Genomic DNA, 57671 nt, shown 5'->3' with positions numbered 1-57671 from the left:
ACGGCGCGCACGACATCGACTAGTCGACGCACATGCCGCTTGGATCGCGGTGTGCAGTGGCCCATCTTTCTGGGTCCGCTCTGCGTAGGTGATCCTTCTGCCACACCCCGTGCCCCACGCCCGTTGATCCGCCGCAGCATCCGTAGCCGCGTCCTCCCGCCGACGTTCCTGCGGCGCACTGGGTCGTTGGCCATCGGCGCGGGGCGCTAGATGTCGCGCTCTCAATCCGTGGTGCGTGATCACCACACGGCCGTCTGGCCCGCCGATCATCGGCTGGTGTACGTCGTCGATATCGATGCGACCCCGCAGGCGGCCGGTCTCGTGTTGGAATTGGGCACGGAAGAATGCGATAGCGATGGGAACTGGGGTCCTACGGCGCCGTTTACGTTTGCCGCGTCAGTCTGGCTGGCCGCCCCCGACCCCATCGACCGACAAATCTCCGAGATGCTGCTTGGCTCCGCCCGGTCCAGCGTCTACGGCCAGGCGCCGGGCTCCGGATTCGTCATCGGGGCGCGCGCACTTTCCACCACGCTCCGCAAGATTTGCGATACCGGTCGGCTGCGCACGCGCAGTCAGAATCCTGACCTGGATGGCCGCACGCTGGAGATGGACAGCGGTGCCCCATGGCGCCTGGCACTGCGCATGTCTCACGCCGACAACGGCGAATACATGCTGGACGGTCATTTCGTGCGCCCGCAAGCGACACTGCCCCTGTCAGAGCCATGGTTGGTGCATTCGGCGGGTTTTCTGATAGCCGGGAATACCGTGGCGGTGCTCGATCACGGCGGCACGTTCCCCATCATCGCCGACTTGCGCAGCACGCCGTCGCTGTCACTGGGGAACGATCCCACGGAGTTACTCGATCGATTGTATGCGCTGCCGCGGCTGCCGGAGTTGCAGCTGCCCAGCGACGTCGCGGTTGAGGAGTCGCATGTGGACCCCACGCCCGTCGTTTCCATTGGCGGCGAGGACGTGGTGTTGCAGCCCAACCTGATGGCGCCGCTGACACTCGAGTTTCTGTATGGCGCGGTGCGGGTGAACGCCGTCTCCACCAGCACCATGCTGTATGATCGGTCGCTGGGTGTGGTGCATCATCGGCGATGGGACGCCGAACACGCGGCCTTGTCGCGACTTCGGGTGCTGGGCTCCAGTGAGGAACGGAATCACCTCACGCGGGCACGCCAACTCACCGTGCCGCGCACCAAGATGTCGCAGATGGCCTTTGAACTGGCGCGAGAAGGCTGGCAAGTGCATGCGTTCGGACTCACGTATCGCGCGCCCAGCAAAGTGCTGGCCATGGTACGGTCCGGCATCGACTGGTTCGATGTGTCGGGGCTGGTGAGTTATGGCGACCTCGAAGTGCCCGTCTCGGAACTGCTGGCCGCTCGGCGACGTGGCGAGGACCTGTACGAGTTCGAAGACGGCACGCTGGGGTTGATGCCCAACGACTGGCTCGATCAGTTTGAACCATTGCTGCAGTATGGCGAGCCATTTGAAGGACGCACGCGCTTCAAGAAGTCGCAGTTGGCACTGCTGGACGCACTGCTGGCCACACTTCCTGACATCGATGTCGATCAGACATTCGCCCAGGCGCGCGCGGAATTGGCCGGCTTCAATCGCATCACGCCGGTTGATCCGCCGCCGTCGTTTCGTGGGGCGTTACGCGAATACCAGCGCGAAGGACTGGGGTGGCTGCACTTCCTGCGCCGTTTTGAACTGGGCGGATGCCTGGCCGACGACATGGGCTTGGGCAAGACCATCCAGGTGCTGGCGTTGCTGGAAGCGCGCCGTATCGAGGGGGTGGGGCCGTCCATCATTGTCGTGCCGCGCTCGTTGGTGTTCAACTGGTTGCGCGAGGCCGAACGGTTTGCGCCGGCGCTGCGCATGCTTGATCACAGCGGCATGTCGCGTCGCATCGGCGCCATCGATCCGGCCTCGGTGGACGTGGTGATCACCACCTACGGCACGCTGCGCAGCGATGCCGGCGAGCTCACGGAAATCACGTTCGACTACGCCATCCTGGATGAAGCCCAGGCCATCAAGAATGCCGGGACGGCCACGGCCAAGGCGTGCCGCTTGTTGCGCGCGAATCACCGGCTGGCATTGAGCGGAACGCCCATCGAGAACCGCATCGAGGAGTTGTGGAGCCTGCTGGAGTTCCTGAACCCCGGCATGATGAGCGCGTCCACACGGTTCGCATCGCTGGGCCGGTTCGCCTCGTCGACTGCCGCCATTGACGCGCAATCCGCCGATCGTTCGCTGCTGGCCCGGGCGCTGCGTCCCATCATTCTGCGGCGCAAGAAGGAAGACGTGGCCAAGGAGCTGCCGGCACGCGTGGAGCAGACGCTGGAAGTGGAGATGGAGCCGGAGCAGCGGCGCGTGTACGAAGACATCCGCGTGCATTTCCAGCGCAGCGTGCTGGAGCGCGTGGAACGTGATGGCATGCAGAAATCGCGTATGCACATTCTTGAGGCATTGCTACGACTCAGGCAAGCCGCCTGTCACACGGCGCTGGTGGACGCGCGGCATGCGGCCGTGCCCTGCGCCAAACTGGATGCGCTCATCCCGTCGCTCAAGGAGATTGCGGCCGAGGGGCACAAGTCGCTGGTGTTCTCGCAGTTCACGTCGTTCCTGTCGCTGGTGCGGCAACGACTGGACGCCGAGGGCATCGTGTACGAGTATCTCGACGGACGGACGCGCGACCGCGAGGCGCGGGTGAATCGGTTTCAAACCGATGCCGATTGCCCGGTATTCCTGATCAGTCTCAAGGCGGGTGGACACGGGCTCAATCTTACCGCGGCCGACTATGTGTACCTGCTGGACCCGTGGTGGAATCCGGCGGTGGAGGCACAGGCCATCGACCGGGCGCATCGCATTGGGCAGTCACGCCACGTGATTGCCACGCGACTCATCGCGCGCGACACCATCGAGGCGAAGATCCTGCAGTTGCAGGAATCGAAGCGCGCCCTGGCCGACGCCATTCTCACGGCGGACAAGGGTGTCCTGGCGTCGATTGGGCGGGAGGAGCTGGAACTGCTGCTGGCGTAACGCGGCGGTGGTCGCGCGCGTTACGCAAGCAACGACGACTACTGCCTGAGCCGCAGCGTCCTCAGGTTTTTGTCGGCCAGAATATCCTTCTCGTAGAACGGCAGGTGCAACCACTGGCCCTGCGAGTACAGTCGTGTCTGATCGGCGTAATACGGCGAAGCCGGGTTGTCCGACTGCGAATACGTAAGGATGCCGTGTGGGTCGACCGTGCCATCGGCATTCCATCCCACGACCTGGATGTAGCTGTTGCCGTGCACAATGGGCGTGTAGCCGTCCTTCTTGAGCTCCGTGGTGATCACGCTCCACATGCCCGTCGCGCCATCCCCACCGGGAATGGGAATGCGCTCGCCGTTGCGCATCTCATACTGAATGCTGCCCAATGTCGCGTCGAGCGGAATGCCGAATTGCGCCAGTCGCTGTTGTGTCTGCGCCAATGCCCGACGCAACCCTTCACGCACGCCTGGCTGTTCGACCGCCAGACCTCGCGGCGTGTTGGCCGCATCGGCGGCATTGAATGGCACGCGGTACAGCCCCGGAATGCGCGCCGCGAGCCGCCAGAACTCTCGCCATACGTGGCCGCCGCGACTGTCCACCGTTTCCTTGCGGTTCCACTGCGACAGCGCGCGACACGACGGCGTGATGTCGACGGCGCCCGTGGAGAGCACCACCGGTTCAACGGACGCCGAACACAGCGTAAGCAGGTCATCCAGCAGCAACTCGGCGCCGTAGTTGCGGTGACTGAACAGCATCTTCTCCAGCGTTTCGGGCGTGGCCTTGGCACCGCTCTTCAGGGCCTCCTCGATAAACGAGATGCCGGCCCGTGTGCGCAGGCTGCGCGCCGTGCGCTCGGCGCCGATGATGGGTGAGAACCCTTCCAGCGGCAACAGCGGATTCGACAGCCAGTAGCTGTCATTGGCGTTGGACACCACATCGTCACGTCGCAAGCGAGGCATGGACTGCGCGGGCATCGCCCCGACAACAGACGCGCGCGCGTCGGTCTTCCATTCGCACGTGGGGTCGGTGCCGTTGAGCACAATCACCTGTGCCGGCACGCCCGCAGGCTTCACGCGGCAGCGGTCAATCAGCGCGGCGTCGACATTGGGCACCACACTCAGGTCGGCATAGAACGCCGTGCCGTTCCGGTCGGCCGCAATGGTATTGGTCCACGACACGCCCTGCAGGCTGATCGCCGCCTCCACGTCATCGATAGAGCGCGCCTTGTTGAGCGCATCGTACGTGATGGCATTGCGGTCGTTCGTCAGATTCACGTCGCGAATGGCGTAGGCTCTGGCGGCCGTCCACGGCAATTGATCGGATACCACCACCGGTCCGTAGTGCGTGAGGTAGACCGTCTTCGCCTCGGCGCTGACTGCCCCACCGTCTTCCTTGACGGGCACCTGCACGGTGACCGGCGTCATGCTGCGCCAGGTGTCGCCGAACTTGTACTGTGTGGCGTCGGCCGGATTGAGGTCGAGTGCGTACAGCGTCGAGCGCATGCCGGTGGACACGGTGTGACTCCACGCCACGTCCTTGTTGAACCCGATGGCGACGCGACTGGTGGTATACAAACTCACGCCCATCACGTCGAGCTCACCCGGGATCGTGGTGTGGATCATGTGAAAGCGCGAGGAGCCCTGCCACGGATAGTGCGGATTGCCCAGCAGCAGTCCTCGGCCCGACGCCGTGACGGCCTTGCCCATCGCCACCGCGTTACTGCCAATGCCGTCCGGCATGTCGAAGTCGGTGGAGAGATCTCCCACCTTTTGCCCGGGAGGCGCCGCGTTCGCCATTTCCTTCTGGTAGCGACCCAGCCCGTAGCGAATCCCGACGCCGATGATGAGGCGAGTCAGGTCGGCGCTGGTGAGTGGCCGCACCCACGCGCTGTTCGCGCATTCCTTGGGCAGGTCGCCCCGATGATCGCGCAAGAACCGGTTGTAACCCGCCACATAGCCGGCGTCGAAACGGTTGCTGTTGACGGTCTGGCGTGTGCCGTATGACTTCACGGTGGCGGCATCAAGCACGGCGCGATGGAATACATCACTCTCGCGATTGCCCTCGGCGGCGCCGAAGTGACGCGACAGTTCGCCATTCACCATGACCACATCGCGGGCGATGGTGCAGACCGCGTCGGTGGCGGTGGCGTAGGCGAACCCGTAGCCGAGGCTGCCCCAGTCGTTGGCCTTGACGTGCGGGATGCCGTAGCTGGTCCAGCGGATATCGGCCTGGTAGCGCGGAGTCTTTTGCGCCCCGGCACTGCTGGAGGCGACCGCGCACAGCGCTGCGACGAGCAGCGCCGAACGGCGAGTACCGCAGTTAGTCTTCGCGTCGGATACGGCCATCTCAACTCCCCGTTGACGAAAGTGCCTCCGGCATTTCCGCCGGCTCGAACAAATCAAGTTTCATCAAGTCCATCGCCACGCGTCCATCGGCACGCGTCTGGTTGAAGACGCTGGCGAATTTGGCCCCCCACACGATGTCTTCGCTGCGATACGAGCGACGCGTGGACACCCGCGTGGCGAACGTATCGTCGGTGCCCTGCATCAGCACCATGACCTCGACTTCCCGCTCCTCAAGCGCCCGTTCGGTGAGATTCCACAGCGGGCTCTCAGGGGTAATCGGGTGCACGAGGGTCCAGGCCAAGGGGAAGAAATTGACCGTGCGACGTTCAAGGCTGAGTTGATGATAACGACGTCCCAGGCCCGCAATGCCTTCCTCGAGGATCGAGAAGCTGACCTGCGCTTCCATCTCGATGAGTTCGTTGCGGCGCTTGTTGGCGACGCGGAACATGAGCGCGCGTCCAGTGTTGTACGGCGCTACAAGCGCCATGGAGCTGAACTGCAGCGACATGGTGGGCCGCGCAAAGCGGGCGAACAGCAGGCCGGTGATCAACGCTTGCGCCAGCAGGCCGATCAATGCTTCGATAGTCACCACCATGTTGCCCGCCACGCCATTGGCAATGATGGAGCCATACCCGATGGTGGCGAACGTCTGCACGCTGAAGAAGAACGCCTGCCAGAACCGACCTCCGAGTGCAGCGACCCCGGCTCCAGACAACACGTCGGGCCCCAACACCAGAAAACAGACGGCGAAGAACAGGTTGATGCCGAGATAGACGACCGCGGTCCACGCGAGGAACTTCGGCCAGGTGGTGGTGAGCGCATCGTGGTACACGCTGCCGGCTTGCGACCAGGGCAGTCCTTCGCGTACGACATTGAACGAACCGTCGGGATTGAGCAGTCGCCGCCCGCGCGTGTTGGAGACGACGCGCCCCAAGCCGAGGTCGCCTTTCTCCTCCTGCGGGTTGGTTGCAGGCCCTGACATCATCGCATGGCGCCGTACACCAGTACTTTGAACGGCTCGCCCACATCCACATCGGTGCCATACATGTTCGTGAAGATCAAACCGATCAATCGCTCCTTCGGGTCGGCCCAGTAGGTGGTCTTGAACGCGCCCCCCCAGGAGAACGTCCCCACGCTCACCGGCGAACGGAAGTCGATCTCTGGTGTTTCCAGGGCGAATCCGAGACCAAAGGCCGGCTGCAGCGCGCCAACCTGGTTGGTGAGCATCAGTTCCACGGTTTTGCGACTGAGCAAACGGACGCCATCGAGTTCGCCGCCGTTCAGAAACAGCTGCAGAAAGCGCGCGTAGTCGGCCGTCGTGGACGACAAGCCGCTGCCACCGGAAAAGTAGGTCACCCGCCGCATGGGAAAATCGGGATCCATACCGCTCTGCTTCTGGTGGGCCGCCTCCAGCACGCCGTCCTTGTTTGGCTGGTGCAGCGCCACCAGTCGACTGCGCTTGTCGGCCGGCAGCTCGAACCACGTGTCGTGCATGCGCAACGGATCAAGTATCCGTGTGCGGAAGAACCGATCCAACGGCATGCCTGACAACACTTCCACCACCCGGCCCAGCACGTCGACCGACAGGCTGTACGTGAAGCGTTCCGCCGGGTCCTGCTTGAGTGGCAACTTGGCCAGTACGTTGATGCGATCCTCAAGCACATCGGACTCGCGACCCATGGCCGTCACGCCAGCCTTGGCGTAGATGGCCTTGAACTCGTCGCTCCCAATGTCGGCATAGTCCAATCCCGACGTGTGCGTGAGCAGTTGCCGAATGGTGGTCTTGCGACGCGCGGGCCGCGCTTCATAGCTGGAATCGGCCGCGTTGAACTTGGTGAGCACCGTCTGTTTCGCAAACGCCGGAATGTACTTCTCCACGGGGTCATCCAATTGCAGCCGGCCCTCTTCCCACAGCATCATGATGGCCAGCGACGTGATGGCCTTCGTTTGCGAGGCGATGCGAAAGATGTCGTCGGTACGCATGGGCGTCTTGGTGCCCAGGTCACGCACGCCGTACGCCTTGTGGTATTCCACACGCCCGTCGCGCACCAGCATGACCACGGCGCCCGGAATTCTCTTTGCCGCAATCAAACTCTCCACCCATTGGTCGATGCGTTCGACACGGGCTGGAATGAACGATGGGGCGGTGGCGCCAAGCGTGCTGCCGCCGGACGTGGCGGGCGACGACCGCTCTGCCTGAGCGGCCAACATCTGAGGCAGCAGGGCTATGCAGGCGAGTACGAAGACGTGACGGCGCATGAGCGAGGCAGTAGAAATGTTCGATGAGATGCGCCACCGCGTGAATCACGCAGCGACACCAGCGGCGTGCTCCGCGTGCCTAGGTTGACAACCGCTGGCGCGTTCCCAGCAACAACGCGATCGCATCGGCCAGATGTTCCTCGGCGATGTGATGATCGCCGCGTTCCACGCGCAGGAGCTGCGCCCTCATGAGGACATCCGCGGCTCGGAATCCCTCGGGCACCTCAAACTTGTAGCAGGCCAGTTCGACCTTGAGCCCGTTGGGGTCGCGCAGATAGATCGAGTCCATGAATCCGCGATCGCGCTGGATGAACTCGATTCCCAGTGCCTCGAGGCGGGCCGGGGCCATGGCGAACGTGGCGCGCGAGACATTGAACGCGAGATGTTCGACGCACCCCACCTCGCGCGGCGCATGGCGGCCGGCATTGGCATGCGATTCGTTGGTGAACACCGTAAGCAGTCGGCCATCACCCGGGTCGAAATACAGGTGATTCTCGTCGGGCTTGCCGAGGTTGGGCTGCTCAAGGATGAATGGCATCCCCAGCACACCCTGCCAGAAGTCGATGGCACTCTGCCTGTTCGACCCGACAATGGTGGTGTGGTGGACGCCTTGGACCTGAATGGTCATGAGGTACAGACTGGGAGACGGGAGACGGGAGACTCACTTCACCGGTGGCTCCTCAGGACTCAACGCACTGCGGGGAACGTCGAATGTGCGACGTGTCCCCCTCCCGGGCAAGCCGCCCTACCGATTCAACCAGTACGCCACCTTGATGAGAAACGTGTTGTCCGGGTGCAGGCGGAACAGGTCGCGGTAGTCCTGCGACCAGGAATGATTCAGGTTTTGATCGCCGAAGTCTTCCCGGCCGTGCGCCCAGACGACAAACAGCGTCGAGCCGGGGCGGTACTCCCAGCGCGCCACCGTATTGGTTCGCAGCTGTGTGTACCGGAACTCGGTGGGCGCACCAGCGGGCGCCGCAAAGGGCCGAAAACGATCCCCATACGAATTCGCGTGTGGTGTGCCGCTCACTTCGCGCACGTTGGAGTACTCGCCGGTGGCCACAAACGGCTGTCCATAGAACTCGAAGGAGAGGGCGGGCGTCACCGTGTAGTTCAGTCGCATGTTCATCGACACCGTGCGCTGGTCCAGGTGCGCGAACGCATAGTGCGTCGCCCCGACGCCGTCGGCAAAGTTCCCGTACCACTGCGCATCGTCGTGATTGGTGGAGTATCCGGTGCCCACGTTCAGCTGCAGCCGCGGGGACATGCGCAGGTTGATGTACGGACTCCAGGAGGCGCCGTGCGAATGCCCCTCGTCGGTGGATGAGAAGTTCACGAAGGCGCCGCCGGACACGGACTGTCGGCTGTCGGAGTTGATGCCGCCCCAGGGATAGAAGCCACGCGATGAACGCAGCGTTGGTCCGCCGCGTGTGCAGCGGTCGCAATACGCCGCGCGCAGGCCACCCAGCGTGCCGCCCAGATGGGCATTCCAGTTGTTCTTGAACCCCATGTGCCCGTTGACATTAACGGCGTCGTCGAGTCGCGTGCCCGAGGTATTCCAGCGCTCCCAGTGATTCACGTTGGCCTGCGCCCAGCGGTAGATACCGCGGGCGTTTCGAAAGCTGAGAGCGGCCCACGTGCTCCAATCCGTAACATCCGCTCGACGCAGGTAGCCCAGGTCATTCACCTCAAACCCGGCCGATTGGCGCACGACACTCGTCTCGAATCGCGTGATGCCCCCGCCGTACTTGCCGAACTTGAGCTGTTCGGCGTGGCCGGAAAGCGTCTGACGCGTGGTATCGACGGTCGCGTCGTCGCCCGGTTGCTGGTAGTAATGCACCGGACTGCGCTGCGTGCGCGCGATGGCCAGTGGGGAGCCCTTCACCTGCGACATCGCCACCTGGCCAACCAGTTCGTACTGCTGTTTGTGAAAGCGGTTTCGGAAACTCGCTCCGGTCACGTACGCCGCGCGATGCAGGAAGGGCGCACTGAGTGTGTCAAGGGATCGATCGACCGCGGTGGCGATAAGGCTGAGTCCTGTCTCGCCCCCGCGCAGATCCTGTTGTACGCGCAGCACGGAGTAGCTGGTGGCCGGTTCGACGGTTCGCGCGTTGGGACCCGCGACACGCGGCGTCAACGCCTCAAGCGCGCCAAACGACAGGCCGGATTGCGTGCGACCCGTGAGCTTGCCCGCCGTGGCGATCGGCGTGGAATTGGCCGTTCGGGCGTCGCCATACACGCCGCGCAGCGAGGGCGACCGCCCGATACGACGTGAGTAGAACAACCCCTCGTTGGTCTGGCAATCCACCACGATATAGCAGTTGAGCTGGAACTGATATAGCCCGGTTCCCTCGACAAAGAACGGCCGCTGCTCGGCAACAAACGTCTCGAAGGCCGTGAGATTGAGGACGGCGGGATCGGCCTCCACCTGACCGAAGTCGGGGTTCACCGTTGCATCGAGTGTGACGTTGGGTGTGATACCCACTTTGATGTCGGCGCCAACCGTCAACTGCTGGTCGCGATTGAATTGGGCGTTGGGCAACACGCGTTGCTGGTTCTTGGTCACTGCATACGGCGTGAGTTCGGCATGCCGGGCGCTGGAGATGCCGGCCAATCCGGTCAGCCGACCAAGCTGCGACGCCAGTCCATTGCGCGTCGGGGAGTATTCCGGCCACGCCTCCCGTTCGTTCAGGCGCTCGATGTCACGCCAGATGCCAAATCCGAATGTGTGATCGGCGGTTCCGGCGTATCGCAGTTGCGACAGGGGAACCCGGAATTCCGCCGTCCATCCTTCCGCGTCGACCGTGGTGGCCACGTCCCAGACGCCGTTCCACGATTCGTCCTCGTTGCCATCATTGCTGATCGAGTAGTCGCGCTTGACACCATCCGGATTCACTGCCAGTTCGTAGCCCGAGCGCTTATCATCGTACGAATCGATCAACAGCTTAATCTGGTCGGATGGACCGCGCACGTCGCGTCGCGAGAGGGCGTGCATGATGCTGTCGGGGTGCGGGTCGTGCATACGCACGAACACATAGAAGTTGCGCGCGTCGTAGGCGACCTGGAATTCCGTGCGAAACGTGGGCTCGCTGTTGACGTGCGGCTCGAATTGTCGAAAGCCCGTGGTCTTGGGCGCAGAGCGCCACACCGGGTCGTCATCGCGTCCGTTGACACTCGGCGCCTGTAAGGCGCGAGTCGCCGCAACGCTCGCGGCCGACAGCGGCACGGCAGGCGCAGACGGTTGCGTCGCCTGCAGGGCGGCGACCACAGCGTACAGGGGAACGAGCACGCCACACTCCGGGAGTTGGGGACTCCCGTTGGACATCCTGTCGTCCGAAAGGGTTGGGATCGGTCCGCGGCATAGCGGACCGACCGACCAGCCGGCAGCTAGTGCGCCGCGAACACCGCCCGCAGTTGCTCCACCGCCCAGCCCAGGTCGTCCTTGCTCACCACCAGCGGCGGCGACAAACGCAGCACGAAATCATGCGTTTCCTTGCACAGCATGCCGCGCTCCTTGAGCGCTTCGCAGAACGGACGGGCCTTTTCATTCAGCTCGATGGCCACCATCAGCCCGCGGCCGCGCACCGCCTTGATGCTGGGATGGTCAATCGTGCGCACCTGTGCGAGGAACCAGGCGCCCAACTCGGCGGAACGCTCCACCAGCTGCTCGTCCTGCATGACCTGCAGGGCGGTGCGCGCCACCGCGCAGCCCAGCGGGTTGCCGCCGAATGTGCTGCCGTGTGATCCGGGCCCGAATACGCCGAGTACGTCCTTCCGGGACACGACCGCAGACACGGGATAGAATCCACCCGACAGTGCCTTGCCCAGCACATACATGTCCGGCTGCACGTCGTCGTGATCGCAGGCGAACAAACGTCCTGTGCGGCCAAGTCCCGTCTGAATTTCGTCGGCAATGAGCAGCACGTTCTGCTCGCGGCACAGCGCCGACAGCTCGCGCATGAAACCGTCGGGCGGCATGAGCACGCCCGCTTCACACTGAATCGGCTCGATGAGCACGGCGCACGTGTTCGACGTCATGGCCGCGCGCACGGCCGCGATGTCACCGAAAGGCACCAGCACGAAGCCTGGCGCGAACGGTCCAAAGTGCTCGCGATACGCGGGCTCCGACGAGAAGCCCACGATGGTGGTGGTGCGTCCGTGGAAATTGTTCTCGAACGCGATGATGGTGGCCTGCCCATCGGGAATACCTTTCTCGCGATAGCCCCAGCGGCGTGCGGCCTTGATGGCCGTCTCCACCGCCTCGGCCCCGGTGTTCATCGGCAACACCATCTCCATGCCGCACAGCTGCGCCAGCTCTTCGCAGAACGCGCCAAGCTGCTCGTTACGAAACGCCCGGGACGTCAGCGTCACCCGTGACGCCTGTTCGACGAGTGTGGCAAGAATGCGCGGATGACAGTGGCCCTGGTTCACCGCCGAGTACGCACTCAGGCAATCGAGATAGCGCTTCCCTTCCACGTCGGTCACCCAGGCGCCTAGTGCGCTTTCAATGACCAGGTCGAGCGGATGGTAATTGTGGGCACCCCACGCGTCTTCGCGGGCGATGCACTCGTCGGTCGCGCTCATCAGTGCGGCGGAACCGCTCAAGAGGTCGGACATCGTCATGGGCTCCGGAATCGCGGTTCAGAGAATGCGGCGCCCGAAGGCGCTCGCGATCAGTTCAGCGGCCAGTTCCGCGGTGTGATTCTGGCGATCCAGAATCGGGTTGATCTCCACCAGGTCCATGGCCAACAACGCACCGGAATCGTGAATAATCTCCATGGCGAGATGTGCTTCCCGCAGCGTGGCGCCACCGCGCACCGGCGTGCCAACGCCCGGGGCTTCGCGGGGATCAATCCAGTCGGCATCGCACGAGAGGTGCACGCCACCGGTGCCGTGTGTGGCAATCGCCACCGCTTCATCCATCACCGAGCGGAGTCCACGCTCGTCAATGTCGCGCATGGTGAACGCCTGCAATCCCAACTCAGCGATGAGCGCCTTCTCGGCGTCGTCGAGATCGCGCAGCCCCACATACACGAGATGCTCCGGTCGCACCGCCGGAAACGTGCTGGCCAGGTGTGACAAGCGGTGATCGCCCAGACCCAGCAGGTGAGCGACCGGCATACCATGCACGTTGCCGCTCAAACTGGTATTTGGTGTGTTGAGATCGCCGTGCGCGTCCAGCCAGATCAGCCCCACGCGTTCGCCACGTTCAGCCAGCGCGGTGGCTGTTCCGGCCACCGAACCTGCCGCCAGCGAGTGATCGCCACCGATGACCAGCGGACGTACGCCGTCGCGGACGGCCGTCGCGGTCAAGTGCGCGACTTCCTCGCAGACATCGGTGATGGCGGCCAGCCGCGCGGCGAGGGTGGTGGCAATCGACGCGCGGTCGGGCACGGTCACGTTGCCGATGTCGTCCACCACCAATCCCAATCGCTGCAGCAACTCGCTGAGATTGGCCAGCCGCATCGCTGACGGGCCCATATCCACACCGCGGCGACTGGCGCCGAGGTCCATGGGCACGCCAATCAGCTGGACGGTGCCAGAGGGTGTCGGGGCCGGCGTCCGGCGAACGGGAAAGGAACCCGGGCGCAGTGAATAGACGGGTGAATCGAGCAGTGTTGGTGACATGACTGGAAGCTGTCGCCGGCCAGTGTTAGCAACAAGCTAGATATATGCACATATTTGCTTGTCTTTTTGGCGTTTTGGCACTAGCTATTGACATTATGCTCTATTCCTCGTTATCTAGCGAACTCAACCATGGATAGTCAGGACCTCCGACTCATTTCTTTGCTCCGCGAGAACGCCCGGGTATCAGTCGCGCAGCTGGCCAAGCAGTTGGGTGTATCCCGCGGCACCGTGCAGAACCGCATCGATCGCCTCATCGAGCAGCGGGTGCTGTTGGGGTTCACGGTTCGCACCACGCCCGAGGTGGCCGCGCATCGCGTGCGGGCCGTGATGATGATCAGCGTGGAGGGCGATCGCTCCGACGCCATTCTCAAGGCGTTGCGCGGCTATCCCGAGGTGCGGGCGTTGCACACCACCAATGGCCGATGGGACATCGTGGCCGAGGTGGCGACCGACAGTCTTGAGACGTTTGACGAGGCACTGCGCGGCATTCGCACCATCAAGGGCGTGTCGAACTCGGAGACGAGTTTGCTGTTGTCCACGCACAAGGTGTAAGTGCGACGGGGCCCGCCAGACAATAGTTTCCATCCATGGAACGTGTGATCCGAATCTTCAAGTCGCACGATGACGCGGCGCAGGCCGACCGGGAAGAATTGTCGGCGATGACACCGCAACAGCGCCTTGATCGGGCGCTGGATCTCATCGCGTGGTACAGGGAGGCCCGTGGAGAGACTACACAAGGATTTGCGCGAGTTGCTCGCGTTGTTCAGCTCGAACCACGTTGAGTACATCGTCGTCGGCGGTCACGCCGTAGCGTTTCACGGACATCCGCGATTCACTGAGGATCTGGACTGCTATGTCCGACCCACTGAGGAGAATGGGTCGCGCATTGTACGGGCATTGCGCGAATTCGGTTTCGCGTCGGATGGGCTGTCGGCTGCGGATTTCGCTGCCGACGATCGGATGATCCAACTGGGACGCGCGCCGAATCGCGTTGACCTCTTGACGCGGTTGTATGCCGTGTCGTTTGATGATGCCTGGTCGACAAAAGTCGGCGGGACGATTGACGGTGTACCGGTCTGGTTCATCGATCGCGCCTCATTGCTTAGAAACAAGCGCGCGACTGGTCGACCGCAGGATCTCGCCGATGCCGATTTCATCGAGCGACTTCCGGACCACGGCTGATGCCGCTGCCTACGCTCTTCGAAACGCCCGCGCCGCCAACACCCCGCCAATGAATCCGCCCAGATGTCCCTGCCAGCTCACCCCCGGCATGTTGGGCAACACACCAAACACCAGGCTCCCCCACACAGCGGTCACGCCAATGCTGAGCCCTATGCTGGCGAATGTGCGCGCGTACCACCCGCTCACCATCAGAAAACCCAGGTAGCCGAAAATCACGCCGCTGGCGCCGATGTGTACCGATCCCGGCGCTCCCAGCAGCCATGACGTGATTCCCGAGGTCAGTGCAGCCGCCAGCGTCACGCGTCCGAAGTGTCGCTTGTCGCGTAGCATCACCAACCAACCCAGCACCACGAACGACCCGGTGTTGGCCGTCAGATGCGCCAGATTCGCGTGCAGGAACGGGGCGAACAGAATGCCGCGCAGCCCCGTGACTGAGCGTGGGACAATGCCGTACGGCAACAGTGCGCCACCGCTGAGCACATTGAGAGCCAGGGTGAGCCACGCCGCGCCGAGTGAGCTGCCCAGAACGGTGGCCTGCAGCTGCATGGTTTTCATGAGGCTGCCTGCGGACCGTTTCGCCACCGACATGGCCATGGTGCTACGGCCTCGCCGCTCGTTTGGGTTGGAGCAACAGATCGGCGAAATCGAATGAGAAGTCCACATCGGGCGACGCGGGGAGCAGCTTCACCTGATCAATGCGTCCATCTGGCAGCAGCGCAAACGTCGCGTAGGCGTCGGCCCGCAATTCCCGATCGCGCCAGCGCACGAGAAACGTGTCGTGTTGCCACGGCACCATGTCCCCCACCAGTTGCGGCGTGTGCGAAAAGCGCATCACCAGCGTGCCCTGCTCGTGCGTCACCGTAACGTCGCCGTACCATGCGTCTTCGTAGGTGCCCGCGTACTTCTCCAGGGCCAACGACGGACGCGAGACCGAGTCGGGGGATGCCTGCGCGCCCTTGGCGGCATCAACCAATGCGCGGTCTTGTCGCGCGGTCAGCGCCGCGTACCCGCCAATCCAATCGAATGACGGGGCGTTGAGCGCACGGTCCAGCAACGCCCAGGTGAGCGCCAGAAACGTGCTGGATTCGTCGTTCGTGAGGACCACCACCGCCGCCCGCGCCGACGGCACCATGGCGACTGAACTCAGATAACCAGGGAGCCCACCGGTATGATGCAATGTCTTCCGTCCGCGGAAGTCGATCACATTGAGTCCGAGCGCATAGAACCCGAAGTCGCGCTGCAGCGGGGCCAGCTCCGGTGGCGGTGTCCCGATGGGCGTTGGGGTGACCGGGGCCCACAGTTGGCGTGCGGTCGACGCACGAAACAGTCGCGTGCCATCGGCTACTTTCCCCGAGTCCAACTGCGTGAGCACCCATTTCGCCATGTCGATGGCACCGCTGTTGATGCCACCGGCCGGATTGGTGTTGTCGCTGGTCATCGGCGCGATCACCCGCAGCGCGCCGTTCACCGGTGCATGCGTGGTCGCCACATCACCCGGAGCGGCCGCGTCACCGTGCCGCGACGTGGTATGGGTCATGCCGACCTTCCTGAGAATGCGCTCTTCAACAAAGCGCTCCCACGACATTCCGCTCACCGATTCGATAATCTCGCCCGCCACCAGGTACAGCACGTTGTCGTAGGCGTACGCCGAACGAAATGACGTGGCCGGCTTGATGAAGCGCAGCCGATACATGATGTCCTTGCGGCTGTAGGTGGATGCTGGCCACCACAGCAGGTCGCCGGCGCCCAGCCCCAGGCCACTGCGATGCACCAGCAAGTCGCGCACCGTGAGCTCGCGCGTCACGAAGGGATCGTACATCGCGAACTGCGGCAGATACCGAATGACGGGTGCATCCCACTCGAGCTTCCCCTCCTCCACCAGGAGACCGAGGGCTGTGGCCGTAAACACTTTGGTATTTGACGCGATACCGAACCGGGTGGTGGGCGTCACGCGCGCCGTGTCCCCCAGCGTCTTGACGCCGTAGCCCTTGGCCACCACCACCTTGCCGTCCTGAACAACCACGACCGCAACGCCGGGCGTGGGAAACGCCTTCAGCGCGCGAGTGACAATCGAGTCAACTACGCGCTCGGGAAGGACCTGCGCCGGCAATGCGCGGCCGACGCATCCGAGCGCGGCCAGTGCAGCCCCCGACTTCACCGCCGACACCACCGAAGGCCCCATCCACTTTCACGAGTGGATTGGCGACCATTTTGCCATCCTCTTCTCACACCCGAAGAACTACACGCCGGTGTGCACCACCGAGCTGGGTTCGATGGCCGGCCTCAAGCCCGAGTTCGACAAGCGCCACACCAAGGTGATCGGCCTGAGCGCCGACCCGGTGAGCGAGCATGCCGGGTGGGCCAAGGACATCGAAGAGACCCAGGGCCACAAGGTCACGTTCCCGATGATCGGCGACGCCGACCTGCACGTCGCCAAACTGTACGACATGCTCCCCGAGGAGGCCGTGCCGGGCCAGCGCACGCCCAAGGACAATGAAACCGTGCGGTCGGTATTCATTATCGGCCCGGACAAGAAGGTGAAGGCCATCCTGATGTACCCCATGAGCTCAGGGCGCAATTTTGCCGAAGTGCTGCGCCTGCTGGACTCTGTGCAGTTGACGGCCACGCATGCGGTGTCGACACCGGCCAATTGGCAGCAGGGGCAGGACGTCATCATTTCCAACGCCGTCTCCAATGAAGAGGCCGCGAAGAAGTATCCGCAGGGTTTCAAGACCATCAAGCCGTATCTGCGCACGGTCGCACAACCCCAGTAGCCGTGACTGACGACACCGCGTCTCGGCGGGCGTTTCTCGCATCGCTGGGCGCGGTGTCGCTGGGCGGACTGACACCGCGCGCGCTGCGCGCGCTCAGCTCTCCTGCCGATCGCGCTCCGCAGCCCGCGCTGGGCCTGGCCGCCGGCGGCGACTTTTCGTTCGCGCCGGGGATCACCTACCTGCAAACCGGTTCGCTGGGCCCCACACCGCGTCCGGTCATCGAGAAAGTGATCGCGGCGTGGCGCGAACTCGAGACCGATCCGGCCGCCTTCGGATACGGAGCCCACGAGCAGGCCATGGAGGGCGTACGCGCCAAGGCGGCGGCGTTCATTGGTTGCACCACCGACGAGCTGGTGCTGACCAACTGCACCACCGAGGGCATGAATTGGGTGGCACAGGGGCTCACGTTCGCGGCCGGCGACCGCGTGCTCACCACCGATCAGGAGCATCCCGGCGGTCGCGTCTGCTGGGACTATGTGGCGCGCCGATACGGCGTGGTCCTCGACGTGGTGTCCATCCCTCCGGGTGAAAACAACGCGCCAGCCATCGTCGATCGCTTCGCGCAGCACATCACACCGAGAACCCGCGTGCTGTCGTTTTCGCACCTGCTCACGTCCACCGGCTTCCGCATGCCGGTGGCGGAACTGTCGGCGTTGGCGCACGCGCGGGGCTGCATGACGGTGGTGGATGGTGCGCAGGCCGTAGGCGGTATCGACGTGAACGTGAAGGCGCTGGGCTGTGATGTCTACGCGACCAGTGGTCACAAATGGTTGCTGGCGCCCAAGGGCACGGGCCTGCTGTATCTCAGCGCCACACTGGGAAAGACCATCGACCCCATTGCGCTGGAAAGCGGACGCAACGCGTACTCCGCATCCTCCGGCGTGTGCAGCCTGCCCAGTGTGCTGGGGTTGGGAGCGACATTCGACTACCACGTGGCTATCGGCAAGTCGCGCATCGAATCATACATTCTGGCGTTGCGCGATCGCCTGCACGCCGCGCTGCAACAGGTGCCGAAGATTCGCGTGGTGAGCGCCGCACCCGGACCGCTCACGTCGCCGCTGCTCACCTACGAGCTGCCACCGGCGGTAGACAGCGGCGCGTTTCGTCAGCGCCTGATCGACAAATACCACATCGAAGTGAAGGCGGTGCCCGCCAATTTCCTCAACGGCCACCGCATCTCCACGCACCTGTTCAACACCCAGCGTGACGTGGAGACACTGGTGACGGCACTCAAGGCGGAGTTGGGCTGAGCACGCGACGAGGCCCCGAACACAACCGTGTCCGGGGCCTCGCGACAATCACGCGACTGCGTTACGGCAGTCGATTCGTGCACCCCTTGTAGTTCGGATTGTTTCGTTCGTCGGTGCTGACGGCGAAGTTCACATCGGTGCCATAAGTACCGCCCTTGTAGTGCACACCCTGCGGAAACGTGTTCGCTTCCGTGCGCCCGTACTGACGGATGAGCCGCCGCATGTCGCCAAGACGCTGACCGCGGCTGAACGTCCAGAATGCCTTCTCACGGAAGTGGAGCAGAACCCGCCCAACCTCGGTGCCCGGGTCGGTCAGCGCCGGCATGACGGCCGGTTGGATATCCCCGAGTTTGGGCGGTGCGGCCCGGAGCGCGTTGTGAATGGCCAACCACTGCGTGGGATTGTTGGCCTTGAGCGCCGCCTCGGCTTCGATCATGCGGGCATCCACGCCGTTGGCCACATCGAGCGCCGTGAGTTGCCCCCACGTGGTCGTGGTGCGCGTATACGTCAGTCCATCTTGCCCGTTGATAGCGCCGGTGGTTGGCGTGGTCACCGGCAATCGCGGATCGCGCGCCGACGCAAACGGAATGGCATTCGCGACCGGAATGTCACGTCGATTGCCTTCGACACTGTCGCCCACGCTGTAGCGTCGTGAGCTCAATCCCTGTCCCCACACGGTATTCGTGCTGGTGGTAAGCGAGAACGTGTGCTGATACGCGAAGGCTGTTGGCAGTCCGGTCACCAGCGATCCCGCCGTGGTGTAGTCGGCCAGCGCCAGCGCGACACGCGCGCGGACCACTCGCACGGCACGGTTCATGAGCACACTCTGCGCATCGCTGCCGTTGGCGAAACCCAGCGCGGAGTCGAGTGACACCGCCGCCAGGGTGAACACCTCCTGATTGGACTTTGGTGTCCCGTTGTCCGGCGGAATGACGTTGGTGAGACCAATCGGGATACCGTTGCAGAAGTCCAATGCCAGTTGCATCTCCGAGTATCCGCGCGCCAGATACATCTCGGCCAACAAGGCGCGGGAATTCGGGCTGAAGGTCTTGAGCGCCGTGATCGCTTCGTTGGCGCGGGTGCGTGTGCGATACAAATTGCGCAGCATGCCCGTGACGGATGAGTTGAACTCCTGCACCCGCCGCTGATCGGCCTCGTCATTCTGGATGAACGTGGAGCTGGTGGACCACTCGTCGGCCAGCAGGCCACCAAACAACCAGATGCTTTCTCCACCCCCGGTGGTGGTGCGAAACGTGCCAATCGCGCCGTTGGCGAGCGCGATGGCCCCTTCCGCGGAGTTGACGTCGCTGGCGTTGATGATATCGGGGTCAGTCACGGCCAACAGGCTGTCCTTGGCGGAACTGCAGGCGGTCAACGAGAGGGCAACGGCCACCGCGGCGCCAACACAACGCCGCGTGGAGGGCCGGCCCGTGAAAATGGTTGTGGTCATGGGTCGGAAGTCCTAGAAGCCGAGGTTGAGACGGACGATGAAGTAGCTTGGCGGACCGACGGTCTGGAACTCGCTGGGTGCGTCCGTGCCGTTGGTGGTATTGAAGCCCGACTCCGGGTCGGTGCCGCGATACTTGGTCCACAGCTTGAGGTTGCGCGCCGTGACCACCAACGACATCGACCGCGCGCGCGCCAGCCTCGATGCCAACTCCGGCGCGAACGTGTATTGCAGCGACGCCTCGCGGAGACGCACAAACGCGCCGCTCTGCAGGAATCCGTCCAATGTGCGTGCCGGGTGCTCGTTGGCCGCGATGTTCGTGGCCTGATCGACCAGCTCGGCTTTCGTGTTCATGCGACCGCTGCAATTCGGGCGCGTGCACCGGATCCGCTCGGTGTTGTTGTACCAGAGTCCGCCACTGCGCCAATCCCACATGGACACGATGCGCAGCTTGCGATTGAACAGGTCCCAGCCGTTGGACACGGTGGTCTGGTACCGTGGCGTGGCGTAGCCGCGGAAGATGGCGGAATCGCCCACGAACACTTCGTTCTTTGACGCGTCCGCGAAATACGTCAACAGGCCGTCGCCGTTCTTGTCCTGCCATCCGGTGATCGGTTGCGCCCAGTAGCCCTGCACGGGATACCCCGGCACCGTACGGCTCGGGGTTCCGATCTGCGGCGGGGTGCTGCCCAACGACACCACTTTATTGTCGTTGGCCGACGTGGCAATGTTCACGTCCCACGCGAACGCCCGGCGGTCAACGAGCTGCGCGGTCACGCCCAGTTCGAGTCCGGCGTTCTTCACCGCGCCGAGATTGCGCAGCTGCGAGGCCACGCTGCCGTACGACGGTGGCAACACCGCGCTGATCAGCGCGTCCTGCGTGATCTTGCTGTAGTAGGTGACGTCGAGATTGAGACGTTGCGAAAAGAGTCCGGCTTCAAAGCCCACTTCGTGTTCGGCGGAGCGCTCCGGCTTGAGATCCGGGTTTCCGAGCGCCGCCTGCGTGACCGTCGGCTGGTCGGTGGCGGCAATGCTCGTGGTGCTGGCGCCGTAGAAGAGCAACGCATCATTGGGTCCCGGCTGCACCCCGGACTGTCCGTAGGCGTAGCGCAGGCGCAGCGAGTTCACAAACGAGGGCGCCCGCCACCACGGCTCCTGCGAGATGAGGTACGAGGCCGACGCTTTGGGATAGACGATGCTCTGGAAATTCGTGCCGAAGGCGGAGTTCTGGTCGCTTCGCACGGCGGCCGTGAGGAACAGACGATCGTTCCATGCCAAGGCCTGCTCGTAGAAGACGCCAAACGTCTTCTGCAACGTGGTGCCTTCAGAGACGGAGGGCTGTGTTCCGGAACCCACATTCTGTGACCCTGGAGCCAACTGCGCAGAACCCGTAGCCGCGCTGGCCAATTGGAAGTCCACGTACTGCGCGCCGATGGTGGTCTTGTGGCTCAGTCCGAAATAGTTGTACTGCGCCGACGAACCCAGGTCGACGGTGGTATTGCGAATGTTCACGCGGTTGATACCGCGCGACCCCAGCCGCGTGGTGGCAGTGAGCGGTGGCCCTTCGCCGCGGTACAGCAGATTCTGGTCGTCACGACCGGTCCAGTCGTTGCCGATGGTGGCGCGGTTGGCCAGCCAGCTGAACGGACGCCAATTGGCCTGTGCCGACCAGATGAACCGGTTGACGTCCTGCCCCGTCTTCTCCTGCCACGTGTACCCGGGAGTCCAGGCGCGATAGCCATTGAGCGAGCTGGTCTGACCACTGACCGCCCCGTTGCTGCGTGTGCCGGGACCGCCAAACACCTGCGAGCCCAGTCCGGCCGTCGCGTTCGATTCCAGCGAAAAGCGCTGACCCAATCCGACGAAGTTGGTGGACATCGCCAGATCCAACTTCGGCGAGATGGTGGTGTTCAGATTCACGCGCAATGACTTGCGCGCCATCTGGTTGGGGCGCGATGTCCACGAGCGCAACGGGATGCCCGCTGAGTCGAATCGCTGGCGTTCGAACTGCGGCAGCGACAGCACGCCGACTTCGGTTTCGTTTTCCGCCGACACAAAGTAGCGCACCACTTCGCTGCCGCCGGACACTTGCACGCCATACTGCTGGCGATTGCCGGTGGCCACCGGCGTGAGATCTTTTTCGTCGAAGATGTTCAGTGCGCTGGTGGAGTCGGCCGTGCACTCACCCGTGCCGACGCGCTGCAGATTGCAGAAACCGCGCGTGGAGACCGTTTCGCCGGGACGTTTGCCCCAGGTGCTGTACGCCGTCGGGTAATAGTTGCGATCCGTCAGCGCGCCGCCTTCGGTGTACACTGTCCAACGCGCACCGCCGGCACGGCCTTTCTTGGTGGTCACGAGGATGACGCCGTTGGCCGCATCGGTGCCATACAGCGTGGCGGCCGACGGACCCTTCACGATCTCGATGTTCTCGATTTCTTCGGGGTTCAGGTCACCAACCCGGCTGGGATTGTTGCCGCCGGTGGTGCCGCCATTGCCCGTGGCGGTGGAGAAACTCGCGTTGTTGCTGGTCATCCGAATGCCGTCGATGATCCAGATCGGCTCGTTGGACAAACTCACTGAATTCATGCCGCGAATGCGAATGCGCGCACCGGTGCCGGTTTGTGTGCCACTGGTGACCGTCACGCCGGGCGCGCGGGAGTTCAACAGGTCGTTGAGATTCCCCACGGGTGCCGTCTCGAGCACCTTCGAGACGTCGATGTTGGCCGTGGCGTTTCCAATCTCCACGCGCCGTTGTTCGCCGGTAGCGGTCGTGACGACCGGCGTGAGGTTGACCGCCGCAACGGCGAGGGCGATCTCGATCGTGGCCGTCTGCCCGGCAACGATCGTCACCTTTTTGGTCTGCTCGCCATACCCCACGCGCAGCACTCGGGCGGTGAACTCACCCGCTGGAACCGGCCGCAGGGTGAGGCGACCATCCAGCGAGGTGGTGCCGCCAATGGTGGTCCCCACCAAAAATACGCGGGCCGCTTCGACTGGCTTTTGGCTCGCGATATCCACCACGCGAACCGTGAGCGTACCGCCCGAACCTTGCTGGGCTGTGGCACGTGCCAGCGGCGCGACCTGCGCACCCGCCAGCAAACCGACCAGCGCCAACACCGGGCGCCAAGAATGGAACATGAACGTATCTCCTCGGGAGGGGGGAGGGGCCGCGACCGTCTGCACACGGCGTGGCCAGCATACGAGATTGTCGCCGCTCCGGCAATCCCCCCGAGGCCGCTACTCGGCCCGCAACGTAATGGCCGGATCCACCAACGCCGCTCGACGAGCTGGCACAAATGTCGCGACTGCAGCGACCGCGATGAGCACCAGCGGCACCGCTACGAACGTGGCTGGATTGATTGCGTCGCTTCCGTACAACACGCTGGCCAGCAGACGCGACGCGGCGATGGCACCGGCCAGCCCGATCGCGGTGCCCACCAGCACCAAGGTCAGTCCCTGTCGCATGATGAGCGTGATCACGTGCGACGCCGTGGCGCCGATGGCCATGCGAATCCCGATTTCGCGGGTGCGTTGCGCCACCGAGTACGCCATCACCCCGTACATGCCCACGGATGCCAGCAAAAGACCAAGCAGGCCGAACACCCCAAGGGCCGTTCCCGCCACGCGCGCCGGCATCAGCGCCCAGCCCAGATGCTTGTCCATGGTGCGAATGCTGCTGACCGGCAAGTTGGGATCGAGCGCGGCAATCTCGCGTCGCAGCGTCGGCGCGAGGGCCATGGGATCGCCCTTGGTGCGAATCACAAACGACATGGTGGTTTGAAAACGCTGGTTCTGCGCGAAGTACATGTACGCCGTGGGATCTTCACCAAGGCGCTGGTATTTACCGGTGGGCACCACCCCGACAATGCTGTAGTCGCGCTCACCGGTGCGCACGGTTTTGCCAATGGCCGATTGCCCGGGCCAAAACCGATCCGCAAAGCGTTGGTTCACCACAATGACCTGGGCGGCCGTGCTGTCGTCCTGTTCGACAAATTCTCTTCCCGCGCGCAGCCCGATTCCCATGGTCTTGAAGTAGCCCGCACTGGCGCTGGTGTACGAGATGGACATGCCTTCGTTCTTGGCCGGTACGTATCCCGGGATGCTCACCCCGCGATCGCTGTTGCTGGGGCCGAGCGGCACATCGCTGATGATCGCGACGTCGCGTACCATGGGATTGGCGCGCAGCCGCTCCAGCACGGTGCGATAGAACTCCCGTGCGCGTGGACGGGCATAACCCTGGAGACCCGGATCGACGTCGGCGATGAGCAGGTTTTCACCGTCAAACCCTTTGTCCAGCGTGGTGGCGCTACGCAGGTTCACAAGGAACAGCGCCGCACACACCAGCAGCACGATGGACAGCGCCATCTGTGCCACGACCAGGCCTTTGCTGGTGCGGGAGCGTGACTCGCCCGCTGGCGCCTCGCCCTTGAGCGCGGGTATGAGTGCCGGACTGGTGGATTGCAGCGCTGGCGCAATGCCGAACAGCATGCCGGTGAGGACGGTCACGCCGAAGGCAAATCCCAGCACCATCGGACTCAAGGTGATGTCCGGCTTCATGGTGATGCTCATGGGAACTGACACGCTGTTGGCAATGCGGATGGCCCACACCGCCACCAGCAGACCCGCCACGCCGGACACCAACGAGAAGAGCAGACTCTCAATCAGGAGTTGTCGGACCAGTGCCGCGCGACGGGCGCCCAATGCCAGCCGGATGGCCATCTCGCGCGCGCGATCGCGGGCGCGCGCGAGGAACAGGTTGGCCACATTGACGCAGGCGATGATGAGCAGAATGGCGACCACCACCATCACGACCGCTGAGAGTCCAAATTGCGCGCCGCGAAACATGGGATGGATGCCCGCGTCGTCTTGACGCACCAGGTTGGTGCCTGATCCCTCGTAGTCGTTGGGGAACTCCTTCAGCAATTCGGCGTCCACGGCCGTGAGCCGGGCTCGCGCCTGCTCCACCGAAATGCCCGGGGCGAGTCGCGCAATCACGGTGTTGTAGTTGTTGCCCCGATTCTCCAGATCACTGCCATTGCCGGGTTTGATTTGCGCCACCTGCATGATCGGCACCCACAACTCGGGTTGGACAATCGGCAGTGCGCCGTTGAAACCCTCCGGCGCCACCCCGATGATGGTCATCGACTGGCTGTTCACCGGAATGGTGCGTCCCACGACGTTGGGGTCGGACGCGAAGAGGCTCTTCCACGCCCCGTAACTCAGCACCGCCACCGGATGGGCGCCGGCGCCCACGTCTTCATCGGGGGTGAAAAACCGGCCGCGCAACGCATTCACGCCCAGCACGCTGAAGAAATTGGCCGACACCATCTCCGCCATCACCGTTCGCGGCGGACCGTCGGCGGTGATGTTCACGGGCTGAAAGGACCACGCGGCGACTCCGGAAAACACGCCTTTGGTACGGTTGCGCAGATCGAAGAAATGCGGAATCGAGCTGGAATTGAATCGCGCGTTGCCCGGCGCGGTGCGATACAGCTGCATCAGTTCGTTGCTGTTTCGTACGCCCGGCAGCGGACGCAACATCAACGCGTCGACGGCCGCGAACACCGCGGTATTCAGCCCGATCCCGATGGCCAGCGTGAGCACCACGATGGTCGTGAAGAGCGGACTCTTGGCAAGCATCCGACCGGCAAACCGGACATCCTGCCGGAGCGCTGTCACTGAAAGGAGCGGAGCGGTCGAGGACTCAGTCATGGATCGGCGGGATGCGGGCGGGTGGGGCTGCGGCGGGAGGCGGCCACGGATGGACAGCCGTACGAATCCCCCAGCGCCAAGTTGCAACGTCCCCGATGTGGGTTTCCGTTGCGAGGGCCCGGGGCGCTGACAGAGGTGGCCACCGGCGTGACCGGGGAATTGTGAGCTTGGTGCCCCCGATCACTTCCAGTGCTCATCCCGCCAATCATGCTTCAGGTGTGTCATTGCACCACCCGCGCATCAGGCAATCGCGCGCGCCTCTTTCCTCGACTCACGGAGTCCGTCACCATGCAACGTTCCAACTTCGCGCTCATGCTGGGCGCTGCCGCGATGTGGACTCTTGCGGCATGCAGCGAAGGCACCGGCCCCAACAATCACGGAACCGTTGGCCTGGGATTTCAAGTGTCCCGCACCTCTGCGGCGGGGCTGACGGCCACGGCAGCGGTCGTGACCGCCGATGGGTCACCCATTGTCGGCGCTGCGCCGGTCGTTACCAACACCCCGTTGGGCGTACGCATCACGCGCGACGCTGACGTGATCGTGATTTCGAAAGCGCAGTTTGTCGTGCGTGACGTGAAGCTCAAGAGCGCAACCGCCATCTGCACCGACGATGATGACTTTGCCGGCGCCGCAGCGCAGAACGGCGTGCGCAGCGTTGATGCCAGATCGCAGCACGACCGCGACGATGCGGACTGCCCTTCGGTGCGCGTCGGGCCATTCCTGGTGGATGTTCCCATGAACGGCACAGACGGCGCCCGCGTGGCCGTGCCCGTACCCGAAGGGACGTATTCCTCCGTGCGTTTGACGCTGCACAAAGTGACCAGCTCCGACTCCGCCGATGCGGCGTTTCGGCAAGCGTTTCCGGACTTTCGCGGCATCAGCGTGCGACTTGAGGGCACCTACAATGGCACGCCCTTCGTATTCGTTGGCGACGTCGACGCGAAGATCGAGGTCCCGCTCACTGCGCCGGTGGTGATCAAGACCGGCGGCGATGATGTCACCGTGTCCGTTGACCTCGGGACGTGGTTCGTCCGTCCGTCGGGAGGCCTGCTGTCGCCGGCACTGGCCAATACGCCGGGCGGCACGCGGAGCACCGTGCAGAACAACATCCGCTTCGCGTTCAAGGCATTTCGCGATCGCAATCACGACGGGCACGAAGACTAGCCCCCACTGGCGACCGACATGACAAGGGGTGCAAGTTAGGCGGGCGCCAAGCTGGCGCTCGTCCAACACCCACTTGCGAACCCCATGACACCACGCAACCGATGGCGGCGGATCGATCGCGTAGTGGTGACGGCGCTCGTGTTCGTGTCGTTCGCACAACCGACCAGCGCGCAGCCCGCGCGATCGGGGAATCCGATCCTCGCCGGGTGGTATGCCGATCCCGAAGCCCATGTCTTCGGCGGGCAGTATTGGATTTTCCCCACGTACTCGGCGTCCTATGACCGCCAGACGTTCATGGACGCATTCTCGTCCCGGGACCTCGTCACCTGGGTGAAGCACGAACACGTGCTGGATACCGCCGGCGTGCGGTGGGCGCGGCGCGCGCTCTGGGCACCGTCCGTTATCGAGAAGGGGGGCTGGTACTATCTGTTCTTCGGTGCCAATGATATTCAGAACGATCGTGAGGCCGGCGGTATCGGTGTGGCACGGGCACGCCGACCCGAGGGGCCATACCTCGATTACCTCGGCAAGCCGCTCATTGACGCGTTTCACAATGGGGCCCAGCCCATCGATCAAATGGTATTTCAGGATCGAGACGGGGCGACGTATATCGTCTATGGTGGATGGCGTCACTGCAACATCGCGCGTCTTAACGACGACTTCACCGGCTTTGTTCCGTTTGCCGACGGATCGCTGTTCAAGGAGATCACGCCGGCAGGCTACGTGGAAGGCGCCTACATGCTGGTGAAGGATGGCCGCTATTACTTCATGTGGTCGGAAGGTGGATGGACTGGCCCGAACTACGCGGTCGCCTATGCGATTGGCTCTTCACCTTTCGGCCCGTTCGAGCGAGTCGGCAAGATCCTTCAGCAGGATTCCACGGTCGCCACCGGTGCGGGCCACCACTCCGTGTTGCATGCTCCCGGTTCGCCCAACTGGTATATGGTCTATCACCGGCGGCCATTGGGCGACACTGATCGTAATCATCGAGTGGTGAGTATCGATCTTCTCCATTTCGACGAGCGCGGACTGATTCGACCGATTGTGATCACCAAGGCCGGCGTTGCGGCCGATTCCATCATTCCACCTGGTAATCCACGATGACCGCAGCCGCGCGTAGTGTCCTGGTGTTTGGCGTGTACCTCATGGCGACCGCCGCCATGCTCATCGTGTCCCCCAACACGATGCTGGGACTCCTGCACATCGCACCAACCACCGAGCCGTGGATTCACGTGCTGGGCATGATCGTCGGAATTCTGGGCGGGTATTACGTGCTCTCGGCCCGCGCCGGACTCACGCCGTTCTTTCACGCGACCGTGTGGCTGCGCGTTCTGGCCCTGGTCGGATTCGCGGGGTTGGCGGCTGCCTCGCTGGCACCTGCGGCACTGATTGGTTTTGGCGTGGTCGATTGCCTGGGCGCGCTCTGGACCTGGTCGGCACTGCGCACACGACCGGAGCGCTGACACAGCCGTCCGGATCGCACTGCAACTTTCGAATGACGGCGGACGTACGGCGACGCACTTCCTCATCACCCTCGCCATATGACTGTCGCCGTGCGTTCAACTGATGTTGCCGTCTCGCTGGAACAGGCCACCAAGCGCTTTGGCAACGTCACCGCACTGGATAACGTCTCGTTCACCGTGCAACGCGGTGAGACCGTGGCGCTGCTGGGACCCAATGGCGCGGGCAAGACGACCGCCATCTCCTTGCTACTGGGTCTTCGACCCACCACCAGCGGTACGGTGCGGGTATTCGGTGCCGATCCTCGAGCTGCTGCCACACGGGCACGCATCGGAGCGATGCTGCAGGAGTCCGGCGTGCCGCTCACCCTGACGGCACGGGAAGTGGTGTCGTTTTTCGGCGCCATGTACGCCAAACCACTCGAGGTGATTGACGTGCTCGGGATCGCCGAACTCACGCATCGGGCGGATGCGCGCGTCGCGACCCTTTCCGGTGGAGAGAAGCAGCGACTGTACTTTGCCGTAGCCCTGGTGGGCCGACCCGACCTGCTATTTCTCGACGAGCCCACCGTGGCACTGGACGTGGAGACGCGTCGGCGCTTTTGGACGGAGATTCGCGGGCAAGTGGCCCGCGGCACCACCATTGTGCTCACCACGCACTACCTCGAAGAGGCCGACGCGCTGGCCGATCGCGTGATCGTGGTCGATCACGGGCGTGTCATTGCCGAAGGATCGCCCGCCGACATCAAGGCCCGTGTTGGCGGTCGGTATATGCGCTTCTACGCGCCAACGCTGACACAGTCCGACCTAGACGTGCTGCCGGGTGTGCAACGGGTGACACACGACGGCGCGTACTGGACCGTGTTGACGGTGCAACCGGAGGCCGGACTCGCCCAACTCTTTCGTCAAGGCGCCCCGATTGAACGCCTGGAAGTGATTGATGCTGGGCTCGAGGAGGCCTTCCTGGCCCTCACGCAACGCGCCGTGGTGCAGCCATGAGCATGCTGCGTGCCGCTGCCACCGCCGAATTGCGCAAGACGATTCGTGTGCCGTCGTTTGTCGTACCCACGGTGGTGTTTCCCATCATGTTCTTTGCCTTGTTCGGTCTGCCCAACGCGAGACAGTCGGCAGGGAACATCAGCGTCGGCGCGTACCTGATGGCTTCGTACGGCGCTTATGCAATGATGACCACCGCGCTCTTTTCATTCGGCGTGTCGATCGCCAGTGAGCGGGCGCTCGGCTGGAATCGGCTGTTGCGCGTGACACCGCTGTCGGCACCATCATACATTGGCGCGAAACTCATCAACGCGTTTGCCATTGGCGCGGCGTCGTTGGCGTTGCTGTTTGGGTTTGCGGTTGCCACCGCACACATCGCCCTGAGTGCCGTGGTCTGGGCGAAACTCGTGGCCGTGCTCGTGCTGGGCATGACGCCGTTTGTGATGCTCGGACTGGCGATCGGCTACTCCGTCGGTCCATCGGCGGCGGCGCCCATCGCCAACCTCATCAGCCTGCCGCTGGCATTCGGGTCCGGTTTGTTCATCCCGATCCAGATGCTGCCGCCCGCCGTGCGCGAGTTCGCACCCTGGCTGCCCTCGTATCATCTGGGGCAGTTGGGCTGGAACGCCATGGGAGGCGGAGATCTGCGCGGCGTATCCCCGCACCTGCTGTGGATTACCGGCTATTCGGTACTGTTCGGCCTCTGTGCGCTGGTGGCCTACAAACGGGATGAGGGGCGGCAGTTCGGCTAAGGCCGTGGCCCTTACTGCGTCACGATTACCAGCCGAGGTGCTGTGCCGCTTCCGCCCTCGCGTGACCGATAGTCGGCACCGTTGGTAGAGGTCGACTCGAGGGCAAAGCTCACCGTGCCATCGGCGGTCACGTACCCTTTCACGTCGACCTCATACCACGCGCCTACTACCACGGCGCCAAGCGTCCCGACAATCGCCGCGTCGTAGGCGGGCGCGTTGGACCACTTGATGCTGGTCTCTCCCCACGTCGTGCCGGCCACGCGGTGCAACCGACCGCCGGTGTCTGACGGGTCGACGGCGTACAGACGCAGCTTCGCGCTCACCACCGACTTCGCTCCGATTCCCGTGACGGCAAACTTGAAATACGTTCGTGCCACCGGCGAGCCGTCCACCAGCAACGTCGTCTGCGTGCCGTAGTTGGTGTTGGGCGAATTCTTGAACGTGTAGGCGTCGGCCGATACCGGAATGGTGAGCGTCGTCTGCGCCGGCGGCGGGGGCAGAGGCGCCGAGCAGGTTCCGCTGCCGGCATCAGCCAGGGTATTGCCGGGAATCGACACGAACTGCCAATCGTATCCAGCGGCCTTCAACGTCAGCTTGAGCGCGCCGAATGAACTGTTGCTCCGCACCACGCTGTTGGCGCGAACTGTCGAAAAGGCGGTCTGTTCCTTCCCGCCCGTACCCACCACGAATTCGCGAATTCCGCGCGCATTGTCGAGGACGCCGGCGGCGGTCTGTGGTGCGAAACGTTCGTAGGTGTGATCGTGGCCACTGAGCACCAGCTCCGCTCCGTAATCGTACAGCGCCTGATACAGCGGCTGGACGATGGTGTTGTTGCCGTGCGAGCCGGAACTGAACAGTGGATGATGCCAGTACGCCAGCGTACATGACGCGGTGTTGGCGGCAAGATCGGCGCGCAACCACTGTTCTTGCGCCGACCCCGCGCCGCACCCGCCGATGGCGCTGCAGTTGCTGTTCAGTGCCACCAGGTGCCACGATCCCAGATTGAAACTGTAGTAGCCTTTGGATCTGTCGCCGGCGGGGCCGGCCTGGACACCGACGCCATTGAAGTAGTCGTAGTAGCCACTCGCATTGGCGGTGTTGTACTCATGATTGCCCGCCGCGGGATAGGAGATGCTTTTGAACGCGCCGTAGGATGCGTTGTAGTAGGTATTGAAATCGGCGAGGGTCCCGTTCTCATATTGCAGGTCGCCCAGCAGCAGCACCGCATGCGGTGTGAGCGCGCTGATGCGAGCCGCGACCTCCTCGTCCTTGCACGGCGAACTGGCGGACGAGCCCGTGCCGCACACCGCATCGCCAACGGCCACCACCACCGGATCAACACCGGGCACCACATCCAGACGCGGTGAGGCTGGCACCCGCTGGTTCACCCGTGTTGGCGTGTTGACGTCTGAACAGGTGGCCAGCATGGCACCGGCAATGACGACGGCAGCGACACGGGCGGTAGCGCGCACGACACGCATGAGGCGTTCCCCTATGACCAAGCGTTCGATGTGGCACCGGACGGAGCAATCCCACTCGGCGCGTGAATATCCGGACGAGTCACGTGACAGGCAAGCTCAGCTGGCGTGGACGCGCGCCTGTCCTGCTGTGCAGTCGCCGGATCGGCCCGCACGTGTTGAATGCGTGTTACGCCGGCCCGGTGGCCACCGGTGTGTCGGTCATGCTGCCCCACTCGGTCCAACTGCCGTCGTAGACCGCCGTGTCGGATTTGCCAAGCACCTCCAGCGCCAGCGCCACGGCGCACGCCGTCACGCCGGTGCCGCAACTGGCCGTAATGGGTCGCAAGACATCGAGTCCCACGTCCGCCACCAGGCGTCGGAGTTCATCGACTGAGCGCATGGTCCCGTCATCACGGACCAGTCGCGCGTAGTGGAGGTTCACACTGTGCGGGATGTGCCCGCCGCGCACCCCGGCGCGCGGTTCGGCCTCGGCACCTTCGAATCGTCCCGGAGAGCGCGCATCAACAACCTGTTCACGCCTAGTGTCAAGGTTGGCGCGCATGGCATCAATATCGCGCACGCGGTTCACGTCGAGGTGTGCCGTGAACGTCGCTGGCGTCACGGCCTGGACGTGCGCGTCGACCGCATGCCCTTCCTGCCCCCACTTGCGCAATCCGCCATCCAATACGGCCACCCGATGGTGACCGAACACGCGCAACATCCACCACAGTCGCGGCGCGCTGAAATTCTGTCCGGAGCCATCATACACGATGATGGCATCGTTGCTGCTGATGCCCAGCGACCCCATACGCTCCGCAAACACGGGCGCCGTGGGCAGCGTGTGCGGAAATGGCGCCGTTTCGTCGCTGATCCATCCGATATCGCAGAAGACCGCGCCAGGGATATGCGCCGCCAGATACTCCGCGCGCGCGTCACGACCCGCGTTGGGCAGGTACGTGCTCGCGTCAATCACCTTGACCCATGAGTGATCGAGGTGCGCGGCAAGCCACGCCGTGGATACCAGCGGCGTCGGGAATGATTCGATGGACATGCAGACGAAGCTAATGCGACTGGTACCCAGTACCCAGTACTACTCGGTACTCGGTACTCAGTACTCGGTACTCGGTACTCGGTACTCGGTACTCGGTACTCGGTACTCGGTACTGAGTTCTACTTCACCGCCACCACCGTCGTCCCCACCACCAGCCGCTCGAGCGCGGCCACCACCGTCGCGGCCGTCTTCGGAAGAGACTTGCTGCCCTCAATTTCCTTGGCCAGCGCACGCGCGTCCGTTACGGCCGCGGTCTGATCGGCCGCCAACGCATGTCCATCCAACGTGATCGACCGCTCGAAGTGGAACGCGGCACGGTCAACGTCTCGTGCGACCATCGGCAGCTCGTTGTCATGCGGCTTTGCAATCACGGCAGACGCCAGCTGGAGATGATGCTGCGCCAGCAACCGATCAATCCGTGAGAGCGACTGATCGAGCGTCTTGACGCTGCTCACCGCCCCTGTGCGAATGCCGGCGGCCATCTTCTCCAATTGCCCTTCGGCGTCCAGCAGGCGCATACCTACCACTTCATCCTTGCTGCGGCCGACCTCCTGACGCACATGGAGGCTGGCCACCAACAGGGTCTGGGCGGCGGGCCGGGGCTGTCCGGCGACAAACTGCTGGCGGGCTTTCGCGAAGTCGGCGCCAGCGTCCTGCGCGCGCAGTGCAACCGGTGATGCCACGATAATGGCGGCGATCGCTGCGCATACGGTACGAATCGACATAGGTACCTCCCGATGTCGGGTGCCGCAACGATTCCACACAGGCGTACTGCACCGACGCATGGCCACGGGGATCGTCGGACCCGTGACAAAACGGTGCCAAACACGGCACAGCCTCGTAGTCAGGGAATACCCGACTATGGACCAATCGAGGACGAGACCGCAGCTTCCGACCATGAGACGTGGCGGACTGCCAGTACGCGCCGTGGGTGCCTTCCTGGCCCTGCCGGGGACCGTCGCGTTTCTGGTTCCGCTGGCGCTCGTGGGTCCGCTCGACGCCAGTCGGCCGCTCGCGCTCGAGGGCGCGGTGGTGGTGGTCATTGGCTGCGTGGTGCTGGCGTGGTGCGTGCGGGACTTCTATGTCACGGGACGAGGCACCCTCGCCCCGTGGTCACCGCCGGAACAGCTGGTGGTCGTGGGGCTGTATCGCTACTCACGCAACCCCATGTACGTTGGCGTGCTGCTCATCGTGTCCGGCTGGGCGCTCGGGTTTCGGTCCACCGCGCTGTCGGTGTATGCACTGACGTTGGCGGCGCTGTTTCAACTGCGCGTGGTCTACGGCGAAGAACCATGGCTGGCCCGCACCCACGGCGAGGCGTGGAACCACTATGCCCGTTCGGTTCCACGGTGGATCTTGTGACATGAATCCTTCACGCAAGCGGGCGACGCCGCACGACACGGGAACCGTGAGCATCGCGCGCGGCCTGTCCAAACTGGGCATCTGTTCGCGGGCCGAAGGCGAACGGCTGGTGGCAGCGGGACGCGTGCGCGTCGATGGGCGAGTGGTGCGTGATGTGGCCTATCGCCTGCGCCCGGAAACGGCGGTGATCGACATCGATGCGGTGCGCGTGGGTCGGGTGGACCGCGTGTATCTCATGCTCAACAAGCCGCGTGGCCTGGTGACCACGCGCGATGACCCGCAGGGTCGCGCGACGATTTACGACTGTCTGTCGGACAGTGCGCTGCCCTTCGTGGCGCCAGTCGGTCGACTGGACAAGGCCAGCGAAGGCCTGCTCTTGCTGACCAACGACACGCGCTGGTCGGCGCACCTGCTGGACCCGGCTTCGCACGTGGACAAGGTCTATCATGTGCAGGTGCGTGGCGTGCAGGACGACACAACGGTGCAGCGCGTGGCCGCCGGTGTCGTAGACCCCACCACCGGCGAGCGTCTCGAGGTCAAGCGCGTCTCGCTGTTGCGGGTTGGGTCACGTAGCAGCGCGTGGCTGGAGATTGTGCTGGACGAGGGGAAGAACCGGCACATCCGGCGACTGCTGGAGGCGTTGGACATTGAGGTGGCGCGACTGATGCGCATTGCGATTGGTCCGTTGGCGCTTGGCACACTGGCCAAAGGCGACTGGCGTCACCTGACACCCACCGAAGTGCAGATGTTCACCACTCAGCCCTGACGAGTGTCGCCATGTCATCCTCTGAACGATTCCGCTCGCTTGATGTGACGCGTGGACTGGCCATGGTGCTCATGGCGATTGATCATGTGCGGGTATATTCAGGGGTTGCCTGCAGGTGGTGACACCGCCGGCATTTTCTTCACACGCTGGATCACCCACTTCGTAGCGCCGGCATTCTGTTTTCTGGCCGGAACTGGTGCGTTCCTGCACGGTCGAAAACTCGGTGACCAGGGACTGCTGTCGCGCTTTCTCATCACGCGCGGACTCCTGTTGGTATTGCTGGAGCTCACGGTGATTCGCGTGCTCTGGACGTTCAACGTCGACTTCGCGCACTACAATCTGGCCGGCGTCATCTGGATGTTGGGCTGGTGCATGGTCCTGCTGGCCGGTCTGGTGCGCTTCTCCACGAAAACCATCACGCTCGTCGGGCTGGTGGTGATCTTTGCCCAACAGCTGGTGGCCGTACCCACGTTCGCCATGTCGGAGTCGGTGAAGCAGTCCGTGGGATGGATCTGGCAGTTTCTCTATTTTGGTGGGCCCGTCGACAGCACACCCCCAATCGCGGTGCTCTATTCCATTGTGCCGTGGATTGGCGTGATGGCCGTTGGGTACGCATTCGGCTCCGTGATGTTGCTGGATGCCGCAGCACGACGGCGCACCTGCCTGCGCATTGGCCTCGGCGCGACCGCCGTGTTCGTAGTGATCGCGGGGCTGATGGTGTTGATACGCCCGGCCCCCGCTGATGCCACTCCTGCCCTGTTCCGCTTTCTCGGCCAGCAGAAGTATCCCGCGTCGCAGTTGTTCCTGTTGATGACCCTGGGGCCGATCATCGCGCTGTTGCCGGTAGCCGAGCGCGCAAACGGGTGGATGTCTGACGCACTGGCCGTGTTTGGCCGCGTGCCGCTGTTCTACTACTTGTTGCACATTCCGCTCATTCACACGCTGGCGTTGGCAGTATCGCTCGTTCGCACTGGCAGCGTCACGCCGTGGTTGTTCGGCAATCATCCCATGCAACCACCGCCGCAGCCGGACGGCTACATGTGGAGCCTCGGGTTGTTGTATATGGTGTTCGTGGTCGCCGTGGTGATGCTGTACGTGCCTTGTCAGTGGTACATGCACGTAAAGGCGAGACACAAGGACACTTGGTTGCGGTTCCTTTAAGGCGCGTTGCCACGTTGTCCCGAAATGAATTGACCCCCCGCGCCCCCGGTGGTTCACATTCCCTCTTGTTCACGGTATCGAAACCAACGATGACCATCGGTCAACGCGTACGCCACGCCACCAAAGCCGCGATTGCGCTCAGCGCGCTCCTCGCACCAGGGGCCGCGCACGCTCAGGTGGTCCGTGATAGCGCTGGTGTTCGGATTGTCTTCAGCGACAAGCCTTCGTGGACGCCCGCCCAGCACCTGTATGTTGGCACCGTGCCGTCGCTCACGATTGGCGATCGTGACGGCGACGCCTACCTGCTGAGCCGTGTCAAGGGCGCCGCGCGCCTGTCCGACGGGCGCATGGTGCTCCCAGCGGGGGCAGCAACGAGCTTCGGTTCTTCGATGCCAACGGTGCGCACATCAAGTCGGTTGGTGGCAAGGGCGACGGGCCCGGAGACTTTCGCAGCATTCGGAGCCTGACGCGACTCGCCGGGGATACGATTGCCGTATTGCACGAGAACACGGTGATATCCCTGTTCACATCCAGTGGTGCATTTGTCCGGCGCACGCGAGACCTGGCGCCCATGAACGAGATGCGGGTCAGCGGAACGACCAAAGGTGCCATGCTCGCTGAACGGCGGCGTTCGGTTGATCATCAGTATCCCGATACGGCCGCCGGTGGGCGCTGTCGGCGCGGTCGGTGGCAACCGCATCGCACGTACTAGTCGACATGCGAGATACGGTCATGCGCGAATTGGGTCAGCACCCGTACATGGAGATGATTTCCGAATCCACAGGACCCGGAAAGCCCTGGCTCGGCGCGGAGGAAGTGTTCTTCAGCACGGGCTCCAGGTTCTATCTCGGATACGGCAGCGAGTACGCCGTCCGTCGCTACTCCGCCTCGGGCAAACTCGAGCAGATCATTCGTCGGGCGTGGACACCGCCGGAAATCACATCGAAAGATATCGCAACGTTTGTCGAGGAATGGTTGGTGCGTTGGAGCAGGAAGCCCGGCGCGATGGACACCGATCGCAAAGACCTGCTCGACGACAACTACGCCAGGACGCTTCCGGCATTTTCCGCGCTGATGGCAGACAACCTTGGCCGAGTCTGGGTGCGCACACCGCGGGCCATTGACGGCGCGGTGGCAGGTTCGTTGAACGACTACTCCATTGGACCAAGCACCTGGTCTGTCTTCGGCGCCGATGGCCGTTGGCTTGGCGATGTCACCATGCCCGCGCGATTCTCACCGACGGAAATCGCATCCGACTACGTGCTCGGCATCGCACGCGACGACGACGGTGTGCAGACGGTGGTTCGTTACAGGCTCGGCACGAAGTAGGGGGCCTTGCCAAGACCGCGTGTGAACCGCATGTGAACCGCATGTGAACCGCAGGGGACGCAGAGGGCACAGGGGCACAGGGGCACAGCGGGTTGGAACCGCGAAGTGCGCGAAGTTCGCCAAGGCAGTCGCGGGATTCACTTCGCGTACTTCGCGCACTTAGCGGTTCCAACCCGCTGTGCCCCGCACCCCGATCACCCTCTGCGACCCCCTGCGCCCCTGCGCCCCCTGCGGTTCACACGTCGTTCCGCAACTCCAGCATTCGCGCCAGAAACCCCGTCGCATTCGCCACGGCAAACGATATCCCGCTCAGATTTCGCTCGCGCGGCACCCCGGGAATAGGACGCGGATAGATCGACGCGCCAACAGGCGACTGATCGAACGGCGCGTGAAGCGCGGCTACCAGTTCCTCACGTTCGATGTCCGCATGCCCCACCACGCCAATCGCACCGGTCAGCGATCCCGGTAGCCATCGCACCGCGTCCGATTCAAATGCCGCGACCACGCGCGTGCCGCGCGCCGTCGCATAGGCAATCGCGGCCTCCAGCAACGCCGTGTGTTCGGCGTTCGATGTGCCGAGCGACAAATTCACAATCTGACACGCGTGATCGGCCGCCCAGTGGATGGCCTCGGCCAGCGTGCGCGCGTCAGTAACAAGCGCACGGTCAAACACCTTCACCGGCACCAGTTCGGCGTCGGGAGCTTTTTCCCGGATGGCGGCGGCCACTGCCGTGCCATGACCGATTCGATCAAGCGTATCGCCTACCGACAGCACCAATGACACGCCGGCAGCCAGCTCGCCCACATGTGGATGCCCCGGTGCAACACCGCTGTCCACCACCGCAATGCGCACACCGCGCCCCGTTCGTCCGGCGAACAGCGGGTGTTCCAGTGAGAGTCGCGTGGCGCTCACGGCGCGACCCTCATCCGCTAACGGCAAACAGCTCGGCGAAGGCGCTGTCTCGCGTCATCAACTCCGCCGGTGTGCCATCATCAGCAATCTTGCCGTCGGCCAGCCGAATGACGCGATCGGCACGCTGGGCCAGTGTCAATCGATGTGTGATTACGATGGTCGTGCGTCCGCGCATGACCGCTTCGTAACCCGACACCACCTGCGCTTCAGTGGCCGGATCGAGTGCGCCGGTGGCCTCGTCCAACACCAGTACCGCGGGATCGGCCAGGAACGCGCGGGCAATGGCCAGTCGCTGGCGCTCGCCTGCCGACAACGCGCGACCGCGTTCACCCACAATGGTGTTCAAACCGTCTGGCACGCTCGCCACCAGATCGGCCAAGCCACTGGCCCGCACGGCCTCCAGTACATCAGCCGGTGCGGCATCAGGTCGCGCAAACCGAATATTCGCTTCAATGGTGGTGTTGAACACAAAAGGGTCTTGATCGACTACCAACACATGGCGTCGCACATCGGCGAGCTTGAGCGACGTCAGATCAAGCCCATCAAGGCAGACCATGCCCTGCTCAGGATCCATATGTCGCGCCAGCAGGTCGGCAACGGTGCTCTTCCCCACGCCGCTGGGGCCCACGATGGCCACATGCTCACCCGGCTGTACCGTGAGGCTCACGTTGTCGAGCACGGGTGTTTTGCGATCAAACGAGAAAGTCACGTTCCGGAACTGCAGGGCGCCGCGCGCGGAGGCCATCGGTGTGGCATCGGGGGCGTCCAGCACTTCGATGGGTGCGTCGAGAATTTCGTGGACGCGCCGCAGCGAGACCCGTGCCGTTGCGACGCTGGCATACAGCCCCATCAGTCCCTGAATGGGCCCCATCAATCGCACCTGATAGGCCATGAACGCCACCAGGGTACCCATGGTGATAGCGCCCCCAATCACGCGCCACCCGCCCACCAGGAACACGGCAGCCGTGCCCAGTGACAACAGCAACCCCGGGAATCCGCCGGCGAAGTAGGTGAGTCGACGCATCGCCATGAGCGCGCGCACGAAGCTGTCGTTGCGCGCGCGAAAGCGTACCACCTCGCGCTCCTGCGCGTTCATCCCCACCACGAGTTTCATGGCCAGCAGCGTATCGATGAGAAACGTGCCGATACCGGCGCTCTCTTCACGCAACACCGTGATGGACGCCTCAAGCTGGCTGCGATATCGCACCAGCGCCCACAGCGCCACCGGCAGCAGTGCCAGACTGGTGGCGAACAGCAGCGGATCGAGCATGGTGAGAATCACCACCGTGCCAATCAGGAACAGCACGTTGCTCACCCACGACAGGGCCACATCGGTGGCCACGCGCTGGATCTCGCCGATGTCGTTGTTGAGCCGGGACACGATCTGGCCCAATGGCATGTGCGCGTAGAAGCGCGGCGGCAGCGCCTGCAGGTGGCGAAACAGGGCCAGTCGCATGTCGAACAGGATGTCGGCCGAGACCTTCGTGTAGCGCAGCCCGCTGATCACGTTGAGCGCAAAGCTGGCCAGGGTGATGGCGAAGAACTGCACCACGATTCTGGCCAATGCCGCGCTGTCCTTGCCCACCAGGGCGCGGTCGATGAACGCCCGAAACAGGTAGGGCAAAAACAGCGCCAGGGCAGTGCTCACCAGCGACAGGACCAGCACCAGTACGAGGGGGCGTCGATACGGTGCCACATACCCCAGGGCGCGTCGCACGTCGGGCGCCATCAGGCGCCCAACGGTGCGCGACCACAGACCCGTCACGACCTGCTCAGCGACTGGCGCCGGGTGCCTTGGTGGGAATCAGCACCATCGACGTCATGTCGGCATCGAATGAGGCCGTGCGCAGCTTCTTGAACGTGGCGGCGTCGTACACATCGATGGTGTTGCCTGCCACGTGCACGTACAGGTATGCGCCGTTGGAACTCACCGTGAGGCCCATGCGTGACCGTCCCTGAAACTCGGTCTTGCCCACCACACGCCGGTTCTCGAGATCAAACGTCCAGAACTGGTAGTTGCCCACTTCCGAGTGAATGCCGTACGCCTTTTTCCGATCGGGCGTGAGACGGAAGCTGGTCCCTACGCTGGGGCCCAGCGTGTAGAAGTCCACCGACCGATTCACCAGGTCCACGCGGGCCACGCCCATCAATAACCGATGGTTCACCGGGTCGGACGTGCGGAAGAGCCCCGTGTAAAATCCCGGCTCGTCATAGAGGTCCTGGAAGAACCCGGCGTTGATGCGACCCATGCCTTCTTCGTAGAAGCTCTGCGACAAGTCCCACTTGTCCACCTGCTTGAGCGTCGCGGCATCGTACACCAACACGTCTTCCGACGTGAAGAAGTACATCAGGTCGCCCGATGGCGAGAAGAGAATCTGCGCGAAGTCGCGCTCTTCGTTGTTGGGCCAGGCAATGGTGTCGGTGACCGCCCGCTTCGCCAGATCGTAGCGCAGCAGCATCGGCTTGGAGATCTCGTACCGATCGGACAGTTTGGTGAACGTCTTCACCAGCAGAATGGCAAAGCGCTCCTTGGGATCGACGTTCATGCCGTCGATCTGTACCGTGGTGTTCGGCGTATTGAGCGTGAACTTGCCCGTGGTCTTGCGACTGGCAATGTCCACGATCTCCACCCAGTCGCTGCGCGGATTCCCCACGTAAAAGTGGGCGCGATTGGTGGAGAGGGTCAGGTCGCCGGGAATGCCGATGGACATCGGGATGGAGTCACGCACGGTCAACGTCGCCTCATCGATCACAAGGATCTTGTTGGCGTACGTGCCCATGTAGATCGTGCCCGATGGCGCCGGCACCGCTTGTGCCTGCAGTGCCAGCGGTGCCACGCACAGTGCGCCGGCCAGCAGCGCGCCGAGTCGCCGAGAGGTACGGCTCATGGGAAGATGAGGTCGATTTTCCGCCAGTCCTTCTGCGCCGATGCGCACTTGGACACCCAATCGGGGGCGTGATTGTACAGATCGGGCACATGCGCCGGCCAGAAGCAGGTGATGTGGCAATCGTACAGATCGCGCTCCACCGGCTGGCACAAGCCCGCCGTGCCGCCGCTGGAGTCCACTTCCCAGCCGGGCGAGAACACAAACGAACATCCCAGGGGAATGTTGGGCCCGGTGCTCTGCAATCCCACCACATCCTGCGGACCAAGCGTCTGCTCGTCCACGCGCCGTGCTTTCTGATTTACGGCTTTCAGTCGTGCCATGATCGATCCTCAGTCAAACTGCTGAAGGAACTCAGGGGCGACGCTCGGCGATCGTCGCATACACTTCCAGACAGGTGTTCGTCCAACTGCGAATCCATTCGCAGTAATGCAGGTTGGCCTGGCTTGTGTCGCCATACCGTGTGTGCGCTTCGTGATAGCACCCGCCGGCGCATAGCGGGCGCGCCCAGCAGGTGCTGCAGTCGGTTTTGTTCTCGATGTGGTGACGCGCCAGATAGTCGTCCTGCACCGCGTGATCGACGCCACCCGTCACCGTGCCCAGCTTGTGCGAGTCCGATCCGGCGAAGCGGTGACAGAGCGCCACGTCGCCATCGGTCGCCACACCCATCAACCCCATGCCCGCACCGCACGGGTGCGACTTGCTGAGTCCCTTGTGAATCTCTTCCAACGTGTCACGCACATTGGAAAACCGATGACGCTTCCCTGCCAGCGCGTACTCGAGATATTCGGCCGCCAGGAACTTGAACTGGCCCAGCATCTCAAAGAAGCCTTCATCCTGAATGGCATAGTCGCGCTGCCACGAGGTGGTCACCGGAGCGAAACCCACCTCGAAGAATCCCATCTCGTCGGCCAGATGCCGATAGATGCTGACCACATCCAGGTTCTGCTTGGTGAGCGTCACCCTTGCACCCACCGGGCGGCGCGGCTTGCGCGCCAGGAACTCCTTCACATTGGGGGCCACGGTGTCGTACGAACCCATGCCGTTGCTGAACAGCCGGTACTTGTCCTGCTGCTCCTTGGCACCATCCATCGACACCGTAACCCCGACATCGTTCTCCACCAGCCAGTCGATGATTTCCGTGCGCAGCAGCGTGCCGTTGGTGGTAAGACTCACGTCCACCGCCTTGCCCAACTCGGCCCCCCGTTCCCGCGCATAGGCCAGCGCGCTCTTGAGCACCTTGAAGTTGAGCAGCGTCTCGCCACCAAAGAACGTGAGATGCACCATCTTCTGGTCGCCCGACTCGGCGAACATGAAGTCCACGCTCTGCCGCGCCGTGGTCTCGTCCATAAAGCGCGGCTTCGTGGACGCTTCGGTGATCTTGTCTTCGCCGTATTCGTAGCAATAGGTGCAGGAGAGATTGCACTTGCTGGTGACGTTCACCACCAGCGTGGTGAGCGGCACCCGCTTGCGCGGCGGTGGGACAACGGCTGGCGTCGATGCGGCGGTGACATCCGCACCCGGCTGCGGCACACGCTTTTCAAACGCCTTGATGGCACGCACGCGCACCAATTCTTCCACCGCTTCCTTCACCTCGGGCAAGGGGAAGCGCGGCGCGAGCGACAACGCGAGATCGGCCGGTTCGTAGTCCCGTTCGCCCAGTGCATCGAGCACGGCCACGGAAATGTCGTCCAGCCGAAAGACGGCGGCCGATGGCACGAGATACACATACGGCGCGCCGTCGCCGGCGAAACGGTGATACTCACCACGACGGAACATCGTCGTGGTCGGCTTTGTCGCGGGCGTCACGGCGGGCTTCACAGACGCCGCTGCCGACGGCTTGATGGCCGTGGTCACGGCGCGGTGCGGGCTGGCACGAAACGCACGTACAGCGGCACCGTGACAATCAGCTGCGCGCGCGCGCGCAGGGGACGCGCGCCTTTCTCGGGTGGTTGCCACGTGGCCACCACCCATACGTCGCCGATGTTGTTGCGGTTGCCGCTGCGCAGCGGATTCGGCCCGTCCAGCGCCGGCGTGAAGAAGCCTTTCGCGTGAATCTTGCACACGAACTTCACGTCGTCGTCGGAGTAGGTCACACCGTACTCTTCGACACTCCACGTGGCATCCACCAGGCCAATCTCGAAGTCGTCGTTGGTATCCGGCTTGTTGTCGGCACCGTTGCTGACGGCCATGGCATCGAACTGCTGGTACTGCTTGGGGAAGCCCACACCGCCGGTGCGTGCCAATCCCGCCAGCGGCGTCACCTTGATACGACTCACCTTGTCATACACGGCGACAGCAGCGCGACTTGAGGCGCCAGCCACGAACACATCGCGCGGGCCAATTGCTGCTCCGGAATCCACATCCACCTTGAGTGCGATGGAGTCGGGCGTGGACCGCACCACACTCGCCACGCGCACTCCGGGACCAAAATCAAGAGTTCCCGGCTGCACCTGTGCCGGGAAATTGTCACCGAAGATCGTGAGATCCTGACCTTTCGTATTCGACTTGAGTCCTCGGTTCGACACGCCGCCCACCATCACGCCGCCGGTGACGCGCGAGAACGACACGTCCATGCCGATCTCGTCGTAGCCGCCCTTGTACCAGCGGCCGGACATGGCCTGCCACCCGGGCTCAATGAACATCACTTCGCGCATGCCGGTATCGGCCGCGCTCTCGGTGGAACGGCCACGCCACTGGAATCCCGTGTAGACGATGCTCTTGCCAGTCCGCGTGACCACCTTGCCGTCCCTGGCGTAGCGCAGCGTCGTGCGCGTGGTGAACTCGTCGTCCTTGCCTGGTGCCTTCGCCACCACGGTGCGTCCAAAGAACGCGCCCTTCCCTGCCTCCGTGCCGCTCACAAACCACGACCCTTCAATGTTCGGTGCGCGCATCGTCGCTGTCCACGCGGTCCATTCCGGTGTCTTCAAAGGAAAGACACGCGACAGATGCCCGATCGCGACATCCATGGGTTGCGGAGCTCCCGCACTATCCGGCGGCGGTGGTCCGCCACGACGGAATGCCTGAAAATCGGAATTGGGGTAAAGTCCGCGATGCGTCGCCACCAACAGCTCCCACTCCCCACGGGTGCGACGTTGCAGCACCGCCCGTCCCATGGAATGACACGACCGGCATACGCGATTGGTGGTCGCGTCACCCGTATACTGATAGCTGATCATGCGACGTTCGGCGTCGAAGCGCCCCGGAAGCACTTCGGCCGGGGCGAGGCCCTGTGTGTTGCTGAGATACCGCACAATGGCGCGCGCATCATCAGGCTTGAGATTGACTTTGTTGAGCGACGCCATGCGGCGTACGGTCATCTCCCAGCCTTCCGGCGTCTTGCGCAGGTATGACAGGCGCTGGATGATGCCGCTCGAATCGCGCGCGTGACATTCCGTGCAATTGTTGACGATGCTCGGCTCGTTGATCACGAACCCGCGAGTCGTGTCGCGCGATGCCCCGCCACCGGAACGACCACCCTGCGCCAAGGCGCTGGAGGCCACAAGACTCACGGCAAGGAGGGCAAAGCGCAGATCGTGACGAACAGTCATCGAAGAGAGGCGGTGGGAGCGTTGTCGTGCTGAGGGCAACTCAATATGCTCGGCGAGCTTACGCCCATGAACAGAGGGTGTCAAGCAAGACGGAGCATCCCTTTGCCGACCAACACTGACAGTGCACCAAGGACGTCCGCGATGGGCGCTCCACCGACTTCGGCGCAGTAGGCCATATAGAGCGCCGGGACCTCGGCAAAACGGGGGGCGAGCCGGGCCAGCGCCACGAGGTCCACGTTGCGCAGATAGCGTATGCCCCCGGGAAATGCCGGGACCACCAGATGGTCTCGCAACACCACCAGGTGCCCATCGACCACGGGTTGAGCCACCTGCATGACGCCAGACGCCGCGCGCAGGCGAAGGACCTCGGCCCGGCGAATCGCGTCAAAGGCAGCCATCACGTCCGCATCACCGCGAAGCGCCGCCACATCCGGATCACCGCTTTCGGTCATCACGTCAGTTCCCGCCCGCGTACCCCAGAACCCGGCAGGGTGGGCATCGGCCGCTTCCCGCGCCAGTTCGCCTAGTTGACGCCGCAAGCCCGATACCATGGCCTGTTCCCGCGCGGCAAACAGCGACATGGCCGGAGCTCCGATGGTGGCGTCCGCCAGCACGCTGTGCGCCACAACCGCAGCCAGCCAGCCCGACGCGAGCGCCTTCTTTACGCCGAATGACGACAACGGATCGACGAATGACGCCGCATCGCCCGCCACGAGCAGGCGCTCGCGTGTCGGTCCGTCGCACGCGTATGACGACGCGTCGCGCGCCCACGGGGCACCGATGGGACGCGCCCGCTCGGTCATCGCGCGAATCATCGAGGTGCGCGCCAGTTCGTCGCGATACGTGAGCGGCAGACGCCGTCCCTGCGCGACATCGGTGCGCGACGGGTCCAACATGACGGTGACCTGACGCCGGATACGCGACACCGGCACCGACCACGCCCAGCCCCCCGGATAACTCTCCACGTACGTATGCGAGTCGTTGGCCAAATCCCAGTGCGGACGACGCTCCCACACACCCACAATCGCCATGGTACGCGCGCCGGCGGCCACGCGCCCGGAATTGGCGCGCGACATCAACCCGGATCGTCCCGTACAGTCAATCACCCACGGCGACGAGATGTGGCGCATCACACCGCGTTCCTCGTAGCCAATACGCCACTCGCCATCGTCGCCCTGCTCCACACGACGCACATTGGCGTGCCGGTGCACCATGGCGCCCCGCCGCCTGCGCTTGAGCAGCAGTACGCGATCGAGATCATTGCTCAACAGTTGCCATCCGGTTTCACCCGAGCCGAACATCTCGACCCGCGCATCGGTGTTGCCCCACTGCACCGTGTGGCCGGTAGAGCGTACAAACCCGGCGCGGTTGATCGCGTCAAGCACGCCAATGCGCTCAAGCAGTTTGCCGCAACTGGGCGTGAGCGACTCGGCCAGTGCCGGCCCTCGTGGCGGTCGCGTGAGCAACAGCACGCGATGGCCCCAGAGGGCCAGCATGCGCGCCGCGGCGGTGCCCGCCGGGCCGCCGCCAAGGACGGTCACCTCGATGGCGCTCACGTCACGCGCGGAATATGCTGGCGGAGGATCTAGGAGCGAAGTGAAGACTACTTGGCAATCTTCACCGGATTCATCGTCCGCACCTGCGACACATAAGCGCTCACCAGGCTCTCGTTGCCGTCTGCGCCAATGGCCGCGACGCCAAACACCCAGTCGTCGATGGACAGTCCCGGCAACACGAACTGGGTGACGTTGCCCACCACCTGTGAATGCTCCCAGCTGTTGCTCCACGTGTCGCGCCAGTAAAGCCGATAGGCTGCCGCACCCGACACGGCCACCCAGCTCAGGTTGGCGTCATACCCCGACGGATTGCGTGTGAGTTGCACCGCGCCCGTTCGTTGGTCACGCGCGGCGCCGAGGGCGCCAAGGCCAGCGAGGCGGCACTGGCGGCGTTCACGCGGGCGTTCTGGGCCAGATAGCGGAAATCCACGCCCTCCAGCTTGTCTTCCGCGTTGTGCTGTCGCCCGAAATTCTCATTCGCCTCGCGGAACACCACGGCAGGAAATCCATTGGCCGTGAACGACGAATGATCGCTGCCGCGACCAAAGCGGTCCTCGCGTGCCATCAACCGAATGCGATGTGACGGCACATACACGGCCGCCACACGCTCGATGTAGCGCGCCAGTGAGCGCGACATGTTGTCTTCGGGACCCAGCGAGTAGATGCGCACGCTCTTGGCATCGATCTGGCCGTTGCCACCCAGGCTGTTGCCCACGATGTCGTTGTTGAAGTTGGCGTCCACCACCACCTTGTCGGCGGCAATGGTCTGGGCGTGCGCCATGGAGCCAATCAACCCCTGCTCTTCCCCGGCCCAGCACATGAACACCAGCGTGGCATCGAACTCAATGCCGCTCTCCGCGAATACGCGCGCCAACTCCATGGTGAGCACCGTGCCGCTGCCATCGTCGTTGGCGCCCGGCGCATCGTTGTTGCTGGCATCCACGGCCGGTTGCGTATTGGTGGCCGTGCCGGCATTCAGCGCCGTCTGTCCACCGCGTCCCAAATTGACGCTGTCATAGTGACCGGTAATGTAGATGCGACGCGGTGAACGACCGGGCAGCACGGCCATGACGTTGCGCAGTTCTACATCGTGCGTAATGCGTCCCTGTTGGGCGATTTGATGAGTGTCGAACGACACCTGCAGTCGCGGGCTTGATCGCTTGAGTTCATCGTGAATCCACTGGCGCGCCGCGCCAATGCCACGCGAGGTGGACGTGGCGTCGGACAGTGTCATACGCGTGCCGAACGACACCAGTTTGGTATCCAGTTCGCGCAGTCGCTGCTCCGACACCGACGCCACCAGTTTCGCAATGCGCGGGTCGGCGTCTGGCGCCGGCGCGCGCTGCGCTTGCGCACGGCCCGTCAGCACGAGAGCGAGCACCAGACCGACGGCAAGCGCCGGCCTGCGGGAGCCAAATACAGGAAGCGACAGGTGGCGCATGCTCAATTCCCCGGCTTGTACACACGCTCGGTGTGCGCCTTGAGTTGGTTGGGATAGAAGTACACCTCGCGCAGATCTCCAGTCGAGTAGCGTATACCCTGATCGTTGAAGTGTTTCGATCCGATCACGCTGTTCAGGCCACCAGCCGTGACCGCCCGCGCCCGCACACTGTCTTTCCCGAACTCCACCACCGCCACAAAGCTGTTGCCGCTGGTCCCGTACCACTTCCTGGTGTTGGGATACGCGCGCGCGCCGAACGATGCCAGCGAGCCGTAGTTGGCCGACGGGAACCCCACTGGCGTGCTGGGTGCCTTGTCGTCAAAGCTGGACTCGATGTTGGCGTTCAAGCGTTGGAACCGGTTGATATCGCCCCACGGCGTATTGCACTTGCCGAAATCCGCGGTGAGTTTCGCACACGCCGCATCAAGCGCCTGCAGCATCTGCGCGCCCGTGGGTTCCGTGGCCGCCGCGCCACGACCACCGCGGCCCCCAAGGCGGCTCACTTCGCTGGTGTAGTAGATGGCCAACGACGTCGGCACTGACGTCGCGCTCCACCGCAGGTCCCACTGGCGAAGCAACGCCACCTGATCGGCCAGCTTCGCCTTGAGTGCGTTATCGGCCGGCGCCTCATCCCACGCCTTCACCAGCGCCGGAATCGACTTCTCGAAACCCGGCAGGTACGTGTCATACGCGGCGTCGCGCAGCCCGGCCATCGTGAAGTCCTTTTTGTTCTGCAGCACCATCACCGCGTGCCGGCCACGATGCGATTCGCTCCCATTATCGATGTACCTGGGGAACGCCGACTGCTTCGGACTGCTGGGTCCCGCCGCCGCCCAGGGCCAATCGTTGGAGTTGTACACCCATCCGCTGGCCGGATTCACCACGTTCGGCTCTTCTTCGAACGACAGCAACCCCTTCCACTCGCTGGCCGGATTGCTGCCGTCCACCGGTTGCCGCCAATCGAACGTGGTGTCGCGACGCGGAATGAAGTTTGCATGCAGATACGCAATGTTGCCGTCCGCATCGGCATACAACGTGTTGTTCGACGAGTTGGTGTGCAGATCCATCGTCTTCCGGAACTCCGCCAGATTCTTCGCCTTCGTGCGCGTGTAGCTCTGCGTCAGCGCCTTGAGTGGTTCCTGCATGATGCGGATGGCTACCCACTTGCCGCCCGTCGACCGCACAATGGGACCGAAGTGCGTGTAGTACACCACGAACTTCTTCTCGGCCATGCCGCTGCCCGACTTGTACGGCACGGCAATGGTCTTCGCGAGCAGTGGGCGCACGGTGTTGCCCACTTTATACGTGAACTTGTCACCGCTCTGGGCCACGGTTTCAATGAACTCGTCGGTGCGATCGGCGGCACTCGTGGTATGCATCCACCCCGCCGTGCGATTGAAGCCCTGATAGATGAAGAACTGACCCCAGGTGGCCGCGCCATACGCGTCAAGCCCTTCGTCGCTGGTCATCTGCAGCTCTTCGCGAAAGAAGAACGACGTGTGCGGATTGATGAGCAGCAGGGCGCGCCCGGCTGTCGTGTTCTTGGGTGATACGGCCATGCCATTGGAACCCGACGGCTCCTTCTCCACGGCATCCTCCACCGCGCGCGCAGCATCGGCCCGGCGCGCCGCCCGGTCGAAGTCACTGCCCGGCGTCATGCTGCTCACCTTCACCGGCCCGTTGCCGTAGAATGCCTGCAACTGCGAGACGTTCACCTGATCGATGTCATTGCCAATGCTGCCCTCGCTGAACGACAACGCCATCCACGGCTCGAACGTCGCGATCACCCGTGGCTTCACTTCAGGGTGCTTCGAGAGGTAGAAGTTCAGTCCATCGGCCCACGCCACCATCAGCGTCTTCAGAAACGGCGGGCTTGACGCATAGATCTTCTTCATGGAATCGGGATCGATGAACAGCTTCATCCGCAAATCGCGATAGATGGCGCTCTCCCCTTCCGCCTCGGCCGACCGGCCGAGCGAGGTGATGAAGTTGGCCTCGACGCGGTTGAAGTCGTCTTCGGCTTGCGCGTACATCGCGCCAAACACCGCGTCAGCGTCGGTCTTGCCGCGCACGTGCGGAATGCCCCAGTCGTCGCGGGTGATAGTGACAGCGGCCGCATGCGCCTGCCAGCGGGCGCGATCGGCGGCATTGGGCTGGGACGGCGTGTGGACCGTAAACGCCGTGATCAGGAGGAGGCCGAGTTTCTTCATCGGGAGACCAATCGGGGGTGGGGCGCGCACGGGGGCCGTGCGAAGTCGAATCACCATCTAGAATACGCCGAAAACCGCCCCGGCGCTCTACCCAAACAGGATATCCAGCGGCAGCACGAAGCCGGGCAGTGTCCCTTCACCATCGATCACCATGCGATCGCAGAGAATCAACGCGCTGCCGTCAGCGCGATACACGCGCACCTGTCGACGATCGGGGTCGACCACCCACACCAAGGTCGAGCCGGCGGTCAGCCAGTCGGCAACCTTGGCAAGCACTTCGCCCGGTCGATCACGCGGTGACAACACCTCGACGGCGAGATCGGGCGCGAGCTCCGCGAACCCCCCGGTGGACGTCGGACGACGGTCCCACGACACGAAGGCGACGTCGGGTGCACGAACGGTATCCGGACTTCGCTGCAAGGTGAACCCAGTCTCGGCGGCCAGTACCTCGCCCAGGGGATGCACCGCCGATCGCGTGGTTTGATCGGTTTCGAGAAACACCGAAATTCGCGTGAGTACCCGCGCGGCGATGCTACCATGCCGGTACCCTGCCGGTTCGCGCACCACCATCCGACCGCGCACCAACTCGGTGCGCAGGCCGCGCTCACTGTAGGTCACAAGTTGCTCGGCGGTCATCAGGTCGGTCGCGGCACGCATGCGGGCGGACCTCCGTGTCGTACGCGTGTGAGGCATGCGGCGAAGATACAGCGTGGCGTCACCACGTCGTCACTTCACATCAACGATAAGCTACCCTCGGCCGGCATACTGCCGCTACTCGGCACCAGGCACCGAGCAACACACGCCCGTCGAACTGCAACTCGCGAGGCGCCTGAAGGGGCATCCGACCACCATGCACGGCCCCGGAAATGGCTAACGCATGCGCGTCGCCGTGAAAGGCAGCCGGTAAGCGGATTCACCGTCGACGATGCCGGTTGTGCCGTCAACGAAGATGATACTGATCGCGATCGTTCCGTTCATCGTCAAGCCGTTTATGGACGCGGTGAATCGCACTCCGCCGGCCGGCCCCAACTGGGAACCGGCATCTTTCACCGAATACGTGATGAACGGGCCAAACGCTTGCTGGGCCTGGATGGTGGTGGCGGTTCGGGTGAACGAGCTCGTTCGCCACGCGGAGAAGAATGGACCGAATGCATGTTGTTGCGGGATAGATGGGCCGAGCGGCATCTGGAGCTCGGGCCCGTGCGGCACGGGTGGGCAGCACTCAGCCGGATTCCACACTGCTGTCCGCAGCACGCGAAGCCTGAGCACGGGGATGGACGCGCTGTCCTCGATGGAGAGGATCGATGACGACGGCACGGCGAGCAAACGCCTCAGCAGCTCGGCCAACGGACCTGAGGAGTCCGTTGCTTCGTCGAACAGTGAATCCGGATCGCTGATCGACGTGATCAGCCAGACATTTGCACTGACAGTCCCGTTGACCGTCACGCGCGCGATCGGCAAGTCGCTGTGCCCCGAGTGCAGCACGCGCAGCACGACATCAAAGCTCCCGCCCGCCGCGTACGTGTGATTCACGGCGATCAGCGACGTCACCACTTGCTTCGGGGTGCCGTCTCCAAAATCCCACTCAAACTTCGCGTTCGATGGCAGCGGCGGTGAGCCGTTGGCCAATACCGGTGTGAAGATGCTGGGCGTGCCGGCATCCTTGAATTGCGGGGAAACGGTCAACCCATATTTGATGAGCCGAAGCTCGCGCCATCCGGTCCACCCCGGAAATGCGTCGGCGGCATTCTTGTACTCCAAAATCTCCACGCCGACCGTTTGTGCTTTGCCGTTGGGAAACGCACGCCAGTCGAGGAAGAATGATGTGCCGCTGCTGCTGGCCTGCGTATTCCAGACTCCTGCGTCGCTGCGTTCGTACAGTCGCGCACCTGCCAGTCCCCAGCCAGGGGTGATCGGCAACGTCGTGGGAATGAGAAAGGTCGCTGGCTGCAATATGGGCCAGACGCGCGTGGTGTCGGCCAGGAAGTACACCGTGTCCGGCGTGTCAGGCGTCGAACGCAGTGTGACCGCACCCCGCGACTGCACCTGCGTTTTCGGGAACAGCTGACTATAGCGCTCGGTCGCTGATGCGGACGACATGTCCGTGACCGCTGTCGCGAGGTGAGACCAGAATGTGCTGAGCCACCCGTACGAGAAGTATGGGGCAGTATAGCTGACCGTCGCGTCGAGACCATCGGTATACGGCGCCATCACGCCGCCGGCGAACGAGAGGTATCTGGGCACCGCATGTACCGCATCGCGCACAATGAACCGTTCGCCGGCGGGGTCCCAATCAGTCACGAGCACCATCTTCAAGTACGTGCCGTCGGTGAGCCACAATGGAACGGGACGTTGGTTGTACCAGAGCATGTTGAGGACCGCTTCTGCGATGTGGTAGTCATACCGCGTATCCTGTGCGTGCCACCACAGCATCCACTGAGCACCGTAGCGCCCCAGGGAACTGAACGCGTCCGCCCATATGCCGGCGGACGTCATGATGCCTCGCGTATCACTCCGCCCGACGCCGCTCGCGCGATCAAACGTGTGATAGACGCCACCAGCAAATTGGAACAGCGACCCATACTCGACCAACGCCATACCGTTGTCGATTCGCGGTGAGTACGCGGTGACGATGGACGGATACGCCAGATCGTTCTTCCCGTACACAAAGCTCGCGCCGAATGCCCGTGGCGCGAATGCCGATAACGTGGGACCGATGTTCGGTCCTGAATAGATCACAATCGACAACGCGTGCGGCGGAACCGTTGCTTGCGGAAGGTTGCCTACCTGTCGAAGCAAGGCGGGGTTGAGCACACGCGTGCTGACCGTGATCGACGCCGAGTCGCGCGAGAGAATCGGGAGAAACGTGAGTGGTATGCCGGTCGAGTCCACCACCGCTGCCTGCGGATTGGCGGTGCCCTTGGGCACGGGAATCCTGAGCAGCAGCTCACCCGCCGCCGCGGCGGGGCCGTTGGTCACGATGGTGATGATCGGCGTAACCGCTGGATTGCCGGCTTGCGTCGTCACTCCTCCGCCACTCGCGCGAATCGCCTGCAGGATCGCGGCTTCACCGGGAGCCGACAGGGTCAGACCTGCGCTCGACCTCTGGCGCACGGTGAATGACACGGCACCGGAGAAGGCCGAATCGGGAACGGTGATGCTGAATTTGTCGAGCGCCGAGCCGGGACGGACGACGGTGATCGTTCCGCCACTGAGTGTCGTTTGACCAGTCGTGAGCACGACCTCGGCGACGACCGCGATCGCGGCAAGTTTGACAGGTGGCAAGCTGCCGACCGTTACGCGTAGCGTGTGCCGCCCCTCGCCGGGACCGAGGGTCCAGTTGCCGGACGTGGCGACGCCATCAGTACCAGTGGTGGCTTGACCCGCGGCGATGCTTCCGCCACCCGAGTCCACTGCAAAGGTGACGGGTGCTCCCGGCACGACGCGATTGAGGGAGTCTTTGACAATCACGGCCGGCCGTATTCCGAGGTCGGTGCTTGGTTCGCCGGTCTGCCCACCGCCTTGATATGCGACCACGGTGGCCGGGGGCCCAAGCGGCGCAACGGGTGTTGGCGGTGGTGGATTGGGCGTCGTGACCGCATCACTTCCTCCTCCACAGGCCAGGAGGAGGGCCGAAAACACAATCGAGGCACGACCGGCGATCCGCTGGAACATTCGAGGGCGCTCTGGGAGATGGGTTCAATCAGCTAGGCGCCGGATCTTCCTCCCGAGGATCATTGTGACTGGCCCGTTCGATCGGCTGGGACTCGTCCCTTCAGTGCTGACGCGATCAGTCGCACCGTCGCCGCGGGGTCTTCCACCTCAACTACGAGTCGGCGATAGCGTTCGTGCTCGAGTTCGATGGCGACCGCGTTTTCCGGATGATGCACATCCCAGAAGACCAGGCCGCCATCTTCATAGAACGTGCCTGCCGTGAGGAGTCCGGGAACAAACGTCCCGGCGAGCCGCAGTCCCTCAAACCACCCCTTCGCACTGTCAGGTGCCGGCATCGCTGAGCGCACGTGATCGAGCGGAATCTCGAGGTGGCTGCGCAGACTCCACAACTTGTCGATGCCGACAACTTCCAGATGCAGCACGCCGCCGTCCACCGTGATGGTCACCATGATGCGGAATCCTCGATGAGAAGTGTGCACGTCGCCGGACAGGCGCGGGGACGTCGAACGTGCGCGCTACTTCCCCGACAGGAACGTCTCCACGGCGGGCCACACCAGCTCCGGACGCTCGGCGTAGGTGAAGTGCGCCGCCTTCGGCACCTTCAGGAGTGTGGCGTGCGGCATCGACGTCGCCCATGCCTCCACCATGTCCATCGGAATTGTTTCCGCTTCGCCGTGCACCACCAGCAACGGCGCGTTCAGCGTCCTGAGTTGCGGACGCAGGTCCCAAACGCCGAATGAACCCATGATCACGCGATTGCCGATACGACCGCCGTAGCGAATTCCCATGATGTCCGTCTTGCAGAAGTCCGACTTCACCAGCGTGATCGTGCGATCGGGATCGGCCAGTCGCGGACGCAAACCAAGCGCCCAGTAGTCACGACACGCCTGGCGCGCCACCACCTCGGACGACGCCGGATCGTTCTGCACTCGCGACGCCGTGCGCATCGCCGCACGTTGCGCACTGTCGAGTCGCGCGTTCAGCGCCGTGCCGTAGCGCGCGCTGAAATCGCCGCGATACGGCGGCACGGGTCCGACAAACACCATGCGCGTGACGGCATCTGGATGCGCCAGGGCGTACGACGCCGCCAGCAATGGCCCGTAGGAGTGCGCGATGAGCGTGACCTTGGCGAGCTTGAAATGCTGCCGCAGCTCGTCGAGATCCTGGATCTGTCGCTGCGCAACGAGCCGCATGGTGTCCGCGGGCAACTCCGACTTTCCGCCACCGCGCTGGTCGTAGAAGATCACCACGTGCCTGGCACCGAGCACGGCAAAATCCCCGTAGATGGACTCGAGGTCCATGCCCGGTCCACCGTGTATGGCGATGAGCGTGTCGGGGCCGCGGCCGATGATCTTGTAGAACAGCTTGGCGCTATCGGACGTCATGAAGTAGCCGGACGTTTGTGCAGCGGCGGTTGGCGCCGCCAGCGTCACCGAGAGCGCAGCACATGCCGCGACCGCCGTGACCACGGCGCAGCGGGCGAGTGAATCGAGTAATCGCAATTCCAGCTCCTGTGAAGTGCCACATGATGCTGACGACAACGTGCGCGCCGGACCGTTCAACGTAGGGCACATCTGGCGCCGCGCAAGCCGACAAGCGAGGCACGGCGAGGTGATCGCACGTCGACGTCTAGTGCAGCGCCCCTCCACGCCGTATCGTATAGTAGGTTGCCTACGCCACGGTTTCCTCTCCCGCCCGGCTCGCTCTCAGGGCCGGCACATTGACGGAGCACACACGCCATGATGTCCCAACGCCCGATCGTCGCATTCGCGGTCTTGACCCTGCTGGCCGGCGCATCGTCGTCCGCGTCCGCCCAAGGCGGCGGGCACGACATGGCGGGCATGCACATGGGCCCTGAGATCGTCATCCCCAAGGGCGCGCGCTACACGAAGGCGGACGTCGAGTTCATGCAGGGGATGATCGCCCACCACGCGCAGGCGATTGTCATGTCGCGCATGGCCGAGGCCAACGGCGCCAATCCGCAGGTGCTCAAGCTTTCTCGTAAGATCGATCAGTCGCAGGTGCCCGAGATCCAAATCATGCAGGAATGGCTGCGCCGGTACAAGCAGTTCGCACCGGACACGTCTTCGTGGCAGCACATGCAGATGGACGGCATGCTGACGGCAGCGCAGCTCAAGGAGCTCGAGGCGGCGAAGGGTGTCGAGTTTGATCGGACGTTCCTGAAGTACATGATCATGCACCACGAGGGCGCGCTGAAAATGGTGCGCGACCTCTTCGCGTCCCCGCTCGCCGGTCAGGAGGTGGATGTGTCCGTTTTTTCCAACGATGTCGTGACGGCACAGACCGGCGAGATCGGCGTCATGCGACGTTTGCTCTCCCAGCTCCCGCCGAAGTAACGCCCCGGGTAACGCGACGCTCGCGGCGTCCGGCCCGTCCCATTCCCACCACAGGAGTTTGACCCGATGCGTGTCGTCCGTGGCTTGATCCTTTTGCTGGCGACTGTCGTCGCGCCAAGTGTGGCGTCGGCGCAGACGTACCCGAGCAAGGCAGATCCTCGCAACAATCTCAAGCCGGGGCGCTATGACGCCGGCACCGCGTCGCTGAACATGCGACTCGTGTCGAACACCCATAAGCCGGCGCAGTTCGACACCAGCCGCGGGCTGACGTTTGCCAACTCCGACATCGCCTTCGGCACGCACTATGCCTACCAGGGCAACTTCGCCGGCTTCACCATCTGGGACATCACCGATCCAGCCAAGCCGGCCGTTGCATCGGTCGTGCAGTGCACCACGTCGCAAGGAGACCCGTCGATCGTGGGGAATCTCCTCTTCATCTCCGCCGAGGGCGCGGGGAATCGCAATGATTGCGGGAACCAAGGTGTGAAGGACCCCAAGGACCACATGGCGGGGGTGCGCATCTACGACGTGTCGAATCCGAAGGCGCCCAAGCTTGTGAAGAACGTGCAGACGTGCAAAGGATCGCACACGCACACCGTCGTGCCGAGCCCGAAGGATCCCAACATTCTGTACATCTACGTGTCGGGGCAGTCCAATGCCCGGCCCGAGACGGAACTCGCCGGGTGCAAGAACGGCACGGATCCGGCCGATCCAACGAACTCGCTGTATCAGCTCGACATCATCAAGGTAGCGCTCGATCACCCGGAACGCGCCGTCGTGATCCCTGGCGCGCGCATCTTCACCGGCCTGGATGTCGATGCGAAGTGCACGCAATTCTGCGCGCCGACCGATCCGAACCGCCCGCCTGGCCGCGGACGTCGCGCCCCGGGCGACACGGCAGCCGAACCTCTGCATACCGGGCCGCGCAATTGCCACGACGTGACCGCATATCCTTCGCGCAACCTGCTGGCGGCCGCCTGCTCGACGCACTCCATCCTCGTGGACATCTCGAACCCCGAGAAGCCGGTCCGGATTGATGCGCTGACCGACACGAACAACTTCCAGGGGCGGCACACGGCCGCGTTCAGCAACGACGGCAAGAAGCTGGTGCAAACGGACGAGTGGGGCGGCGGCACGGGCCCGATGTGCCAGGCTTCGAGCATGATCGAGCTGGGCGGCAACACGGTCATTTCGCTCGATGCCAAGAAGAAGCAAACTCAACGGGCCTACTTCAAGCTTCCGTTGGCGCAGTCGGCCGAGGAGAACTGTGTCTCGCACAACGGAGGCATCATCCCGGTCCCGGGTCGCGATCTCTACGTGCAGGGCTGGTATCAGGGCGGCATCAACGTGATGGATTTCACCGACGCAGACAAAGTCATCGAAATCGCCTACTACGATCGCGGCTCGCTCGATCCGCCGTCGCCGGTGGACGTGCCCTCGGCCGCAGGTGCCGCCGCCCTGGCAGCCAGCGGTGGTCGCAGCCGCAACACCATCGGTGGTTCGTGGGGCGCCTACTACTGGAACGGAATGATCTATTCGTCGGAGATCGATCGCGGGCTGGACGTCTATGAGCTCACGCCGAGCCCGCAGCTGACCGCAAACGAACTCGCCGCGGCGAAGCTGGTGACTTTCACGGACTACAACCCGCAGAGCCAGCCCAAAATGACGTGGCCGGCGGCGTTCGTGGTGGTGCGGTCGTACCTGGACCAGCTGGTACGCGGCACTGGCCTCGCGGCCGAGCGCACCACGGCGATTGCCGCGGCGCTTGATGCGGCGGAGATGAAGTCGGGCCTGGCGCGCGCGGCTGCGCTGAACGCGCTGGCGCTGCAGGTCGATGGCGACGCGAAGGGCGCCAAGGATGGCGCCCGCGTGCGCACGATGGCCGGCGAGATCAGGCGGCTGGCGACGGCGTCGAAGTAATCGCGTCACGCAAGTCTGCGTAC

General features: G+C 63.6%; 48 protein-coding genes (1 of these 48 only partly in view). 19 read left to right on the top strand and 29 right to left on the bottom strand.

The window, feature by feature from the left end:
* A protein-coding gene (locus IPP90_10345; protein ID MBL0171116.1) for a DUF1572 family protein crosses the window boundary here: on the top strand, positions 1-23 show its 3' end. Its footprint begins 535 nt before the window's first position; the window shows 23 of its 558 coding nt (coding positions 536-558); the start codon falls outside the window, past its left edge; its stop codon occupies positions 21-23.
* A gap of 187 nt (positions 24-210) precedes the next feature.
* A complete protein-coding gene (locus tag IPP90_10340; GenBank protein MBL0171115.1) occupies positions 211-3048 on the top strand; it encodes a DEAD/DEAH box helicase in 2838 nt (945 codons plus the stop codon).
* Between the two features lie 38 nt (positions 3049-3086).
* Here the strand turns inward: IPP90_10340 and IPP90_10335 are convergent, their stop codons facing one another.
* From IPP90_10335 to rocF, 7 genes are all read right to left on the bottom strand, one after another.
* Positions 3087-5387 carry a penicillin acylase family protein gene (locus IPP90_10335; GenBank protein ID MBL0171114.1) on the bottom strand — a complete coding sequence of 767 codons (2301 nt, stop codon included), beginning with the start codon at positions 5385-5387 and terminating at the stop codon, positions 3087-3089.
* Between the two features lies 1 nt (position 5388).
* Positions 5389-6369: a hypothetical protein gene (locus tag IPP90_10330; protein ID MBL0171113.1), complete on the bottom strand. Its 981-nt coding sequence runs from the start codon at positions 6367-6369 to the stop codon at positions 5389-5391.
* Entirely contained in the window at positions 6369-7646 is a 1278-nt protein-coding gene (locus tag IPP90_10325; GenBank protein MBL0171112.1) for a beta-lactamase family protein, read from the bottom strand. Before IPP90_10325 ends, IPP90_10330 begins: the two co-directional genes overlap by 1 nt.
* Positions 7647-7725: 79 nt before the next feature.
* Positions 7726-8274 (bottom strand): VOC family protein, encoded by a 549-nt coding sequence (locus IPP90_10320; GenBank protein ID MBL0171111.1) that lies wholly within the window; start codon positions 8272-8274, stop codon positions 7726-7728.
* Positions 8275-8391: 117 nt separating this feature from the next.
* Positions 8392-10935, bottom strand: coding sequence for a carbohydrate binding family 9 domain-containing protein (locus IPP90_10315; protein ID MBL0171110.1), 2544 nt, complete (start codon positions 10933-10935; stop codon positions 8392-8394).
* 98 nt (positions 10936-11033) lie between these two features.
* Entirely contained in the window at positions 11034-12230 is a 1197-nt protein-coding gene (gene rocD, locus IPP90_10310; GenBank protein ID MBL0171109.1) for an ornithine--oxo-acid transaminase, read from the bottom strand.
* 57 nt (positions 12231-12287) lie between these two features.
* Positions 12288-13274 (bottom strand): arginase, encoded by a 987-nt coding sequence (gene rocF / locus IPP90_10305; GenBank protein ID MBL0171108.1) that lies wholly within the window; start codon positions 13272-13274, stop codon positions 12288-12290.
* A gap of 129 nt (positions 13275-13403) precedes the next feature.
* On the opposite strand from rocF, the gene IPP90_10300 reads away from it, so the two are divergent.
* Both IPP90_10300 and IPP90_10295 read left to right on the top strand, forming a co-directional pair.
* Positions 13404-13826 carry an Lrp/AsnC family transcriptional regulator gene (locus IPP90_10300; protein MBL0171107.1) on the top strand — a complete coding sequence of 141 codons (423 nt, stop codon included), beginning with the start codon at positions 13404-13406 and terminating at the stop codon, positions 13824-13826.
* Positions 13827-13994: 168 nt separating this feature from the next.
* The gene (locus IPP90_10295; protein ID MBL0171106.1) at positions 13995-14456 is read left to right on the top strand and encodes a hypothetical protein; all 462 of its coding nucleotides are present in this window, start codon (positions 13995-13997) and stop codon (positions 14454-14456) included.
* Between the two features lie 9 nt (positions 14457-14465).
* On the opposite strand, the gene IPP90_10290 is transcribed toward IPP90_10295, so the two are convergent.
* Together IPP90_10290 and IPP90_10285 are read right to left on the bottom strand one after the other, a co-directional pair.
* Positions 14466-15044 (bottom strand): rhomboid family intramembrane serine protease, encoded by a 579-nt coding sequence (locus IPP90_10290; protein ID MBL0171105.1) that lies wholly within the window; start codon positions 15042-15044, stop codon positions 14466-14468.
* 10 nt (positions 15045-15054) lie between these two features.
* A complete protein-coding gene (locus tag IPP90_10285; protein MBL0171104.1) occupies positions 15055-16638 on the bottom strand; it encodes a serine hydrolase in 1584 nt (527 codons plus the stop codon).
* Here IPP90_10285 and IPP90_10280 point away from each other — a divergent pair.
* A complete protein-coding gene (locus tag IPP90_10280) occupies positions 16526-17230 on the top strand; it encodes a peroxiredoxin (GenBank protein MBL0171103.1) in 705 nt (234 codons plus the stop codon). The two genes, IPP90_10285 and IPP90_10280, sit on opposite strands and share 113 nt — an antisense overlap.
* Before the next feature lie 2 nt (positions 17231-17232).
* Positions 17233-18480, top strand: a complete 1248-nt coding sequence (locus IPP90_10275; protein MBL0171102.1) for an aminotransferase class V-fold PLP-dependent enzyme — start codon at positions 17233-17235, stop codon at positions 18478-18480.
* Positions 18481-18541: 61 nt separating this feature from the next.
* On the opposite strand, the gene IPP90_10270 is transcribed toward IPP90_10275, so the two are convergent.
* The 3 genes from IPP90_10270 to IPP90_10260 form a co-directional block, all read right to left on the bottom strand.
* Positions 18542-19930 carry a hypothetical protein gene (locus IPP90_10270; protein MBL0171101.1) on the bottom strand — a complete coding sequence of 463 codons (1389 nt, stop codon included), beginning with the start codon at positions 19928-19930 and terminating at the stop codon, positions 18542-18544.
* A gap of 12 nt (positions 19931-19942) precedes the next feature.
* Complete coding sequence (locus IPP90_10265; protein MBL0171100.1) at positions 19943-23065, bottom strand: SusC/RagA family TonB-linked outer membrane protein; 3123 nt, start codon at positions 23063-23065, stop codon at positions 19943-19945.
* Between the two features lie 99 nt (positions 23066-23164).
* Positions 23165-25639 carry an ABC transporter permease gene (locus tag IPP90_10260; GenBank protein MBL0171099.1) on the bottom strand — a complete coding sequence of 825 codons (2475 nt, stop codon included), beginning with the start codon at positions 25637-25639 and terminating at the stop codon, positions 23165-23167.
* A 288-nt stretch (positions 25640-25927) separates the two neighbouring features.
* Here IPP90_10260 and IPP90_10255 point away from each other — a divergent pair, with 288 nt between their 5' ends.
* The 5 genes from IPP90_10255 to IPP90_10235 all read left to right on the top strand — a co-directional run bounded on the left by IPP90_10255 (position 25928) and on the right by IPP90_10235 (position 30011).
* On the top strand, positions 25928-26803 hold the full coding sequence (locus IPP90_10255) for a hypothetical protein (protein ID MBL0171098.1): 876 nt from the start codon (positions 25928-25930) through the stop codon (positions 26801-26803).
* Positions 26804-26887: 84 nt separating this feature from the next.
* Positions 26888-27907 carry a family 43 glycosylhydrolase gene (locus IPP90_10250; protein ID MBL0171097.1) on the top strand — a complete coding sequence of 340 codons (1020 nt, stop codon included), beginning with the start codon at positions 26888-26890 and terminating at the stop codon, positions 27905-27907.
* Positions 27904-28266, top strand: coding sequence for a hypothetical protein (locus tag IPP90_10245; protein MBL0171096.1), 363 nt, complete (start codon positions 27904-27906; stop codon positions 28264-28266). The genes IPP90_10250 and IPP90_10245 overlap by 4 nt, the downstream gene beginning before the upstream one ends.
* A gap of 78 nt (positions 28267-28344) precedes the next feature.
* The gene (locus tag IPP90_10240; GenBank protein ID MBL0171095.1) at positions 28345-29262 is read left to right on the top strand and encodes an ABC transporter ATP-binding protein; all 918 of its coding nucleotides are present in this window, start codon (positions 28345-28347) and stop codon (positions 29260-29262) included.
* A complete protein-coding gene (locus tag IPP90_10235; GenBank protein ID MBL0171094.1) occupies positions 29259-30011 on the top strand; it encodes an ABC transporter permease in 753 nt (250 codons plus the stop codon). Before IPP90_10240 ends, IPP90_10235 begins: the two co-directional genes overlap by 4 nt.
* Positions 30012-30022: 11 nt before the next feature.
* On the opposite strand, the gene IPP90_10230 is transcribed toward IPP90_10235, so the two are convergent.
* The 3 genes from IPP90_10230 to IPP90_10220 all read right to left on the bottom strand — a co-directional run bounded on the left by IPP90_10230 (position 30023) and on the right by IPP90_10220 (position 33247).
* Entirely contained in the window at positions 30023-31492 is a 1470-nt protein-coding gene (locus IPP90_10230) for a DNRLRE domain-containing protein (GenBank protein MBL0171093.1), read from the bottom strand.
* Between the two features lie 166 nt (positions 31493-31658).
* Positions 31659-32522: a 3-mercaptopyruvate sulfurtransferase gene (gene sseA, locus IPP90_10225; protein MBL0171092.1), complete on the bottom strand. Its 864-nt coding sequence runs from the start codon at positions 32520-32522 to the stop codon at positions 31659-31661.
* A gap of 119 nt (positions 32523-32641) precedes the next feature.
* On the bottom strand, positions 32642-33247 hold the full coding sequence (locus tag IPP90_10220; protein MBL0171091.1) for a hypothetical protein: 606 nt from the start codon (positions 33245-33247) through the stop codon (positions 32642-32644).
* A gap of 172 nt (positions 33248-33419) precedes the next feature.
* Between IPP90_10220 and IPP90_10215 the strand changes: the two genes are divergently transcribed.
* The 6 genes from IPP90_10215 to IPP90_10190 all read left to right on the top strand — a co-directional run bounded on the left by IPP90_10215 (position 33420) and on the right by IPP90_10190 (position 37140).
* A complete protein-coding gene (locus IPP90_10215) occupies positions 33420-33884 on the top strand; it encodes an isoprenylcysteine carboxylmethyltransferase family protein (GenBank protein MBL0171090.1) in 465 nt (154 codons plus the stop codon).
* Between the two features lies 1 nt (position 33885).
* Positions 33886-34650 (top strand): rRNA pseudouridine synthase, encoded by a 765-nt coding sequence (locus IPP90_10210; GenBank protein ID MBL0171089.1) that lies wholly within the window; start codon positions 33886-33888, stop codon positions 34648-34650.
* A gap of 84 nt (positions 34651-34734) precedes the next feature.
* Positions 34735-35811 carry a DUF1624 domain-containing protein gene (locus tag IPP90_10205; protein MBL0171088.1) on the top strand — a complete coding sequence of 359 codons (1077 nt, stop codon included), beginning with the start codon at positions 34735-34737 and terminating at the stop codon, positions 35809-35811.
* A gap of 89 nt (positions 35812-35900) precedes the next feature.
* Positions 35901-36278 carry a hypothetical protein gene (locus tag IPP90_10200; GenBank protein MBL0171087.1) on the top strand — a complete coding sequence of 126 codons (378 nt, stop codon included), beginning with the start codon at positions 35901-35903 and terminating at the stop codon, positions 36276-36278.
* Between the two features lie 44 nt (positions 36279-36322).
* Positions 36323-36523, top strand: a complete 201-nt coding sequence (locus IPP90_10195) for a hypothetical protein (GenBank protein MBL0171086.1) — start codon at positions 36323-36325, stop codon at positions 36521-36523.
* A gap of 5 nt (positions 36524-36528) precedes the next feature.
* The gene (locus IPP90_10190) at positions 36529-37140 is read left to right on the top strand and encodes a hypothetical protein (GenBank protein MBL0171085.1); all 612 of its coding nucleotides are present in this window, start codon (positions 36529-36531) and stop codon (positions 37138-37140) included.
* Between the two features lie 235 nt (positions 37141-37375).
* On the opposite strand, the gene IPP90_10185 is transcribed toward IPP90_10190, so the two are convergent.
* The 14 genes from IPP90_10185 to IPP90_10120 form a co-directional block, all read right to left on the bottom strand.
* Positions 37376-38053 (bottom strand): S8 family serine peptidase, encoded by a 678-nt coding sequence (locus IPP90_10185; GenBank protein MBL0171084.1) that lies wholly within the window; start codon positions 38051-38053, stop codon positions 37376-37378.
* A gap of 10 nt (positions 38054-38063) precedes the next feature.
* Positions 38064-39818 (bottom strand): ABC transporter ATP-binding protein, encoded by a 1755-nt coding sequence (locus IPP90_10180; GenBank protein ID MBL0171083.1) that lies wholly within the window; start codon positions 39816-39818, stop codon positions 38064-38066.
* Positions 39819-39825: 7 nt separating this feature from the next.
* Positions 39826-40941, bottom strand: a complete 1116-nt coding sequence (locus tag IPP90_10175; protein MBL0171082.1) for a hypothetical protein — start codon at positions 40939-40941, stop codon at positions 39826-39828.
* Complete coding sequence (qhpC, locus tag IPP90_10170; GenBank protein MBL0171081.1) at positions 40938-41261, bottom strand: quinohemoprotein amine dehydrogenase subunit gamma; 324 nt, start codon at positions 41259-41261, stop codon at positions 40938-40940. The genes IPP90_10175 and qhpC overlap by 4 nt, the downstream gene beginning before the upstream one ends.
* A gap of 31 nt (positions 41262-41292) precedes the next feature.
* Entirely contained in the window at positions 41293-42717 is a 1425-nt protein-coding gene (peaB, locus tag IPP90_10165; GenBank protein MBL0171080.1) for a quinohemoprotein amine dehydrogenase maturation protein, read from the bottom strand.
* A 74-nt stretch (positions 42718-42791) separates the two neighbouring features.
* Positions 42792-44489 carry a quinohemoprotein amine dehydrogenase subunit alpha gene (gene peaA, locus IPP90_10160; GenBank protein ID MBL0171079.1) on the bottom strand — a complete coding sequence of 566 codons (1698 nt, stop codon included), beginning with the start codon at positions 44487-44489 and terminating at the stop codon, positions 42792-42794.
* Between the two features lie 80 nt (positions 44490-44569).
* Entirely contained in the window at positions 44570-46045 is a 1476-nt protein-coding gene (locus IPP90_10155; protein MBL0171078.1) for an FAD-dependent monooxygenase, read from the bottom strand.
* Positions 46046-46092: 47 nt separating this feature from the next.
* Positions 46093-46371, bottom strand: coding sequence for a hypothetical protein (locus IPP90_10150; GenBank protein MBL0171077.1), 279 nt, complete (start codon positions 46369-46371; stop codon positions 46093-46095).
* On the bottom strand, positions 46329-47486 hold the full coding sequence (locus IPP90_10145) for a M20/M25/M40 family metallo-hydrolase (protein ID MBL0171076.1): 1158 nt from the start codon (positions 47484-47486) through the stop codon (positions 46329-46331). Before IPP90_10145 ends, IPP90_10150 begins: the two co-directional genes overlap by 43 nt.
* A 2-nt stretch (positions 47487-47488) precedes the next feature.
* Positions 47489-49696: a penicillin acylase family protein gene (locus IPP90_10140; GenBank protein MBL0171075.1), complete on the bottom strand. Its 2208-nt coding sequence runs from the start codon at positions 49694-49696 to the stop codon at positions 47489-47491.
* A gap of 87 nt (positions 49697-49783) precedes the next feature.
* Positions 49784-50353, bottom strand: a complete 570-nt coding sequence (locus tag IPP90_10135) for a Uma2 family endonuclease (GenBank protein ID MBL0171074.1) — start codon at positions 50351-50353, stop codon at positions 49784-49786.
* Positions 50354-50566: 213 nt separating this feature from the next.
* Positions 50567-53371 (bottom strand): PKD domain-containing protein, encoded by a 2805-nt coding sequence (locus IPP90_10130; protein ID MBL0171073.1) that lies wholly within the window; start codon positions 53369-53371, stop codon positions 50567-50569.
* A gap of 59 nt (positions 53372-53430) precedes the next feature.
* Entirely contained in the window at positions 53431-53820 is a 390-nt protein-coding gene (locus tag IPP90_10125; GenBank protein MBL0171072.1) for a hypothetical protein, read from the bottom strand.
* A gap of 66 nt (positions 53821-53886) precedes the next feature.
* Complete coding sequence (locus IPP90_10120) at positions 53887-54873, bottom strand: alpha/beta hydrolase (GenBank protein MBL0171071.1); 987 nt, start codon at positions 54871-54873, stop codon at positions 53887-53889.
* 273 nt (positions 54874-55146) lie between these two features.
* Between IPP90_10120 and IPP90_10115 the strand changes: the two genes are divergently transcribed.
* Together IPP90_10115 and IPP90_10110 are read left to right on the top strand one after the other, a co-directional pair.
* On the top strand, positions 55147-55728 hold the full coding sequence (locus tag IPP90_10115) for a DUF305 domain-containing protein (protein ID MBL0171070.1): 582 nt from the start codon (positions 55147-55149) through the stop codon (positions 55726-55728).
* 66 nt (positions 55729-55794) lie between these two features.
* The gene (locus tag IPP90_10110; GenBank protein ID MBL0171069.1) at positions 55795-57648 is read left to right on the top strand and encodes a hypothetical protein; all 1854 of its coding nucleotides are present in this window, start codon (positions 55795-55797) and stop codon (positions 57646-57648) included.
* The last annotated feature ends 23 nt before the right edge of the window (positions 57649-57671 follow it).

The organism is Gemmatimonadaceae bacterium, from assembly GCA_016720905.1.
In the GTDB taxonomy this organism is placed as follows: domain Bacteria; phylum Gemmatimonadota; class Gemmatimonadetes; order Gemmatimonadales; family Gemmatimonadaceae; genus Gemmatimonas.
The sequence above is the reverse complement of the archived record's forward strand: the minus strand, read 5'-3'. Positions and strand labels throughout refer to the sequence as shown.

Coding starts and splice junctions, on each gene's coding strand:
- IPP90_10340 (MBL0171115.1), top strand. CDS start 211: ATGTCGCGCTCTCAATCCGTGGTGCGTGATCACCACACGGCCGTCTGG.
- IPP90_10335 (MBL0171114.1), bottom strand. CDS start 5,387: ATGGCCGTATCCGACGCGAAGACTAACTGCGGTACTCGCCGTTCGGCG.
- IPP90_10330 (MBL0171113.1), bottom strand. CDS start 6,369: ATGTCAGGGCCTGCAACCAACCCGCAGGAGGAGAAAGGCGACCTCGGC.
- IPP90_10325 (MBL0171112.1), bottom strand. CDS start 7,646: ATGCGCCGTCACGTCTTCGTACTCGCCTGCATAGCCCTGCTGCCTCAG.
- IPP90_10320 (MBL0171111.1), bottom strand. CDS start 8,274: ATGACCATTCAGGTCCAAGGCGTCCACCACACCACCATTGTCGGGTCG.
- rocD (MBL0171109.1), bottom strand. CDS start 12,230: ATGAGCGCGACCGACGAGTGCATCGCCCGCGAAGACGCGTGGGGTGCC.
- rocF (MBL0171108.1), bottom strand. CDS start 13,274: ATGTCACCAACACTGCTCGATTCACCCGTCTATTCACTGCGCCCGGGT.
- IPP90_10300 (MBL0171107.1), top strand. CDS start 13,404: ATGGATAGTCAGGACCTCCGACTCATTTCTTTGCTCCGCGAGAACGCC.
- IPP90_10290 (MBL0171105.1), bottom strand. CDS start 15,044: ATGTCGGTGGCGAAACGGTCCGCAGGCAGCCTCATGAAAACCATGCAG.
- IPP90_10285 (MBL0171104.1), bottom strand. CDS start 16,638: ATGGGGCCTTCGGTGGTGTCGGCGGTGAAGTCGGGGGCTGCACTGGCC.
- IPP90_10270 (MBL0171101.1), bottom strand. CDS start 19,930: ATGACCACAACCATTTTCACGGGCCGGCCCTCCACGCGGCGTTGTGTT.
- IPP90_10265 (MBL0171100.1), bottom strand. CDS start 23,065: ATGTTCCATTCTTGGCGCCCGGTGTTGGCGCTGGTCGGTTTGCTGGCG.
- IPP90_10260 (MBL0171099.1), bottom strand. CDS start 25,639: ATGACTGAGTCCTCGACCGCTCCGCTCCTTTCAGTGACAGCGCTCCGG.
- IPP90_10255 (MBL0171098.1), top strand. CDS start 25,928: ATGCAACGTTCCAACTTCGCGCTCATGCTGGGCGCTGCCGCGATGTGG.
- IPP90_10250 (MBL0171097.1), top strand. CDS start 26,888: ATGACACCACGCAACCGATGGCGGCGGATCGATCGCGTAGTGGTGACG.
- IPP90_10245 (MBL0171096.1), top strand. CDS start 27,904: ATGACCGCAGCCGCGCGTAGTGTCCTGGTGTTTGGCGTGTACCTCATG.
- IPP90_10240 (MBL0171095.1), top strand. CDS start 28,345: ATGACTGTCGCCGTGCGTTCAACTGATGTTGCCGTCTCGCTGGAACAG.
- IPP90_10235 (MBL0171094.1), top strand. CDS start 29,259: ATGAGCATGCTGCGTGCCGCTGCCACCGCCGAATTGCGCAAGACGATT.
- IPP90_10230 (MBL0171093.1), bottom strand. CDS start 31,492: ATGCGTGTCGTGCGCGCTACCGCCCGTGTCGCTGCCGTCGTCATTGCC.
- sseA (MBL0171092.1), bottom strand. CDS start 32,522: ATGTCCATCGAATCATTCCCGACGCCGCTGGTATCCACGGCGTGGCTT.
- IPP90_10220 (MBL0171091.1), bottom strand. CDS start 33,247: ATGTCGATTCGTACCGTATGCGCAGCGATCGCCGCCATTATCGTGGCA.
- IPP90_10215 (MBL0171090.1), top strand. CDS start 33,420: ATGAGACGTGGCGGACTGCCAGTACGCGCCGTGGGTGCCTTCCTGGCC.
- IPP90_10210 (MBL0171089.1), top strand. CDS start 33,886: ATGAATCCTTCACGCAAGCGGGCGACGCCGCACGACACGGGAACCGTG.
- IPP90_10205 (MBL0171088.1), top strand. CDS start 34,735: ATGTGCGGGTATATTCAGGGGTTGCCTGCAGGTGGTGACACCGCCGGC.
- IPP90_10200 (MBL0171087.1), top strand. CDS start 35,901: ATGACCATCGGTCAACGCGTACGCCACGCCACCAAAGCCGCGATTGCG.
- IPP90_10190 (MBL0171085.1), top strand. CDS start 36,529: ATGCGAGATACGGTCATGCGCGAATTGGGTCAGCACCCGTACATGGAG.
- IPP90_10175 (MBL0171082.1), bottom strand. CDS start 40,941: ATGAGCCGTACCTCTCGGCGACTCGGCGCGCTGCTGGCCGGCGCACTG.
- qhpC (MBL0171081.1), bottom strand. CDS start 41,261: ATGGCACGACTGAAAGCCGTAAATCAGAAAGCACGGCGCGTGGACGAG.
- peaB (MBL0171080.1), bottom strand. CDS start 42,717: ATGTTCCGTCGTGGTGAGTATCACCGTTTCGCCGGCGACGGCGCGCCG.
- peaA (MBL0171079.1), bottom strand. CDS start 44,489: ATGACTGTTCGTCACGATCTGCGCTTTGCCCTCCTTGCCGTGAGTCTT.
- IPP90_10145 (MBL0171076.1), bottom strand. CDS start 47,486: ATGCGCCACCTGTCGCTTCCTGTATTTGGCTCCCGCAGGCCGGCGCTT.
- IPP90_10140 (MBL0171075.1), bottom strand. CDS start 49,696: ATGAAGAAACTCGGCCTCCTCCTGATCACGGCGTTTACGGTCCACACG.
- IPP90_10135 (MBL0171074.1), bottom strand. CDS start 50,353: ATGCGTGCCGCGACCGACCTGATGACCGCCGAGCAACTTGTGACCTAC.
- IPP90_10130 (MBL0171073.1), bottom strand. CDS start 53,371: ATGTTCCAGCGGATCGCCGGTCGTGCCTCGATTGTGTTTTCGGCCCTC.
- IPP90_10125 (MBL0171072.1), bottom strand. CDS start 53,820: ATGGTGACCATCACGGTGGACGGCGGCGTGCTGCATCTGGAAGTTGTC.
- IPP90_10110 (MBL0171069.1), top strand. CDS start 55,795: ATGCGTGTCGTCCGTGGCTTGATCCTTTTGCTGGCGACTGTCGTCGCG.